This is a genomic window from Pseudomonas sp. CGJS7, from assembly GCF_036961695.1.
Genome location: NZ_JBAMDI010000024.1, coordinates 57,545 through 101,138, shown reverse-complemented (window position 1 = coordinate 101,138; position 43,594 = coordinate 57,545). Strand labels below are relative to the sequence as shown.

40 protein-coding genes, 1 tRNA gene and 1 pseudogene are annotated in these 43,594 nt (G+C 53.5%); 28 read left to right on the top strand and 14 right to left on the bottom strand.

Annotated features, from left to right (window positions below; genetic code table 11):
* On the bottom strand, window positions 1–1,482 hold the full coding sequence (gene gltX / locus V7787_RS16925) for a glutamate--tRNA ligase (RefSeq protein ID WP_064490757.1): 1,482 nt from the start codon (window positions 1,480–1,482) through the stop codon (window positions 1–3).
* A 143-nt stretch (window positions 1,483–1,625) separates the two neighbouring features.
* On the opposite strand from gltX, the gene V7787_RS16920 reads away from it, so the two are divergent.
* Window positions 1,626–2,681, top strand: coding sequence for an HlyD family secretion protein (locus V7787_RS16920; protein ID WP_049586797.1), 1,056 nt, complete (start codon window positions 1,626–1,628; stop codon window positions 2,679–2,681).
* A gap of 49 nt (window positions 2,682–2,730) precedes the next feature.
* Entirely contained in the window at window positions 2,731–4,221 is a 1,491-nt protein-coding gene (locus V7787_RS16915; protein ID WP_172402858.1) for an MDR family MFS transporter, read from the top strand.
* Between the two features lie 128 nt (window positions 4,222–4,349).
* Here the strand turns inward: V7787_RS16915 and uvrB are convergent, their stop codons facing one another.
* Window positions 4,350–6,365, bottom strand: coding sequence for an excinuclease ABC subunit UvrB (gene uvrB, locus V7787_RS16910; protein WP_010952992.1), 2,016 nt, complete (start codon window positions 6,363–6,365; stop codon window positions 4,350–4,352).
* A gap of 284 nt (window positions 6,366–6,649) precedes the next feature.
* Here uvrB and V7787_RS16905 point away from each other — a divergent pair, with 284 nt between their 5' ends.
* A complete protein-coding gene (locus tag V7787_RS16905) occupies window positions 6,650–7,846 on the top strand; it encodes an amino acid aminotransferase (RefSeq protein WP_010952990.1) in 1,197 nt (398 codons plus the stop codon).
* A gap of 62 nt (window positions 7,847–7,908) precedes the next feature.
* Window positions 7,909–7,984 (top strand) — tRNA-Asn (locus V7787_RS16900).
* 230 nt (window positions 7,985–8,214) lie between these two features.
* Here the strand turns inward: V7787_RS16900 and V7787_RS16895 are convergent.
* The 7 genes and pseudogenes from V7787_RS16895 to V7787_RS16865 all read right to left on the bottom strand — a co-directional run.
* Window positions 8,215–8,775 carry a DUF1285 domain-containing protein gene (locus V7787_RS16895; protein ID WP_020193441.1) on the bottom strand — a complete coding sequence of 187 codons (561 nt, stop codon included), beginning with the start codon at window positions 8,773–8,775 and terminating at the stop codon, window positions 8,215–8,217.
* Between the two features lie 10 nt (window positions 8,776–8,785).
* Entirely contained in the window at window positions 8,786–9,391 is a 606-nt protein-coding gene (locus V7787_RS16890) for a DUF4823 domain-containing protein (protein ID WP_020193440.1), read from the bottom strand.
* Window positions 9,392–9,457: 66 nt separating this feature from the next.
* Complete coding sequence (locus tag V7787_RS16885; protein WP_064492648.1) at window positions 9,458–10,426, bottom strand: GTP 3',8-cyclase MoaA; 969 nt, start codon at window positions 10,424–10,426, stop codon at window positions 9,458–9,460.
* A gap of 156 nt (window positions 10,427–10,582) precedes the next feature.
* Complete coding sequence (locus V7787_RS16880) at window positions 10,583–11,218, bottom strand: TetR/AcrR family transcriptional regulator (RefSeq protein WP_003247170.1); 636 nt, start codon at window positions 11,216–11,218, stop codon at window positions 10,583–10,585.
* Between the two features lie 963 nt (window positions 11,219–12,181).
* On the bottom strand, window positions 12,182–12,964 hold the full coding sequence (locus tag V7787_RS16875; protein WP_064491346.1) for a TatD family hydrolase: 783 nt from the start codon (window positions 12,962–12,964) through the stop codon (window positions 12,182–12,184).
* Window positions 12,965–12,994: 30 nt separating this feature from the next.
* A complete protein-coding gene (locus V7787_RS16870) occupies window positions 12,995–13,981 on the bottom strand; it encodes a DNA polymerase III subunit delta' (RefSeq protein WP_064491347.1) in 987 nt (328 codons plus the stop codon).
* Window positions 13,974–14,312, bottom strand: a pseudogene (locus V7787_RS16865) (dTMP kinase); the annotation flags it as partial. The pseudogene V7787_RS16865 and the gene V7787_RS16870, both read right to left, overlap by 8 nt.
* A 101-nt stretch (window positions 14,313–14,413) precedes the next feature.
* Between V7787_RS16865 and V7787_RS16860 the strand changes: the two are divergent.
* The 11 genes from V7787_RS16860 to V7787_RS16810 all read left to right on the top strand — a co-directional run bounded on the left by V7787_RS16860 (window position 14,414) and on the right by V7787_RS16810 (window position 26,370).
* Window positions 14,414–15,247: a deoxynucleotide monophosphate kinase family protein gene (locus tag V7787_RS16860; protein ID WP_336088746.1), complete on the top strand. Its 834-nt coding sequence runs from the start codon at window positions 14,414–14,416 to the stop codon at window positions 15,245–15,247.
* A 3-nt stretch (window positions 15,248–15,250) separates the two neighbouring features.
* Entirely contained in the window at window positions 15,251–17,446 is a 2,196-nt protein-coding gene (locus tag V7787_RS16855; protein WP_336088745.1) for a hypothetical protein, read from the top strand.
* Window positions 17,443–19,488: a tyrosine-type recombinase/integrase gene (locus V7787_RS16850; protein ID WP_336088744.1), complete on the top strand. Its 2,046-nt coding sequence runs from the start codon at window positions 17,443–17,445 to the stop codon at window positions 19,486–19,488. Before V7787_RS16855 ends, V7787_RS16850 begins: the two co-directional genes overlap by 4 nt.
* On the top strand, window positions 19,485–20,477 hold the full coding sequence (locus V7787_RS16845) for a TetR/AcrR family transcriptional regulator (protein ID WP_336088743.1): 993 nt from the start codon (window positions 19,485–19,487) through the stop codon (window positions 20,475–20,477). The genes V7787_RS16850 and V7787_RS16845 overlap by 4 nt, the downstream gene beginning before the upstream one ends.
* The gene (locus V7787_RS16840) at window positions 20,477–21,790 is read left to right on the top strand and encodes a hypothetical protein (RefSeq protein ID WP_336088742.1); all 1,314 of its coding nucleotides are present in this window, start codon (window positions 20,477–20,479) and stop codon (window positions 21,788–21,790) included. Before V7787_RS16845 ends, V7787_RS16840 begins: the two co-directional genes overlap by 1 nt.
* 71 nt (window positions 21,791–21,861) lie before the next feature.
* Entirely contained in the window at window positions 21,862–22,374 is a 513-nt protein-coding gene (locus tag V7787_RS16835) for a hypothetical protein (protein WP_336088741.1), read from the top strand.
* Window positions 22,375–22,550: 176 nt separating this feature from the next.
* On the top strand, window positions 22,551–23,084 hold the full coding sequence (locus V7787_RS16830) for a hypothetical protein (protein ID WP_336088740.1): 534 nt from the start codon (window positions 22,551–22,553) through the stop codon (window positions 23,082–23,084).
* Window positions 23,085–23,094: 10 nt separating this feature from the next.
* Window positions 23,095–23,673 carry a hypothetical protein gene (locus tag V7787_RS16825; protein ID WP_336088739.1) on the top strand — a complete coding sequence of 193 codons (579 nt, stop codon included), beginning with the start codon at window positions 23,095–23,097 and terminating at the stop codon, window positions 23,671–23,673.
* Window positions 23,674–24,255: 582 nt separating this feature from the next.
* A complete protein-coding gene (locus tag V7787_RS16820) occupies window positions 24,256–24,699 on the top strand; it encodes a hypothetical protein (protein ID WP_336088738.1) in 444 nt (147 codons plus the stop codon).
* Between the two features lie 238 nt (window positions 24,700–24,937).
* Entirely contained in the window at window positions 24,938–26,038 is a 1,101-nt protein-coding gene (locus V7787_RS16815) for a tyrosine-type recombinase/integrase (RefSeq protein ID WP_336088737.1), read from the top strand.
* Window positions 26,039–26,136: 98 nt separating this feature from the next.
* The gene (locus V7787_RS16810) at window positions 26,137–26,370 is read left to right on the top strand and encodes a DUF7706 family protein (RefSeq protein WP_336088736.1); all 234 of its coding nucleotides are present in this window, start codon (window positions 26,137–26,139) and stop codon (window positions 26,368–26,370) included.
* Between the two features lie 501 nt (window positions 26,371–26,871).
* Here the strand turns inward: V7787_RS16810 and V7787_RS16805 are convergent.
* Both V7787_RS16805 and V7787_RS16800 read right to left on the bottom strand, forming a co-directional pair.
* Window positions 26,872–27,090 carry a hypothetical protein gene (locus V7787_RS16805; protein WP_336088735.1) on the bottom strand — a complete coding sequence of 73 codons (219 nt, stop codon included), beginning with the start codon at window positions 27,088–27,090 and terminating at the stop codon, window positions 26,872–26,874.
* 145 nt (window positions 27,091–27,235) lie between these two features.
* Complete coding sequence (locus V7787_RS16800) at window positions 27,236–27,679, bottom strand: hypothetical protein (protein WP_336088734.1); 444 nt, start codon at window positions 27,677–27,679, stop codon at window positions 27,236–27,238.
* Between the two features lie 225 nt (window positions 27,680–27,904).
* Between V7787_RS16800 and V7787_RS16795 the strand changes: the two genes are divergently transcribed.
* From V7787_RS16795 to V7787_RS16740, 12 genes are all read left to right on the top strand, one after another.
* The gene (locus V7787_RS16795) at window positions 27,905–28,291 is read left to right on the top strand and encodes a hypothetical protein (RefSeq protein ID WP_336088733.1); all 387 of its coding nucleotides are present in this window, start codon (window positions 27,905–27,907) and stop codon (window positions 28,289–28,291) included.
* Window positions 28,291–28,518: a type II toxin-antitoxin system Phd/YefM family antitoxin gene (locus V7787_RS16790; protein ID WP_336088732.1), complete on the top strand. Its 228-nt coding sequence runs from the start codon at window positions 28,291–28,293 to the stop codon at window positions 28,516–28,518. Before V7787_RS16795 ends, V7787_RS16790 begins: the two co-directional genes overlap by 1 nt.
* A gap of 15 nt (window positions 28,519–28,533) precedes the next feature.
* On the top strand, window positions 28,534–28,857 hold the full coding sequence (locus V7787_RS16785; RefSeq protein WP_179052679.1) for a DUF7693 family protein: 324 nt from the start codon (window positions 28,534–28,536) through the stop codon (window positions 28,855–28,857).
* 183 nt (window positions 28,858–29,040) lie between these two features.
* A complete protein-coding gene (locus V7787_RS16780) occupies window positions 29,041–29,457 on the top strand; it encodes a helix-turn-helix domain-containing protein (protein ID WP_336088731.1) in 417 nt (138 codons plus the stop codon).
* A gap of 29 nt (window positions 29,458–29,486) precedes the next feature.
* Entirely contained in the window at window positions 29,487–30,131 is a 645-nt protein-coding gene (locus V7787_RS16775; RefSeq protein ID WP_336088730.1) for a 3'-5' exonuclease, read from the top strand.
* Window positions 30,132–30,239: 108 nt separating this feature from the next.
* Window positions 30,240–31,253, top strand: a complete 1,014-nt coding sequence (locus V7787_RS16770) for a metallophosphoesterase (protein ID WP_336088729.1) — start codon at window positions 30,240–30,242, stop codon at window positions 31,251–31,253.
* A gap of 223 nt (window positions 31,254–31,476) precedes the next feature.
* A complete protein-coding gene (locus V7787_RS16765) occupies window positions 31,477–31,824 on the top strand; it encodes a hypothetical protein (protein ID WP_336088728.1) in 348 nt (115 codons plus the stop codon).
* A 93-nt stretch (window positions 31,825–31,917) separates the two neighbouring features.
* Window positions 31,918–32,475 (top strand): restriction endonuclease, encoded by a 558-nt coding sequence (locus V7787_RS16760; RefSeq protein ID WP_336088727.1) that lies wholly within the window; start codon window positions 31,918–31,920, stop codon window positions 32,473–32,475.
* A 334-nt stretch (window positions 32,476–32,809) separates the two neighbouring features.
* Window positions 32,810–33,880: a ComEC/Rec2 family competence protein gene (locus V7787_RS16755; RefSeq protein WP_336088726.1), complete on the top strand. Its 1,071-nt coding sequence runs from the start codon at window positions 32,810–32,812 to the stop codon at window positions 33,878–33,880.
* Entirely contained in the window at window positions 33,870–35,213 is a 1,344-nt protein-coding gene (locus tag V7787_RS16750) for an ABC-three component system protein (RefSeq protein WP_336088725.1), read from the top strand. Before V7787_RS16755 ends, V7787_RS16750 begins: the two co-directional genes overlap by 11 nt.
* Complete coding sequence (locus tag V7787_RS16745) at window positions 35,200–35,748, top strand: ABC-three component system middle component 1 (protein WP_336088724.1); 549 nt, start codon at window positions 35,200–35,202, stop codon at window positions 35,746–35,748. The genes V7787_RS16750 and V7787_RS16745 overlap by 14 nt, the downstream gene beginning before the upstream one ends.
* Window position 35,749: 1 nt before the next feature.
* The gene (locus tag V7787_RS16740) at window positions 35,750–38,860 is read left to right on the top strand and encodes an SMC family ATPase (RefSeq protein ID WP_336088723.1); all 3,111 of its coding nucleotides are present in this window, start codon (window positions 35,750–35,752) and stop codon (window positions 38,858–38,860) included.
* A 183-nt stretch (window positions 38,861–39,043) separates the two neighbouring features.
* Here the strand turns inward: V7787_RS16740 and V7787_RS16735 are convergent, their stop codons facing one another.
* The 3 genes from V7787_RS16735 to V7787_RS16725 form a co-directional block, all read right to left on the bottom strand.
* Complete coding sequence (locus V7787_RS16735) at window positions 39,044–40,390, bottom strand: DUF6602 domain-containing protein (RefSeq protein WP_336088722.1); 1,347 nt, start codon at window positions 40,388–40,390, stop codon at window positions 39,044–39,046.
* 778 nt (window positions 40,391–41,168) lie between these two features.
* Window positions 41,169–42,284, bottom strand: a complete 1,116-nt coding sequence (locus V7787_RS16730) for a hypothetical protein (protein ID WP_336088721.1) — start codon at window positions 42,282–42,284, stop codon at window positions 41,169–41,171.
* Between the two features lie 74 nt (window positions 42,285–42,358).
* The gene (locus tag V7787_RS16725; protein ID WP_336088720.1) at window positions 42,359–42,727 is read right to left on the bottom strand and encodes a histone-like nucleoid-structuring protein, MvaT/MvaU family; all 369 of its coding nucleotides are present in this window, start codon (window positions 42,725–42,727) and stop codon (window positions 42,359–42,361) included.
* Between the two features lie 263 nt (window positions 42,728–42,990).
* Here V7787_RS16725 and V7787_RS16720 point away from each other — a divergent pair, with 263 nt between their 5' ends.
* Window positions 42,991–43,467 (top strand): GNAT family N-acetyltransferase, encoded by a 477-nt coding sequence (locus V7787_RS16720; RefSeq protein ID WP_336088719.1) that lies wholly within the window; start codon window positions 42,991–42,993, stop codon window positions 43,465–43,467.
* Window positions 43,468–43,594: the final 127 nt, after the last annotated feature.

Here is a 43,594-nt window from a genome sequence, read left to right as displayed (position 1 = left end):
TCAAACGATGGAAGCCAACAGCTTTTCCCACTCTTTGTTTTCTTTCTTCGACACCCCACCCAGCAGGTCCAGGGCCTGGCGCAGGCGGTAGCGCGTCAGGTCGGGGCCGAGGATTTCCATGGCGTCCAGCACCGAAACCGAGCTGGCCTGGCCCGTGATGGCGGCGAACATCAGCGGCATGGCGTCACGCAGCTTCAGCTCCAGCGCTTCGACCACGGCCTGGATGCAACCGGTGATGCGCTCTTTTTCCCACTGACGCAGGCTTTCAAGCTTCCACAGGATCAGCTGGATCACCTGGCGCACCTGGTCGGCCGACAGTTTCTTGCTTTCGAACAGCTTGGCGTCCAGCTTGAGCGCGCCTTCGAAGAAGAACCCGCCCAACGGGGCAACCTGGCTGAAGGTTTCGACCCTGCCTTGCACGTGCGGGGCAATCTTCATCATGTAGTCGCTGTTGAACGCCCACTTCTGCAGGCGTGCGGCAAACTCCTCTACCGGCAGCTCGCGCAGCCACTGGCCGTTGAGCCAGGACAGCTTCTCGATGTCGAAGATCGGGCCGCCCAGCGAGATACGTGACAGGTCGAAGTGCTCGACCATTTCGGCCAGCGAGAACTTCTCGCGCTCGTCAGGCATCGACCAGCCCATGCGGCCAAGGTAGTTGAGCATCGCTTCAGGCATGAAGCCCATGCGCTCGTAGAAGGTGACCGAGGTCGGGTTCTTGCGCTTGGACAGTTTCGATTTGTCCGGGTTGCGCAGCAGCGGCATGTAGCACAGCTTGGGCTGCTCCCAGCCGAAGTACTCGTACAGCTTGATCAGCTTGGGCGCCGATGGCAGCCACTCTTCCCCACGCAGCACGTGGGTGATGCCCATCAGGTGGTCGTCGACCACGTTGGCCAGGAAGTACGTCGGCAGGCCGTCGTTCTTCATCAGCACCTGCATGTCCATGCGGTCCCACGGGATCTCGACATCGCCGCGCAGCATGTCCGGCACCACGCAGATCCCTTCGCTCGGCACCTTCATGCGGATCACGTGCGGCTCGCCAGCGTCCAGGCGGCGCTGCACTTCTTCGGCGCTCATCAGCAACGCACGGCCATCGTAGCGCGGGGTTTCGCCGCGGGCCTGCTGTTCGGCACGCATCTGTTCCAGCTCTTCGGCGGTGCAGAAGCAGTAGAAGGCGTGGCCGGCGTCTACCAGTTCCTTGGCGTATTTGGCGTAGATTTCGCCACGCTCGCTCTGCCGGTAAGGGCCATGTGGGCCGCCGACATCCGGGCCTTCGTTCCATTCGATGCCAAGCCAGCGCAGAGCGTCGAAGATCTGTTGCTCCGACTCGCGCGTGGAGCGCAGCTGATCGGTGTCTTCGATGCGCAGGATGAACTCACCGCCGTGCTGCTTGGCAAAGCAGTAGTTGAACAGGGCGATGTAGGCAGTGCCGACATGGGGGTCGCCGGTAGGCGATGGCGCAATACGCGTGCGTACGGTGGTCATGGAGAGTCTCGAACGAAAGATGAAACAAAGGCGGGATGTTAGCAGGAGGCGGGCACCGGGCTCCAGCAATGGCGCGAACGTCACTTGTCGACGGGCCCTGTGCCGCTGTTAAATTTGTTTACATTTCTGGAACGATAGTCCTCATGCCTGCCCAACTCAAACGCCGCCTGACGCTCTTCTTCGCCCTGGTGGCCATCATCGCCCTCGCCTTCCTGGGCCACTGGTACTTCAAGGGCCGCTTCTACGAGAGCACCGACAACGCTTACGTGCAGGGTGAGATCACCCGTATCTCCAGCCAGCTTGGCGCACGTATCGAAACGGTGCCGGTCGAGGACAACCAGCACGTCAGCAAGGGCGACCTGCTGGTGCGCCTGGAAGCCGCCGACTTCGAGCTGGCGGTCGAACGCGCCCGTGCCGCCCTGGCCACCCGCGAAGCCGAGTACGCACAAGCGCAAAGCCGCCTCACCCAGCAAGGCAGCCTGATTGCCGCCGGCCAGGCCCAATTGGCGGCGACCCAGGCCACGTTCGACCGTTCGCGGCTGGACCTGAGCCGCGCCGAGAAGCTGCGCAAACCGGGTTTTGTCTCTGAAGAGCGGGTCACTACCCTGTCGGCGGACAGCCATGTCGCCGGTTCCCAGGTCGACAAGGCCCGCGCCGACCTGCAAAGCCAGCGCCAACAGGTCACCGCCCTGAACGCCGAGCTCAAGCGCCTCGATGCGCAAATCGCCAATGCCCGCACCGACCTGGCCCAGGCCGAACTGAACCTGACCCGCTGCGAAATCCATGCACCGATCAGCGGCACCATCGGCCAGCGCAATGCGCGCAATGGCCAGGTGGTGCAGGCCGGCGCCTACCTGCTGTCGATCGTGCCGGATGAAGACATCTGGGTGCAGGCCAACTTCAAGGAAACCCAGATCGGCCGCATGCACCCCGGCCAGCGCGCGGAGCTGTTGTTCGACAGCTACCCCGACACACCGATCGAAGGCCGGGTGGACAGCCTGTTCGCCGCGTCCGGTGCGCAGTTCAGCCTGCTGCCACCGGACAACGCCACCGGCAACTTCACCAAAGTTGTGCAGCGTATCCCGATAAAACTCACGTTCCACGCCGACAACCCATTGCATGGGCGTATTCGCCCCGGCATGTCGGTGACCGCCACCGTCGACCTGCGCAGCGAAGACGAAGGCCACAATGGCCGGTGACCAGCTGCTGCGCCCTACGGCGGAGCCAACCCGACGCGACTGGATCGCGGTGATGAGCGTGATGCTCGGCGCCTTCATGGCAGTGCTGGATATCCAGATCACCAACTCCTCGTTGAAGGACATCCAGGGCGCTCTGTCGGCGACCCTGGAAGAAGGCTCATGGATTTCCACCTCGTACCTGGTGGCGGAAATCATCATGATCCCGCTGACGGCTTGGCTGGTGCAGCTGTTGTCGGCGCGGCGCCTGGCGGTGTGGGTATCCGGCGGTTTCCTGCTGTCGTCGCTGCTGTGCTCGATGGCCTGGAACCTGGAGAGCATGATCCTGTTCCGTGCCTTGCAGGGTTTCACCGGCGGCGCGCTGATCCCGCTGGCCTTCACCCTGACCCTGATCAAGCTGCCCGAGCACCACCGCGCCAAAGGCATGGCGATGTTCGCCATGACCGCCACTTTTGCCCCCTCCATCGGCCCCACCCTGGGCGGCTGGCTGACCGAGAACTGGGGCTGGGAATACATCTTCTACATCAATATCCCACCGGGCCTGCTAATGATCGCCGGCTTGTTATACGGGCTTGAGAAGAAGGAGGCGCACTGGGAGCTGCTGAAAAGTACCGATTACGCCGGCATCGTCACGCTCGGCCTTGGGTTGGGCTGCCTGCAGGTGTTTCTCGAGGAAGGCCATCGCAAGGACTGGCTGGAGTCGCACCTGATCGTCGGCCTGGGCAGCGTTGCCCTGGTCAGCCTGATCACCTTCGTCATCCTGCAGTTTTCCAAGCCACACCCGCTGATCAACCTGCGTATCCTCGGCAACCGCAACTTTGGCCTGTCGAGCATCGCCAGCCTGGGCATGGGCGTGGGCCTGTATGGCTCGATCTATCTGCTACCGCTGTACCTGGCGCAGGTACAGGGTTACAACGCCTTGCAGATTGGCGAGGTGATCATGTGGATGGGTATTCCGCAGTTGTTCCTGATCCCGCTGGTGCCGCAACTGATGAAGGTGATATCGCCCAAGGTACTATGCGCGCTGGGGTTTTGCCTGTTCGGCGCTGCCAGTTTCGGTTCGGGGGTGCTCAACCCGGACTTTGCCGGGCCGCAGTTCAACCATATCCAGATCATCCGCGCCCTGGGCCAGCCGATGATCATGGTGACCATCTCGCTGATTGCCACCGCGTATATCCAACAACAGGATGCCGGGTCCGCGTCGAGCCTGTTCAATATTCTGCGTAACCTCGGTGGCGCGATTGGTATTGCCTTGCTGGCCACCCTGCTGGATGCGCGCACCAAGGTGTACTTCGACTACCTGCGCGAATCGGTGGTGCCGAGCAACCCACAGGTGGCTGAGCGGCTGGCGCAATTGGCGGAGCGCTTGGGCAATGACAATGCGGCGCTGGGCAAACTTAGCGAAATTACCCACCAGCAGGCGCTGATCATGGCTTACAACGATGCCTTCCACTTTGTCGGGATCGGGTTAGCGGTGAGCATGGTGGCGGTGTTGCTGACCCGCAAGTTGCCGGAGGGGCTGAAGGCTGGGGAGGCCCACTGAGCACAATTTCAGATGATGCGCGGTGCCTGTGGGAGCGGGCGAGCCCGCGAACACCGGCGCAGCCGGTGCCAGCCACCGCATTGAATTCTTCGCGGGCACGCCCGCTCCCACAGGGCCCGCGCCCGGCTTCAGCTGCTAATCAACCGCTCCCTCAGTTGCGCAATCTCGTCACGCAACTGCGCCGCAGCTTCGAACTCCAGGTCGCGGGCGAACTGCATCATTTTCTCTTCCAGCTGCTTGATGCGCTTGGTGATCTCTCCCGGCGTACGCAGTTCGGCCTCGTAACGGGCGCTCTCCTCCGCCGCCTTGGCCATGCCCTTGCGCTTCTTGCTGCGCGCACCGGGCACGGTGGCACCTTCCATGATGTCGGTGATGTCCTTGACCACGCCCTTGGGCACGATGCCGTTGGCTTCGTTGAAGGCGATCTGCTTCTCGCGGCGGCGCTCGGTTTCGTCGATGGCTCGCTGCATGGAGCCTGTTACGTTATCGGCGTACAGAATGGCCCGGCCATTGAGGTTACGTGCCGCGCGGCCAATGGTCTGGATCAGGGAGCGCTCGGAACGCAGAAAACCTTCCTTGTCCGCATCGAGGATGGCCACCAGCGACACCTCGGGCATGTCCAGGCCCTCGCGCAGCAGGTTGATGCCCACCAGCACGTCGAAGGTGCCCAGGCGCAGGTCGCGGATAATCTCCACCCGCTCCACCGTATCGATGTCCGAGTGCAGGTAGCGTACCCGCACGTCGTGGTCGGCCAGGTAATCGCTGAGGTCCTCGGCCATGCGTTTGGTCAACGTGGTCGCCAGCACTCGCTCGCCTGCCGCGACACGCTTGCGGATCTCGGACAGCAGGTCGTCGACCTGGGTCAGCGCCGGGCGCACCTCTACCTGCGGGTCGACCAGCCCGGTCGGGCGCACCACCTGCTCCACCACGCGTCCGGCATGCTCAGCCTCGTAGGGGCCCGGAGTGGCCGAAACGAAAATGGTCTGCGGGCTGACATCCTCCCACTCGTCGAAACGCATCGGCCGGTTGTCCAGCGCGGAAGGCATGCGGAAGCCGTACTCGACGAGGGTCTCCTTGCGTGAACGGTCGCCCTTGTACATGGCGCCGACCTGCGGAACGCTGACGTGTGATTCATCGATCACCAGCAGCGCATCGGGCGGCAGGTAATCGTACAGGGTAGGCGGCGGCGCCCCGGCCGGGCGCCCGGACAGGTAACGCGAGTAGTTTTCGATGCCGTTGCAGTAGCCAAGCTCGAGGATCATCTCCAGATCGAAGCGGGTGCGTTGCTCCAGACGCTGCGCTTCGACCAGCTTGTTGGCCTTGTGCAGGTATTCCAGACGCTCCTTCAGTTCTTCCTTGATGCCCTCCACCGCTTCCAGCAGGGTTTCCCGCGGGGTCACGTAGTGGCTCTTGGGGTAGAACGTGAAACGTGGCAGCTTGCGGAAAACCTCGCCGGTCAACGGATCGAAGGCGGCGATGTTCTCCACTTCATCATCGAACAGCTCGATGCGGATGGCCTCCAGATCCGATTCGGCCGGGAAGATGTCGATCACGTCGCCGCGTACCCGGAAGGTGGCGCGGGCAAAGTCCATTTCGTTGCGGGTGTACTGCAGGTCGGCCAGGCGGCGCAGCAGCGCGCGCTGGTCGAGCTTGTCGCCACGGTCAACGTGCAGGACCATTTTCAGGTAGGTCTCGGGGCTGCCCAGGCCGTAGATGCACGACACAGTGGTCACGATGATCGCGTCACGCCGCTCCAGCAGCGCCTTGGTCGCCGACAGGCGCATCTGCTCGATGTGGTCGTTGATCGAGGCGTCCTTCTCGATGAAGGTGTCCGACGACGGCACGTAGGCTTCCGGCTGGTAGTAGTCGTAATAGGAAACGAAGTACTCCACCGCGTTGTTGGGGAAGAATGCCTTGAACTCCCCGTACAACTGGGCGGCCAGCGTCTTGTTGGGCGCCAGCACCAGCGTCGGGCGCTGCACTTGCTGGATGACGTTGGCAATGCTGAAGGTCTTGCCCGAACCGGTCACCCCGAGCAACGTCTGGTGCGACAGCCCCGCCTCTATGCCTTCGACCAACTGGCGGATAGCCTCGGGCTGGTCGCCAGCCGGCTGGAAACGTGTGACGAGCTGGAACTCGGACATGAAGGACCTCGCGGTGCAGCAGCTGTAAATTTAGCCAGTAGTCTATACCCAAATGCGCCCGTTCGGGGGCGCTTTCAAGGCACAGGTGTGGACGCATGCAACGGTGGACACGGCATTTAGACCAATGGTCGAAAAATATTTGCGCAAATAGCCCCAAAAGCTGCGCCAGAGTGTCGCGGTGACCGATCGGTATCACTATACTGACTCCCCGTTTGTGCACCGCTTCAGTGCATTCGGCTGGAGCGTGTACGCCCTATCACACTCCAATCAGAGCCAAGGTAACAATGAGCCTGTTTTCCGCTGTCGAGCTGGCACCCCGCGACCCTATTCTGGGCCTCAACGAAGCATTCAACGCCGACCCACGTACCGACAAGGTCAACCTGGGCGTAGGCGTGTATTGCAATGAGGAAGGCCGCATTCCGCTGCTGCGCGCCGTGATCGAAGCCGAAACCCAGCGTGCCGCCCAGCACGCTTCGCGCGGCTACCTGCCGATCGACGGCATCGCCACCTACGACCAGGCTGTGCAGAAGCTGCTGTTCGGCGCCGAGTCGCCACTGCTGGCCGCCGGCCGCGTGGTCACCGTGCAGGCCGTCGGTGGTACCGGCGCGCTGAAAATCGGTGCCGACTTCCTCAAGCGCCTCTCGCCCAATGCCGTGGTTGCCATCAGCGACCCTAGCTGGGAAAACCACCGTGCGCTGTTCGAATCGGCCGGCTTCCCGGTGCAGACCTACCGCTACTACGATGCGCCGACCAACGACGTCAACCGCGCGGGCATGCTCGAAGACCTCAACGCCCTGCCATCCGGTTCGATCGTGGTGCTGCACGCCTGCTGCCACAACCCGACCGGCGTCGACCTGAACCTGGACGACTGGAAGAACGTTCTGGAAGTGGTCAAGGCCAAGGGCCACGTGCCGTTCCTCGACATGGCCTACCAGGGCTTTGGTGACGGTATCGCCGAAGACGCCTTCGCCGTGCGCCTGTTCGCCGAGTCGGGCCTGGAGTTCTTTGTTTCCAGCTCGTTCTCCAAATCGTTCTCGCTGTACGGCGAGCGCGTCGGCGCACTGTCGATCGTCACCGCCTCCAAGGACGAGAGCACCCGCGTGCTGTCGCAGGTCAAGCGCGTGATCCGCACCACCTACTCCAACCCGCCAACCCACGGCGCAACCATTGTTGCCACCGTGCTGAACAGCGCAGAACTGCGCCAGATGTGGGAAACCGAACTGGCCGAAATGCGCGAGCGCATCCACGGCATGCGCAAGCAGATGGTATCGCTGCTGGCCGAATACGGTGCCAACCGCGACTTCAGCTTCGTTGGCCGCCAGGTCGGCATGTTCTCCTACTCGGGCCTGACCGTTGAACAGGTCACCCGCCTGAAGAACGACTTCGGCATCTATGCCCTGGACACCGGCCGTATCGCGGTGGCCGCGCTGAACCAGAGCAACATCCACGTGGTGACCAAAGCGATCGTGGAAGTGCTGTAACTCATTGTTTTGCCTGGGGGTGGGTTGACTTCTCCCGGGCAATCAGTAAGATACGCGCAGATTCCGCGATAGCTCAGTCGGTAGAGCAAATGACTGTTAATCATTGGGTCCCTGGTTCGAGTCCAGGTCGCGGAGCCAGACATTGAAGAAGCCCCCGGATGCGCAAGCAACCGGGGGCTTTTTCGTTGCGCTGGAATTATTGGCCAGCAACGGTGAACGGCGGGCGGAGATTGGCCAGCAGGCCCGGCCCTTTCGCGGGTAAACCCGCTCCTACGACGGCCTGTGTTCAACCACCGATGTGTGTCCACCACCGATCCGGCGTAGGAGCGGGTTTACCCGCGAAGAAGCCGGCATCGCCAACAGAGGCCTCAATCACTGCGCCCAATCGGGTAAAACGCCCCCCGGCTCCACACCCCAAGCCATTCCTCCCCGTCGATCACATGCGGCACCGCCAGCTCCACCAGTTGATAAAACACATTGCGATGTATCAGCGCCTCCAGGTTGCTGCGCATCAGCACATACGGTGATGGCTCCTGCGTCAGCGGGTCGATCACCACCCGCAGGGGGTTATCCGGCCCCGCCTCGACCTGGTCCTCGACATTGCTGGTAAAACGCAGCACCTGCTGCTCGCCTTCGCCCTGCACTTCAAGCAACACGGCCACGAACGGCGCATCGTCAACACGAATGCCGACCTTCTCTACCGGGGTAATCAGGAAGTAGTCATCGCCGTCGCGGCGAATGATGGTAGAGAACAGCCGCACCATCGGCTTGCGCCCGATCGGCGTGCCCAGGTAGTACCAGGTGCCATCGCGGGCAATGCGCATGTCGATGTCACCACAGAATTCCGGGTTCCATAGGTGCACCGGCGGCAGCCCCTTGGCTTTGGGGATCTGCGCCAGAAGGTCATTGGCCTTGCCGGAGTCGCTCATCACGCTTGCCTCATTCACTCATACCCAGAAGGCTACGAGCGTACTCGCGCATCGGCGCACCAAGCAAATCCTCCGGGGTGTTGTCGTGGAACGTCAACAAACCGCCACGGCTCTTGATGCGTGCGGTGTCGATCAGGTAGCGGGTACTGGTTTCGATCAGCATCATCTGCACCACGCCAGTGTCCCAGCCCAAGCGGTCGACGGCCTGCTCGTCATACCACTCGTCACCATTGCCGATGCGATCGTCGGTACGAGCGAAGCGCGTGTACAACACGTAGTCCGCACCCACCGCGCGCGCCTGGGCGATGGCCTCTTCGAGGCCCAGCGGGCCCTGGGCGCGACGTACCATCGGGAAGTATTCGACGAAGCTCTTGAAGGCCTGCTGGGCCACTGCATTCTGCCGAGGCACCGGCCCCTCGCCCGGCGGCACGAATGCACCCTGGCCAATGAAGATGAACGAATCAGGCTGCAGGCGGATCGACAAGGAGCGACGGGTTTCGCTGTGGTCCAGCAGACCGGCATCGCTCATGTGATAGCGGACGCCTTCGCCCATATCGCTGACATTCATGCAGCCGCCCAGCGCCATCAGCGCCAGCAGCAAGACCAGGCTACGCATCTTTCCTCCAGTGGCCGGCGACGAAAAACCGGCGAATAGCCGGCGGATGCAGCTTTTGCGCCAGCTTCAGCCACCGATCACCTTCATGACGGTCACGCCGCCGGAAAAGGCCACGTCCTGCTTGTCAGCCAAAGCCTTGACCAACATCCTCTGCAAGGCCGGCAGCGCCTGATGACGCGGTTTTTCCAGCAGGTCGCCGACGAAGTGCCGGTTACCTGACGACAGGCAGCCATGCAGCCAGCCCGTAGAAGACAGGCGCAACCGCGAGCAGGTACGGCAAAACGGCACGCTTTCGTTGGCAATGACGCCGAAGTGGCCCCTGCCGGGGATGTGGTAACGCATGGCAGTGGCGTCCAGCGGCGCACTCACCTGGGCGTAGGTATGCTGGCCGCCGATCAGCGCAAGCAGCTGGTCGAGGCCTACAAACTGCTGGAGGAAGGCGTTGCGATCGTGAGAGAGGTGGCCCATGCGCATCAGTTCGATGAAGCGCAGCTCGAAGCCGCGCGCGAGGCAGTAATCCAGCAGCGGCAGTACCTGATCAAGGTTTTTCCCGCGCATCGGCACCATGTTGACCTTGATTCGCATACCCAGGGCGCCGGCCTGCTCCATTCCATCCAGCACAGTGCCCAGGTCGCCGCCACGGGCAATCTGGCGGAAAGCCAGCGGATCGAGGGTGTCGAGGGAAACGTTCAGCCGACGAATCCCGGCCGCCTGCAGTTGTGGCAACTTGCGCGCCAGCAACTGGCCGTTGGTGGTCAGCGAGACGTCATCAAGGTCGAGTTTGGCCACGGCAGCCAGAAAGGCATCCAGGCGCGGGCTGACCAGTGGCTCACCGCCAGTAATCCGCAGGCGCTCGATGCCGGCGGCTTCGATCAGATAGGCCACGCCACGGGCCAAGGCATCCGCCGACAGCTCGTCCTGCGCCGCCACCAGCCGCTTTCCGTCAGGTACGCAGTAGGTACAGGCGTAGTTGCAGGCAGCCGTCAGGCTGACGCGCAGGTTGCGAAAGCGCCTGCCTTGACGATCGACAATCATGAATGACTCCGGCATGGATGAAGGGGCCGGCAAAACCTGACTCATAAATCAGGTTTTTGCAAGCCCCAATGCGCAATGCCGAATTTCCAAACGATAGCCAAACGCTTCGGGCTGCACTGCCGCGCAGAGGACGCACGACGCCGTTTCGCTAAATGCTCAGTTCGAGGGTTCCGGGTCGCGCTTGCGCTTGTTGCCCATACGCACGCCAATGTCCATCAGGAACTGGAAGAAGCCTTCCTGATCTTCCAGCACGTTGCTCCAGAACGGCGAGTGGTACAGCGCCACAGCGCCGTGCACCAGCGCCCAGGCAGCGCAGTAGTGGAAATACGGCGGCACGTCTTCGAGCTTGCCTTCGCTGATACGGCCCTTGATCAGCTGGGTCAGGCGGTCGAAGTTGGAGGCACGGATGCTGTGCAGCTGCTCGACCATTTCCGGCACCTGATTGCCCTTGACCACCTTTTCTTCAAGGCGGTCGAACAGCCGGTAGCGTTGCGGGTCGCGCATGCGGAACTCGAAGTAGGCGCGCGACAGCGCTTCCTTGTCACGGTCGACGTCGGCCGAGTGCAACAGCTCGTTCAGGTCACGCTCGTAATCGAGCATCAGGCGCAGGTAGATCTCCGCCTTGGACTTGAAGTGCTTGTAGATCGTGCCTTTGCCGATGCCCACGGCGTCGGCGATCATCTCGACGGTGACGCTGTCTTCACCTTGCTCGAGAAACAGCTTGAGCGCGGTATCGAGGATTTCCTGTTCGCGACGGCGAAACTCACGGACCTTACGAGGTTCTTTCTGCATGGGAAGGACTGGATGACAATCGAAGCGGTTTATTATGCCTAACTTGCGGGAAATTGCACGGATCATCCACGCATGTCTATGTTTCACGATGCATACGGCCATGCGCTGCGGGAGGAACGAAACGTTGACGTATTCCAAATCTGTTTAAAAAACGTCCAATATGCACTGGCACTGCGCCAAACCTGACCAATACTTGAAGTGTTGGCGCGGCGCATCCCCCCCAGTGGCGCGCCGATAAAGGTGCTCAGGGACCGCGTACCTTTGTTTTACTCCTAATGGTCTTAACCCGGATTCCTCCCCCAGAACCCGGGTTTTTTTTGTGTTTTTTGGTGTGACGGCTGTCAGGTGCGTGCCGCAAGATTTTCAGCGCCTGTGGAATCGAGCGCCGCCCGCGCGGCGCTTCGCGGGTAAACCCGCTCCTACGCTTGTTTCGGGCCAATTAGGCCTGGGGGATTTGCGCGCGAACGCCTTGGCGCACGCCTCGATATCGCTTCGTACAAACAAGGCGGTCGCGCGCGCCTGGCACAGAAGAGCACCGCCCGCGCGGCGCTTCGCGGGTAAATCCGCTCCTACGCTTGTTTCGGGCCAATTAGGCCTGTGGGATTTGCGTGCGAACGCCTTGGCGCACGCCTCGATATCGCTTCGTACAAACAAGGCGGTCGCGCGCGCCTGGCACAGAAGAGCGCCGCCCGCGCGGCGCTTCGCGGGTAAATCCGCTCCTACGCTTGTTTCGGGCCAATTAGGCCTGTGGGATTTGCGTGCGAACGCCTTGGCGCACGCCTCGATATCGCGTCGTACAAACAAGGCGGTCGCGCGCGCCTGGCACAGGACGGACTGGCCCGAAACAAACGTAGGAGCGGGTTTACCCGCGAAGCGCCGCGCGGGCGGCGCTCGATCTGACAGACGCTGCAAGGGTTGAGGCTGGCACCTTGTGCCCCTCACACAATCTTAAAACCCGGTAATTCAAGCCACCCGCGCCAATGGGAACAATCGCTTGAAGTTGGCCGTGGTCTGCTCGGCCAACTGCTCATAACTGGCCCCACGCAACGAAGCCACATACTCCGCCACCTCCCGCACATACTGCGGCAGGTTCGGCTTGCCCCGATGCGGAATCGGCGCCAGGTACGGCGAATCGGTCTCCACCAGCAAGCGATCGACAGGCACCTGCCGCGCCACTTCACGCAACGCTTCGGCATTGCGGAAGGTCACGATGCCCGACAGCGAGATGTAATAACCCAGGTCCAGCGCGGCCTTGGCCATGTCCCAGTCCTCGGTAAAGCAGTGCAGTACGCCAGCCTGCGGCAGGTTGGCCTCACGCAGCAGCGCCAGGGTATCGGCACGCGCCGCCCGGGTATGCACGATCACCGGCTTGCCGGTCTGCCTGGAGGCCTCCAGGTGCAGGCGGAACGAGGCCTGCTGCAGCTCTGCCGCCTCCGGCTCGTAGTGGTAATCCAGCCCGGTTTCACCAATCGCCACCACATGCGGGTGGGCCAATTCGCGCAACAGCCATTCCAACGCCGGGGTTTCGCCAGGGGCCAGGTCCAGCGGGTGCACGCCCACCGAGCAGTCGACGTCAGCGTACTGCTCGCTCAGCGCCTTCACTGCACCCGCATTCTCGGCACTGACGCCAATGCACAGGAAATGCCCGACCCCACGCTCACGCGCCGCCTGCAGGGCAGCATCGAGGGAGCCCTGGTGAGCAGTGAGGTCAAGACGGTCGAGGTGGCAATGGGAATCTACGAGCATGGGATAACGGCACACATGAAAAATGGAAAATCAGCGGGCACCCGGCAGTTGCAGCCAGTGAGCCAGCAGCGATTCAAGCAACAAGGCGCGGTTGAGGTTGGCCTTGCCCAGTACCTTCTGGCGCTGTTCGAGGATCCATGCCTGCACCTCCAGCACCTTGGCCTGGCGGCTCTTCTGCGCCAGGTATTGCACGACCTTGCGCATATCGGCCAAGCCTAACCCTTCTTCGTCCTGGGTCAACTGGTAGCGCAGGATCAGGTGCGTCCAATCGCAGAACCAGTCGAACAGCAGCAACAACGGCACACCGCTCCAGGCATCGGCCAGCTGGCTGGGCGATTGCTGCTGCTTGAGCAGCTTCTTCACCCCGTCGGTTACCAGCGCGCGTTGCTCGCGAACCCCCTGCGCCTGCAGGCTGACCGCCATCAATGGCGAACCTGCCGCCAGCATCAGCAGTTCATCGCGCTCGACCTCGTCGCAGTCGGGTAACGCACCAGTCAGCCATGCCTGGCTCTGGGCCAGACTGGGCTGCGGACAGGCCACCTGCTGGCAGCGGCTCTTGATCGTCGGCAACAGACGGCTGGGCTGGTGCGTCACCAGCAACAACACGGTATCACCGGAAGGTTCTTCAAGGCTTTTGAGCAGGGCGTTGGAGGCGTTGACATTCATCGCCTCCACCGGCTCGATCAACACCACCTTGCGCCCGCCCAACTGCGCGGTCTGCACCACAAAGGCCACCAGCTCGCGTACCTGGTCGACCTTGATCGGCTTGTCAGCCTCCTCCGGCTCGAGGACGAAGTTGTCCGGGTGGCTGCCGGCCTTGAGCAACAGGCACGACTTACACGCCCCACAAGCGTCCAGGCCCTGCGGCTGCTGGCACAACAGGCGCGCCATCAGACGCTCGGCCATGGCCCGCTTGCCAATACCCTGCGGCCCATGCAGCAGGTAAGCGTGGGCGTGGCGGCTGCGACCGGCCAGTTGCTGCCACAGCGCCTGCTGCCAAGGGTAGGCCTCAGCCACGGCAACGCTCCAGAATGCCTGGCAGCAGTACGTCGATGTCACGCTGCACCGCCTCCAGGGATTGTGCCGCATCAAGCAGGCTGTAGCGCTGTGGCGCGCCTTGGGCGCGCTTCAGGTACGCTTGGCGCACCGCTTCGAAGAACGCCTGCCCTTCCTGCTCGAATCGGTCCAGGCGGCCACGGGCGGCGGCGCGGGCAAGGCCCACTTCCACCGGCAGGTCGAAGACCAGGGTCAGGTCCGGGCGCAGGTCGCCCTGGACGAATTGTTCCAGAACCGCGATACGCTCGACCGACAGACCACGCCCGCCACCCTGATAGGCATAGGTGGCGTCTTGTTTTGGAATCAGGCCAAGTGGAAACAAGCTGCTATACTCGTGTTAGGAAAAAATGTAAACAAGCTGCAAAAACCTTATAGATCAGGGAGTTAGTCAAGATGAAGAGAGTCGTAGGGCTTGCTGCCAAGGCCAGATCTGGCAAGGACACTGGTGCGGCCATCCTGCTTCAGCACCCTGAGGTGACAGCCTACGCTCTGGCAGACCCGCTTAAGCGTGGTTGCCAAGCTCTCTTCAATCTGTCTGATTCTCAGACCTGGGATGATAACTTAAAGGAGATCAAGGTGGGGGCTTGGGCGCTTTCCCCAAGGGAATTCTTCCAGCGAGTGGGCACCGAGTGGATGAGGGCTCATAACCCAGTCCACTGGCTGATGCGCGCTGATCGCGAAATTTATGCCCAAGAGCCCATCCCCCCCCTCCGCCCTGATCAGCTCTCTCACCCTGACCTTCCATTCATTCTTGGCGCTAAAGCGTTCTTCAACATGAGCGAGAAGCAGTGCTGGGAACCTAGTGATGCAGCGATCATCGATCCGTTCTGGCAGATGACGCCGAGTCAAATGGTTGAACTCATTAAGGCCAAGGCTTTGGAAGACTTCCCGGACTTCTTCGCCCTTCGCAGCGCAATGCCTCAACAAGACATCAACACCTCGACATTTATCACAAAGCCAACACTAAAAACCAAAGATAAAAATATCATCATCATCAAAGACATTCGGTTTGAGAACGAAGCCGAATACATTCGAAAAATTGGTGGTGCCATTTGGCATATCGTCCGAGATAACGCAGAGCCCGTCAATCAGCACTCCTCCGAACAAGGAATCAGTGTTCAGCACTCCGACACTATCATTCATAACAACGGAACACTCGAGGAATACAAAGCCAAGCTGAATAGTGAATGGGCCACTCTCTCCGCAAGGATCAGCAATGAGGACTAAGCCATGGATCACTTATTCAAACCAAGGAAGGCAGTCTATGATGTAGTTGTATCCTCAGACAACTTTGAGATCGAATGTCTTTACCAAGGCCACCCGTTTTATAGCCTGGAGAAACCCATTTGCATCGCACTGCACTTGGTCTTTCTCAAATACTGCCCAACAAGGAGCAGAATTTCAGGATGCACCCTCCGTCGCGCAATCGGAAACTTTTTCGATTTCGGGCAGGAATATAACTCCTATAATCCATCAGCCCTGCACATCGTTAACATCACCGACCTCAGCGCTGAAGTCTTCAAAGCCTTTGAGAATTACCTGCGCGAGAAAGGCGAAAGGATGGAGAGCTCGGCCCGAATCAAGACTGGCTTAAGGAATGCGGCATCACTCACCGACGCCATTCCAGACATCATGCTCCCTTACGCATCAAGGGATGTTCATAAGCCCCGGATGCCACTGACTGATGAAGCTAACGACATGTTGGCCGACGCCTTTACATCTTGTGTAGATGAACTCTACGCCAAGATTGAATTCCGTGAAATCGTAAATGAGGCAAAGCCATACACTTACGAAGAGATCCTTGAGCAAATTTCATACAGCAAGTCAACCACATTTGAATGGCTGCAATATCATTTCGATAACAATCTCAAGCTAGACTGGCGCTCGCTTCATCAGAAGCTCAGTGATTCAATCGACCCAGACTTCCGGAGCATGGCTGCGAGTCCTGAGTGGCGAAAGAAGATCTTCGACGCGTATCAAAGTCGTGGCGAAGAATACATTTTCTCCAACCCTACCAACCCCTATCTTGGCAGGATGATGCTGAGGTTTGAGCCTGATCTGGCAAGGGTGATCAAAACGTTCCTGGATAACGGCTACCCCTTTGAAATCAGTCTCGCAGATATCGACGAGAAATATGCCGCCAATAAAATTATCTCGCTTGATCTCTGCAAAGACCCCATTCAACTGTTATTTCTCAGGTGGCGTTCTGGATACACAATCCCGGGACAAAGCACCCCTTTAATGTGGGATGACGTTTTGGGCTTGTATTTCCCAACCATGGCGGATATGTCTTGTCTCGTCCAGTTTATCATGCTTCAGACCAACTGGAACAAAGAGGCCGTGTTGGCTGTCGATCCAGAAAACTGTGAACATGCAATGACAGGCTCAATGGATGAGGATTATGTCCTGCTCCAGACCGAGAAGAATAAAAGTCAAGGTACTGGGAAGCCGTACCACGCTCCTAAAGAGATAGTGGCCGCCAGTAGTAGGCACGACAAGTATTCAGCCCATAGCCTGATCTACTTGGCAGCAGAGCTTTCGTCGGTTCTTAAGCATTACGAATTCGACTACATCAAGCATGGAATGACGGAAAATAGTTATAACCAAACATTCCTTTGCATCCGCTTCTATGGCGATTGGGTCAGAAAGGGTGGTCGCCATACCTCGGCCTCCAACGAAAAGGCATTTCAGCAAGGAATTAAGCAATTCCTCAAAGAGTACCCCGTCTACGAGAACGGGGAACGTCTTATGTCTGGTCAAGATTTGACTTTACGACTTCGTCCCACATGGGTAAAGCACCAGAAAAAGAGAAGGAAGTCTTCACACGGGCTCCTGGCTTTACTGTTGGGCCACTCTAGTCCTGTGACTACTGACGTTCACTACGATAACTCTCCCGCAGCTCAACAGGAGAGGTTTGACAGGCTTGAGTCAGAGCTTGAGGCCGCCCTGACACTAATGCTGTCAGGACACTTCGAAGGCATGCTTGGCACGCCGCCACAGGAAACAGTCCAGCTACCATTCAAGGTCTTCCATATCCCGGGCATGGAGAAACCGCTGTGGGCTTGCGCAAACCAATACCAGCCGAAATGGCATGGTGCTCGGCATCGTGTGCCCGAGGGTAAGCGGTGCTACGTAATCAGCAAATGCATCTACTGCAGCCAGTGTACTGTTTTCGAAGATTCCCTGCCCTACCTGGTGGAACGCCGCATCCACGTCGTGGAGCTTATTGAAGATCAACCGGAGTCCAGCTCGGACTACAGCAACACATATGAAACTGAGCTGATGAAGATTGATTCGATTCTCGATAACTGGGAAGACGATCAATCTGTTCGTGAAGCCGTTCGTTACCAGCGTCGCAATGCACCATTGTTACCGCGCGATCTTAACTTCTTGCAACTGATACTCGAGGAAGAGGATAAGGAATGAATCAGGCCCCAGCGAGTGGTGATGAAGACATCCAAGGTGTTCTCGACGAAGCGCTAGACATTGACTTTTCGGATGACCTAGAGGATGAAGGAGAGCTAGAGCTTGAACGCTTGCTTTTAGAGGCAACAGGCACCGCGACTCAGACAGAAAGCACACTGCTCAAAAAGCTGGAGTTATATCCGGACGGAGACTTCCCGATCTCCAAATATTCTCTATATCGCGATCCGAGCTGGATCATCTTCAAGGATGAGGATGGAACGGTGATGCGTGTCACTTTCGATAGTCTCTCCGATCCGATGAAGGCTATCAAAAAGTCTATTATGTACCATCTAATACCAGAGTTTGCTCCTTTTGCAGGCATTCGGGCCTACTCAACCACCCGGGCGCATAGCCAGAAGTATGGCATCATTACCAATTATGTCTTTCTGGACAACCACCTGACGGGAGATGCAGAGTCACTCTCTTTCATCACGGCAAAACTTTTGAACGACGCCCTGGATCGCGCCAAGGAATCAGACGCTTATACGCATTATCATTACTTATTCCTACAGATTCGGCTTTGGATTTCGCTGAGTACCCAAGAGCTCATTCCTGTCGAGCAGCGAATCTCAGTATCTGCGACAGCGATTGATACACCTGAGCGGAAACAAGACGTGATCAAGCATTTCAATGGCTCGGTTGCGTCCTGGATACCATTCCGGGAAGCTGATCTGAAAAAAATGGTGGAGTACGCATCGTTTTGGACAGAAAAGGTAATGCCTGCCTTTCAACATCTTGCAGACTTTGCTCAAGACCAAGGCTATTTAAACGTAAAAAATAAAACAATCAGTAGATATCATACAGACGTTAAACTCGAGACAAATCTGAACCTCACCATTGAAGGAAAGACAATTGTCGAGGTTAAGAAAAACCGTAGAAACTATGAAACCGGAAGCTTCTGGAATTACTCATGGTACTCGAGTGCCCTCAACTCTTTAGACGCCATCCGCTGCTCTATCTACATCTTGGTAGCGCTAGTCACTGGGTTACGTGTCAGCGAAATTGACATCCTTGAATTTAAGCATGTGATCCTGGGGAAGGATGGGCGCTATAAGCTCCAGGTAACTCGTTATAAAACCAGCAAAGACCCTAACTACAAGGGCGATACGACCTTTCTTCCACTACCAAAATTTGTTGGCAGGAAGATCAAGGAATATGAAAGGCTCCGCCATAGCTTAAACGCCTACCGGGAAGGCTATCTTTTCCAATCCGTGATTGGCACAAAGAAAGTGAAAAAAGCTGCTTCTCTGCGAATCGAGAACATTACTAAGAAGATTGAAGCCGAACTCGGCATAGACCGCGTTCACACACACCGATTCCGAAAAACAATCGCAGAGATCCTCATTAACCGAAACGAACGGAACGTTGACATCATTAGACTTCTGTTCGGCCATGCCAGCTATGCAATGACATTGCGTTATATCGGTAGAAACCCTTACATCGTCCAGAGCGTAGCGCGTGCAATCGAGAAGAATTATATCGAAGAATTCACAGACATCATCAGCGCCGTTAAGAACATGAGCTCTTCAGGCGTGGGTGCCCAGCGAATTCTGGATAGAATTACCGCACGGCCCGAGGCATTTAGTGGCAAGCAGCTCAAGGTGACCATCTTCACCTATGTGACTCACCTGCTCTCATCGGGCGAGCCACTTTTCATTCATCGTACTGCAGTAGGCAGCTACTGCGTCACCACTGAACTGTACTCTTCCCCATCGCTTCCGCCGTGTCTTTCTCATCACAAAGGCACTGTTAAGGACGCCTTGCCTGATCCGTTATTCTGCGACCCCTCCTGCCCTCACGCAGTTATCGTGGAAAAAGCTCAACGCGCCTTACAGGAGAATGTGGATTTCTACCAGCACATGCTGACCGAAGCCGAATCCACATTATCCGAAAACTCTAAAAGAATGCTTAGGCAAAAAATCATTGATAACTCGAAACACCTCGAAAGACTGAAAACCAATCAGTCCTACAAAATTATTCCTACAGTGGATATCCAGGCATGAGCAGCCAAGAAACCCGTGACCGCTTGATCTCCATAATCAAGGATCACCAACTCAAGCATGGCCAGTCAAAGCTAGCAGTAGGTCAGCTTGCGGATGCTGCGGGCATCAGCAGGCAAGCCTTCAATCGTTACTATGGAGATCTTAAGGATTACTCCAGCGGGAAAGAGTCGATTGCTCGCTTACTGGTGGATGACAGCGCCTCTCTTACTGAGCTTATCGAAAACAAAGACGAACGCATCATAAAACTTGAGAATGAACTGAGCACAATAAAGCTCGCTCACAAGTCGGAACTTGATGCCGTTGTAAAGAACCACATATCGACGCTAATGAACAACGATATACTAGCGTTTGAGGCGAGCCAGCTTAGCGCCACTCTCACCAACCAGGGTAATCATAACGTTTATCTGAACAAGCTAGTAACGGAGCTTGAGGTGAAAAACGCAAAGCTCACGATGGACATTATTTCAGCAGGAAGTGACAAATCAAGCATCGTCGAGAAGTCGGATAAAAACTTTATCACATTTGACCTCAACCTTGATGCTGCGAGCAAACTTTACATTTCCAGCAAAAAATACTCAGATTACGAAAACCAAAAAGACGAAAAGCTTTCCAAGACAGTACAGAAAATCAAAAAACTTCCAGAGCCAGAGCGCATTGACATATTATTTTTCCAAGAGAAATACATCTCGGATTTTCAGCAGTTTTGTAAGCGTACCTACCCTGCAAAGAACAGAACCCTAATTGTACTTAGGCTTCCTGTTTACAGCCAAGAAGAAATCAAGATCATTATAAAAAGCTTGAGCCCAATCTCTTCATTTTCGATCTACGTCCCTTATAGTGCGTCTGACGCAGTTGTTTCGGCAAAACGCCAGTTCAGCTTCAGAGATATCCCTCCAGAAGAGCTCACCGATGCTGACAGCGCCAAGCTACCTCAGATGACCTGGGGCTTTGATGCCATTCATATTGCCAAAATCAAGCAGGGTGACTAATGGACTTCCAATTCAGGCCTATCGACTATCGCACTGTAGAGTGCGATAAGCCAGTCGAGCATTATGTCATGATTGTTTATCGCAAGAAGAAAAACCACCTATTGAGCATACCCAATCTCTATCTATATGAAAAAACTCGCTCATCCATTCAAACCTCCAAAAGATATGCCACACTTCTAACCAAATTCTATAAATTCATCTCAACCCTACCACGCTTTACAGATATTAACCCCGGAGACTATCACGCCCACATTACAAATAAAGAAGTACGACACTGGCAAATCTATAGACAAACACAAAGAGTTATCAAGAAACGGATTCGCCCAAGCTCCGAAACAATTTTCAACGACGCCTGTGTTGTATCATACTTTTTCAAATGGCTACACGAACGAAACGTAGCAAATCAATACAAAATTCATTTAAAAACATGGATCGCCAACTTCAAAGACCACCGACTACTCAGTTACATCGAGAAAAAGGCAAGGCTCGCCATGGATACAAGTTCTATTAAAGTCCTAGATCGGGAGTCCACTCAAAGAAAACCCAAAAGCCTCATCTCTGCGCAGGATGTCAGAACGCTCCTTGGTTCATATCCAGACCCTGTATATCGGTGCCTGTTTAAACTAGCATTGGCGACTGCCATGCGCCCTATGGAGCTCGTAAAATTTCCATATATGGGCATAGGAAAAAATCGTCACATCCTTCCGTATAGCGAGATGGAGAAAACCTCCAGCATTTTCACCTATGAGCTAGTAGGGAAACGCAACAAACACAGGGAGATCATAATCCCAGGGTACGCCCTCGAAATGCTAGATACTGAGTACATTCAAACAGAGTATCCTAAGCGAGCCGCGTTGTACCGTCAAAAATATGGAAAAAAGTGTCCTCTTTCAATTTTATTTCTCACAGACACCGGGGAACCCGTCACAGTGGATAAAATTGCCAACGCCACTAACTATGCCAAGCGCATTGCCCAAGCTAATGACCAAAAATTCAAGTCATCTAATATCTTCTATCACACACGTAAATGGTGGCCCACGCTGATGCTGATCCAGCACCATGGTAGGGAAGGAATACTAGAGAAGAATGCTGAAGTATTAGACTTAGCTGTTGCTGAGGTGATCATGAATCAGTTGGGGCACGAAGATTTTCTCACTACCTACAACCATTACTTGGTATTGGGCAGACAATTGGTGCTAGCCATGAAAGGCTTCACTCACGAGACAATCCATGAAAACACCATCAATGTCTACGATGCCATTGATGAGGTCTGTGGACAGCATCCACACCCGCAATCGCAGCTACGAGTCTAAGCATGGCAGCCCCCGGTGAGCCGGCTGGTGTACCCTGTGGCTAATGCGTAGAAATTCATCTGGAGGGTCACATGCAGCTCTTTACCCGCGTTAGGGAATTGCTTTGTCGAGACAGGCGACCTGATTGGGTTCAAAAGCAAGAGCGTGATTTTATCGATGCGGTGAACAGCTTGAATCTCCATGCCAAAGACAACCATGGAGGGTTCGCGCTTGATCCAAATGAGATCCGCGCCCTGGTGGTTGCTACCTACCAAAAGCATCTGGCTCACAACCCAGCCGAAACGGCGACTGGTGACAAAACACAGCTCACACGTGAGGCCAACAGGGACATCCTGGACTGCATCGAGTTGGTGACCTGGCGTCGATTGCCCTCAGGAGCGGCTGCCCGCTTCGTGTGCTTACAATCCCTAGTGACGGGCAAGTTCGCGGTCACTGCTGTGAACACGTTCAGCGATGAAGGCGTACCGGCCCCTTCCTGGATGGATGCGGAAGCTCACAGGCAGGTAGCAGGTGCTCTGCTGCTCACCGAGCTACGGTGGTACGAGTCGGTGGGTGCAGCCATGGATGCCTGGGCGGCCCCTTGAGTCTCTACCGCAGCATGAGCAAATGCCCTTCAATGGGAGCTCGACAGCCTACTCAGCCGTAAGGGTATGCGCATAACATACTGATATCTCGTCGGAAATTTCGAAAAGCTCCTCTCCTCGTCTTGACCCTTCCCGCCCTGCAGTCTTCATTCCTCATATCACAAGGAGGAATGCGCATGTCGAAACCAGTTCTCTTCCACCCTGAGTGTGATCCCGTAACGGTGATCGGTGGGCCCGATTACGTCATCTACAGCTGCCTGCAGTGGCAAGACCAGAATCTTCAGGTAATGGCCCAGGTCGCCAAACAGACCTTTTGCGTGATGCACGGCGACTACCTCGACGATCGCTTCATCACAGCCTTGGAGCGTGCTTATCTCCGAGGCGCAATGGCTCCGGTAAAGCTGATCGCTTACCACGAGCAGTATCTGGATATCTTCCTGGACAGCAAGGTATCTAGCAGCAGCATCCCGGCCATCGAGGCTATTTGGGAAATCGATACCCACCTTTATTCGGATCGTCATTACACCGTAGCTTTCGCGAGCGAAGACGAGATCTACTCAGGGCGTTCTGACTATCCATTCTGGCCTGTAGCCAAAGAAATTTTGGAAACGACCTCGCTGGGACTGAGTCCGCTCCCACAGCCGAGCCTTGCCGAGAAGGCCATGGCGTCTTTCAAGGACGACAGCTGGAATTTTTCCATCAGCCAATGAGAGGGTCGCCATGATTTACTCAAGGTTTCTGTATACGGAGTACGAGCAGCCTCATGACGATGACGGTGAAGGTGGCTTTACAATTTTTAGCACCCCGCAGTCCTTGGGTGCCCACGCAACGGACGAACAGCGTGTAGGCTTTCTTAACTTCGCTGTCTTGTGGGATGGAGAACCTGATACCAGGGTCATCTATCTGGCCGAGCAAGCAATCGTCCGTGATGTTATGGCGCCAGTCAGGCTTCTACATGCGCATGAGGGTACGCTCACCGTCGTCTATGAGCATCAAGGCGAAGCGCTCGACATTGATGCGTTCAAAGAGGCGTGGGAAGACATCGTTTCTGGCGTACAGTTGGAATATTGGACTGTTGAAGTGATCGAAGAAATTCTAGTAGGCCACTTGCTGTATGGTGGGCGACTGTTCCGCAAGTATGCCCCCGAAATTATGGCTAGCGATTATCTGGGAATGTCGTTTTACACGGAAGAAGATTTCTTGTTTGCGGATGACTGGACAGAGGATGAAATGTTTGGCTCTGGGCAGCAGCAGGATTCAGACGATGAGCCACCACCTCCAAACGGGGGACTCTTCTAGGTAGGCCAGTGCTGCAAAAGCGTCCTGGGCGCGCCCTTCGGGCCGGCTGTCGTGAACCAAGCCGCTCGCCGCATGGCGGCGTCTTGGCCCTTGCGGGCTTCCATCCTCGCGTCTCCGCCTTCCTGGCTGCGCGCTCCGCTTGCTCTGGGTAGCGTCAAATGAGCGTCTTTCCTGGCATCTGCATGCCACCCTGTTAACTCACTTCCTCGCCGCCTAGTCTTCTCTCCTGCGCGAGTGCTGATCCTCAAGCTGGTGCAGTTCCTGGCGATACAGATATTGGTACTCAGCCAGGGGAAAAATGTGTTTTCCGTCAAAAATTTTTGGTCAGTGATTCGTGCTCATAATGCGAGTAGGTACGCTCTACTCCTCGCCACTCCAGTTTTCGTTAGGCCTTTGGACTTCGATTCGACGCAAAAAAAGCCAGTTCATCTCCGGCTGAAGGGTCTTTGGACTCTTCCCTTGCTAGTTGCTAGCGCTTGGGCATACCTCATAAGCACGTGGATTGCGTGGGGCTATGAGAAGTCTGCTCGGCCCACTGTGACCTTGTCAGAGGCATTGCAGGCTCTCAAAAACCTGGAGAGCATGAGCACGGTTTTCGTAACAGCAGTTGCCTTGATCTTGCTATACGGCATCAGCTTTTGCCGCTGGGCGTTTCACTGTGCAGCGATCAAAATGCTGGGCAAGCGCTATCACGGCCTCACCAAGCCACACTGCCTCTTTTTCGTCGTCAACACGTCGGCTTGGGGGATGTGGCTTGCGTTAGGAGGCTATGGAGTTTTCCAAGCCATGAAATGGTGGGTCAGTGCTGGCCAGCCTGCTTTTGTAGCAGAGGCCGCTAGCATGACCGAATCGCTGCTGCACGTCGCCGTCATAGTAGCGTTGGGCGGGATGCTGAAGCTCACCACCCGCAACAACACACTAGGGATGACCGCCCTGTACGGCGGGCATCAAGGACTGACCTTCCTGGTGAGGCTTGTAGGCATCCTGATCATGCTCCTTCTCGGAGCCATTCCCCTCCTCTTGTGAGAATCTTCGCCACCCTAGCTGCGAGCTGGCTACGGTCAGCTCCGCCTGCTTTGACGCAAGAGCAATTCAACAGCCTCACTCATCGTAAAAACCTGACTACTCAGGCAGCAAGCCGATAAGGGTATACTCGCAACATACTGATATCTCGTCGGATTCCCCCCAGATAAGCTTCATTTCGGCTTGACCAATCTCCATCCGTCGTCTTGATTTTCAGGTACCAATTTGGGGAGGTACCTGCATGCCCACTTCAATTTTGTTCCAGCTTGAGCATGGCGCCGTGGCGCTCAACGGCGTCACAAACCACGTGGTGCTGAATTGCCTGCAATGGAAGTCGCCACACCTAGAGGTGCTGGCTTCGGCGGCCAAGCAGAGCTTCGCTGTGATTTACGAGAACGAGCTTGACCAGAAGCTGATCGACTACCTAGAGCGGGTACATCTCCAAGGGGCGATGTCAGCGGTGAAGCTGATCATTGCAAACGACGACCAGTTCTATGTGTTCTTGGATGGTCAGATTCCAAGCTCTGCCCTGCCAGCCCTCGAGTCAGTCTGGGAAACAGCCTTGGAATCGGATCACTCGAACCCTCGGCGCGTGTGTTTCGCTAGTGTGGACGAGCTCCACACTGGCTGCTCAGACTGGATTTTCTGGCCATGTGCAAAAGACGTTCTTGAATCACACCTTCTTGGCCTGACTGAGTTCACGGACTCGGATGCCCGCCCTCTCAGTAACTTCAATCTCTCAAAAGATTCATCGACTTTAGCTCAAGAAATCGCTCAGCATCTCGGGCCGGCGCAGAACCAGCATAAACAGCTCATTGACAAATACCTACCAGTTTCGGCTAAGCAAGAGATCTTACGTAGCTGTTGCATTCATGCGCTGTTGACAGATGGTATTCGAGCACTTGAGATAACAAACTTGATGGTGGGCGCCAGCTTCGTTTCACATGATGAGTATGCGTTAGCAGTTACCCGACACAAGACGCGCGACTCCCAGAAGCTTGCTCAAATCTCACAAAAGTCTGCAGCTTTAATCTTGAGCCATATCGAGCTGAATGACCTTTCGGATGGCGATTTTTTGTTCCCCTCAAAACACTCGCCTGAACGGCCAATGAGTAGACGAGAGCTTGAACTCGCCATCCATCCAAGGATGATTGAAAAGCATCTTTCAACCTTGAGGAAACGGCATAACGAATGCCCTGAGTTCGCAACTAGCGACGTCGCAAGCTCGATCGCTCACTTGATGGGACATCACTCACCTGGCATTTTTCAGCACTATTTGTCAGCGCATCAGGCTCGTCGAAGCACCAGTTGCTTGATCACGAACACAAACAATCCGTCCTAAATATTGATTGAGCATTTCGGTCGCGCCATAACACCTCTGATAAGGGGTGACTGGCGCGAATTCATGCTTGCAAGCTAAGCGGTAAATGGAGCCTCCCCATGAGTAGTCCAACCCAGTACAGTGAAGTCAGAGTAATTTTCGAGATTGATGGCTGCCAGGCAGACGCCTTCATGAGCCACGGAGAGGCTATGGCACTCGCCCAATTCTTTAAACGCTCCCACTGGAGCGAGTTTCGTGGGTGCGCAGTAGATGATGACGAAGCCTATTCAATCCGAGCTGCGGTCGGAAAGGTGCAGGGTGCCCTGGCCCGTAGTGGTTATAACCCACGCTGATCCCTTCGGCATCACTCAAATAGCTATGACGAATTAGACCTCGGCTTCTCGCTAGGGCGCATCCCCTTATTGGCCGGGGCGAGGCGCCTTAGACCTTTCGATCACAGGCTGCCCTGTGGCGTCCAAGGTGGGTCATCTCCTGCTGCCACTTTGAAAGAAAACTCAGCCAGTCATGCAGATAGGCGCCTTCAGCTACACGGGTTGAACCGTAGCTTGCACACAAGAAGCGCTCACGCCATGGCTCGGGAATGTCCTCATCACGGACGATAGGCGTCCCAATCGGATGGGGCTCAGAAGCTACCTGATTCGCGACCTCGTCAACCGTAGCGATCCGACCTGACCCACACCAAGCTTGTTCCTGCTGGTCAATCTCATCCAGCACCCTCAAGACGCATAGTGCTCTTGGATCACCAGGTTCAAGATGAGCGAGTTTCCATAACGCCCTCCGCCGCCTTCTCTCGTGGGCATGAAGCGAGTCATCACTGGCCATGGCGTCAATTCCTAGTGCGGCCTGCGACCGAGCCCACCCTCACCGGCAAGCATCCGCTCGACAAACTCAATCGACATCCACAACTCGCCTTGGGCTTCCTGGAAGACCGAATCGAGGGATGGGTGATCACCGGAGGCGCGGAGCTTTGCTAACAGTTCCAGGAGCTCTCGACCCCGGGCGATGGGCATTTGGATGCTGCAGTACACGGTGTCTTTGGCGTCTCTGCTCATGGGCTCTCCAAAAAATAGTCGAGGTTGGGCGCGCCCTTGCGGGCCGGCTGTCGTGAACCGAGCCGCTCGCCTGAGCGTCTCGGCCCTGCGGGCGTCCATCCTCGCACCTGCGCGCTCCGCTTGCCTGGAAAGGGCTAGGTATTTCTTAGACCTGGATGCCAGGCGATGGGCTTGTGATTGGAAAGCCCATTTCCGAGTAGCGCTTGTGATGGAGCTCGCACACCTCTAACGCATAACGGTGCGATACAGCAGGGTTGCCACCCTCTTCAGTGGGATAGTCCGCAGGGTTGGTGGCACGGAGGACTGTCAGCTCATCGAAATTGGCCTGAGCTTCGGCGGTGCGCTTGGCGATGATGGTCAGTGCAATATCGCCGTGTTCCTTGCTCGGGCCGTTATCCCAATAGAATTGTTTGAGATCCTTGTAAATCTGTAAATGACGGCTGTCGAAACCGCCGAGATGCCGACTCGCATCGAAGGGGTATTGGGCACTGTCATACTGGTGGAGCACGAAGTCTTGCAGAAAGTAGGCGGTACTGTACTTACCATCCAGGAGAATATCGCGGTGCTGCTCATACGGCGATTGGCACATGTGAATAACCCCGTTTCTATCCGAGACTTTCCAGCTTTGTGATATTGATCATACTTTGGATCACATCATTATCACCACCCTTCATAATTTTTGTCTAGCGCAACTAAGGGTATGCCAACTGCATACCCTTTAGTTGCCTCGACAGTTTCACCACAGCTTGATAATCTCAAACTACACCTGCCCACCAGCTTGAATCATTCGCTCTCCTCCAAGTGCCAGCACCCTATGAATACGGAAACACCCGAGATCAGCATCGCAGAGTTCAGAGAACGCTATCCGCTGCTGTTCTCCGACCCTTCTGTGGATGACATCTACTGCAGCCGTGGATGGCGTGACCTCCTAGTTACGCTGTGCGACACGCTTCAGGCCCACCTGGATCGGTACCCCGACGTTTCGCAGGTCGTGGTGGCACAGGTGAAGTCGAAATTTGGCGAGCTGCATTTCTTCTATGACGGTGGCGATAGCTACTGCACGGGTGCTGTGGCCCTTGCCGAGCAGATGTCGCTGAAGACTTGCGAGCAGTGCGGCGCGCCTGGCAAGCAAATCGGCTACAGGTGGGTGAGTACGCTCTGCCCTATGCACGATGGCAGCACCCTCTCAGGAGAAAGCTAGTGCCCACGATCATCAGCCTCAGCCAGGCGCGAAGGCGCTTTCGGCGGCTCGCCGCACTCGTTATCAAAGGGCACTCATTCATCATCACCAGGCACGGTAAACCCTACCTGCTCATGGATGCACCCGAGCACTGGAACACCCCTGAGCCTGGCAATTCCAAGGAAGGAGAACATTTGTACTCCATCGCAAAAAAACCTTACCAGGTGCACCAAGACCAACAGCTGTGATCGAGGACGAAGCACATGATCGAGGACGGTGTGAACTCACTCACGGCACGCGAGGTTTCTCAGGTTCTGAGGGAGGCGGTATTCGGTCGAAGCCAGATGCGAAAGATCGGGCCGGAGACTTGGGAGGAGATGTTTGTCGGCCTTTTCGAGATCGACATCGGGGGGTGGCGCATCACCATTTTCAACGACTGTGATGAGCTGGACTACTGCGAGCGCTGCGAAAGCCCTGATGGGCGGGTTTGGTGTTTCGACTCTGGAGATCGATACGGGACAGATCCGATTGCACTGCTGAGCACTTGGGAGCACGGGATGCTTGAGAGCTTGCTGAGATCGCTTTGAGAGTGGCCATACCGTGCTCGAGAAACAGGTGATATTGAAGGCCCATGCCGGCGTTCACCATGTATACGCTTGGGAGTGCTCGCTTTCCAGCCGTGGTAGGCTTGGCTGATACATAGCCTCCTATCGAACAACCGCCAGGAAATGGACGATGCTCATTGGTTGCCAACCCGCTGAGAGTGCAGCATGACGCTCAAAACCTCGTTCGCTAGCGTTCTCCGCGCCCTGCGTAGCAAACGCAATATCACCCAACGAGACTTCGCCGACACCACCAGCCGCACATACCTTTCGAAGCTTGAGCTAGGTAAGTCGAGCATTACCCTAGACAAGCTCGAGCAAGTGAGTGGGCGCTTGGGGCTCAGCCCTCTGACACTGCTGACGCTCACATTGAGCGAAGATACCGGACAGCCCGTAAAGGACTTGATCTCGAAGTTGAGCGAAGAGCTTGCAGACCTGCAGCGAGATGGCGGTCTAACAGGTCTGAAATTTACGGTGAGCATCCCACAGGAAGCCGGTGCCCGAGCTGCTCGACGAAGCTCCGGAGGTGCCAGGCAAGCTCTAATGCCAAACTCGCTGCAAACCGAGTTGGCATTCATAGATTGAGCAGCGGGGCTTTCCAAGTAGGAGTAAAGATGCAGATCAAAAAAGCACAGCACCTTCACGCGCTCCGCGAGCTGCTGGCAGGCACCCGATATCTCCTTTGCGTAGATCTCGAAGCCACGTGCGACGATTACCCTGCAGACCTGACAGATGAGCAAAAGTCGGAACACAAGCTCGCTGTACATCGTGATGACATGGAGACCATCGAAGTCGGAGCAGTGGTTTTGGATCTACATCAGGATTGCAAAATCGTCAGCGAGTACACGAGCTTCGTGCGCCCGGTGCTGAATCCAGTTCTCACCGATTTTTGTAAAAGATTGACCACTATTGATCAGCTCGACGTCGACAGAGCCGGTACATACGACGAAGTTCGCCGGAAGGTGGATGACTATCTGGCGCCGTTCAAGGACGAAGGGCTGATGTGGTGCTCCTGGGGTGATTACGATGCCAAGCAGTTGGCAATGGATGCAATGCGCAATCGCTGCGAACCCATGCTGGCCGAACTTACCCACACCAATGCCAAGAAATGGCACTGGAAAATCCTAGCCTGCCGGGCTATGGCTCTCCGTCCCGCCGTCGAAGACTGGGGCCTTGAATGGTCTGGTCAATATCACAGAGGGATCGACGACGCTCGAAACCTTGGCGCGCTTGTGGGTGAGATCCTGCGTGCTGGCTGATCAGGCTGCGGCATCATTTTTACGAAATCCTGCCTCGCCTCAAGAAGCACTGGAAGCTTCCTGAAATCCGAAAAGAAATACGAAAAATTTGTGGAGCATCTGTAGCTCATGCCACACCTGCTAAAACTGCCCAACAACCTGGTTGGCCGTGACTTTGTCGTGGGTGATATTCACTTCAAAACCAGAGAGCTCCACAGAGGCCTTCAAGCGCTCGGTTTCGACCGGTCTGTCGACAGATTGATCGGGGTTGGCGACCTTATCGATCGCGGGCCTGGCATGCTCGACGGACTCAAGCTCTTGGGGGAACCGTGGTTCTACACAGTCAAGGGCAATCACGAACAGATGCTCATTGATGCCTATCGTGCCAAGCCGCATCTACCGTACTCCGCTCACGGTGCTCGCTGGTGGATGTCGATCGATGAGGAGTCGAAGCCAATGATCATAGCTAAGCTCGAGAGCTTGCCGGTGATCATTGAAGTGGAGACAGCTCATGGCCCGATCGGAGTCGTGCACGCCGATGTGCCGGCGGGGCTGAGCTGGGCTGACTTTACTGGCGGCATCGATAACCCCCAGTTCCAGGACATAGCCCTGTGGGGCCGTGAACGGATCAAAAAACACCATCGTGGAGGTGTTCCTGGCGCATGGCGCGTATGCGTTGGCCACACATGGATACCGCATGCACTTCGACTCGGAAATGTCCTTGCCTTGGATGTAACGGGTGGCGGAGATGGCTCGTTGGCGATCTATTCCGTGCAGGACGACACCATCTACGTCGACGGCGTGCCTGTAGGCCTTGATCAAGCTGATCGACTTGGTGAACAGCTGGTTGAGCTTGAGGGATCGCTGACCTCATTGAAGACCCTGGTGAACGCAAACAAGCTCCTTGAATCCCAGATCGCTAGCCGTGAAGCAGAAGTCCAAGCGAAGCAGATCGCCTCCGCCTGGCTGAACATGGCTGACGAGATCGCCGGCATGCAGCAGTTGATGAACGTCCTGCATGGGTTGAGTCTTCTGTCTGGGGAACGCCGTTCGGCCAAGCTGGAAGAGCTACACGGGCGATACGCGGGCACACCTACTGGTGATTTGCTCATTCGGCTCTTCGGCCCTACAAGTGCAATCTGATGGCCTCGTAGACGATGATTGGGCGTGCCCTAACGGGAGCCGGCTGTCGTAAACCGAGTCATCGCCTGACGTCGATGTCTCGGCCCTGCGGGCTTTCATCCGGCACGCCTGCGCGCTCCGCTTGCCATCCATTTTCTATTCCTTCGCAGATTGATGCAGAGCCTCGTTGTTGAGAAGATCAGATTTTGGACTCGGAACTCGTAATGGAAAGGGAAGCGTGCCATTGGCAGAGGTCAACTTCTTCCTGATGCACCTGAAGCAACGGGCCCTGATCTGTGACTTTATGGTGGCAAGCGGAATGATCACCTTGATAGCCGGCATAGTGATGCTGCTGGTCGGAGTTGCGGGTGATCAAGTAATCTGGTTCGAGTCTCAAAGCATTAAGGTAACTGCTGGTGGTTTTGGTGCAATTACTATGCTAACCAGCATGACCTGGGGTTACTTTGCCTATAAATCTCGGCCTGAAATCAGGTATTTCGGCCCAAACGGGGGCATGTCGTTGACGAGAGAAGAGATAAGACTAGGCGAACGCTTACGTGCCGAATCTAAGCACGATTCAGAGGCTAAATAAGCCTGACGACAATCTGCCAAAAAACCGGAGCATCCGGTCAGGGACACCCACCAGCTGCCGCTGGACGGGAAATTTTCAGTTAAAGGACGACACATGTTCCCACCCATGGCGAACGGTAACCTTGAGGTCACTCCGACCGAATTTGAGCACTTGGTCAAACGCTGGCTTCTCAGCCAGGGCGGCGAGCTAAGTTCTCTTGAAGTCACTCATGATGCCAAAGTCGAGACCTACGACTCGACTTATCAAATTGACGTTTTAGCTAAATTCCGAGCATTCGCCGGCGCCGAGTTCACGGTGCTGATTGAATGCAAAAAGTACCGGGGCGCCATCGAGCGCGAGCTGGTTCAGGTACTGCACGACAAAGTTAGATCGATTGGTGCTCAGAAAGGGATGCTCTTCGCGACATCGGGCTTTCAATCCGGGGCAATCAAGTACGCCAAAGCACACGGCATTGCGCTGATCTCGATCATCAACGGGGGTGCCATGTACGAAACCCGCTCCGCTTTCCCTGTGCCAAAATCGTCAGGATGGCCAAACCTCCCTAAGTTCGCGCTTTATCACGTCTGCGAAAATGACGCAGGGAACATTTCTATGAGCTCGCTCGGACGCAACAATTACGAACTCGCCGAGATACTTGGACATTCAGCCTAGCTTCAGGGTGGCGAACCATCTGCCTCGATCAACTTCAGGGCCCAGATCTCCAAAGGAAACTTGGTGGCTCTCCTGCGGTGAAAGGCGGACTCGTGCCTCCCGCCATTCCAAGCCAGAACCAGTACCTAGCTCAGACAAATCTAGCGCCATCACAGTCCCCATCGCCTTCCCCAAATGAACAGGTGCGGCTGTCAACGGTGAATCGACGCCAGTCATTCCGGCTGTCGGAGCATTGCAGGAGGCTAGCCATTCGCTATCATAGGCGACTGCACCCGGCTCGCAGGTGCGCTGTGAGTTCCTGCAGCCTCAGAAAAGCACCCAGGGAGGGCGGTTCATGCCTACGAATGTAAGATTTTTGCAAGCAGAACATGGCGATGCAATATTGATTTCGCATACCGCTGCCACTGAGACGTTTACCATTCTGGTAGACGGCGGCCCACGAACAGCTTTTCGCAATATCACCGCAAAACGTGACGGAAACTTAAAAAAAGAGCTTGAAAGACTAATAAAAGAAGAAACGTTAATTGACCTATTAATACTCACCCATATTGACTCAGACCACATTGGAGGACTCCTAGAGGCTTTCAAAGAGCCTAGCTACCTACCTAAACTGGTAAAAAAAGTCTGGTTTAATTCAGCGAACTCTGTCGCCTCAGCATTATCCCTCGAAACTAATCAGACCCATCTAATAAATGATGATTTTTCCACTTCACGTCAAACTAGCGTGCAAGAAGGAACTACATTTGAAGGCCTGCTTAAAAAATATGGCATATGGGACGAAGCATTAATAGATAACAGCCACCGGTCAAATCTCACCAATCAAATAGAAGCTTTAGTTTTATCGCCATGCAAGAGCAAGTTACAAGAGCTACTAAAAAAGTGGCGCCCTTTTAACGACAATCAAAATTTGCTGACCTCGGGCTGCAAACACGACTACAATGACTCCTATAAGAGCCTTCTTGCCAGCGATGCTTTTGAGGAGGATAAGTCGCCCACCAACGGTAGTTCGATCAGTCTACTCCTGACCATCAGCGATCGTAACATCCTTTTGCTGGGGGACTGCCATCCATCGACGATTGTGAAAAGTCTGAGAGACCTAGGGTATGACGAAGCTAATCCTTTAGTCTGTGAAATTATTAAAATATCCCATCATGGCAGCAAAAAAAATACAAGCCCTGAACTACTGAAGCTAATCACAGCAAAGTCTTTTGTTATTTTGACGGATGGCTCCTCCCACTGCTTACCGAACAAACTCACGCTTGCAAGAATTCACAATCAGCATCCCAAATCTGAAATTCTCTTTAATTACCCAGATCTAATTAAAGTAATTTACACGGACGATGAGCGTCGCGCACTGGGAAATACTATCGGTTCTGTAAAGGAGGTTATAGAAATTGCCGATTGATACATTCTCAAAAATGGAAGAGCACACTGTTTTTGTAGATAACGGCAGCGGCGTACTTATTCAGCCAATGACCGATGCCTACTCCTATGTTCTTACGGCAAAACATGTACTCGAGATAATCACAGATGAGGATGACGAGCCGTCAATCCACCCCATCTACAAAGATGCTGATGACATCCGTATAACCCACAATCATGCATCCATCAAAGTAATAGCGCGTTATTTACATCCAGACAAAGATCTAGCCGTCTTGCTAGTCCATCACATCCCAGGTTTGACTCTTACCATATCAAGCGCCTTGGTAATTCGCGGGAACAAATTCACCATTATGGGATGCCCTTCACTCCGGCGCACCTCAAAAGAGACAATTTTCTCTAAGTACATCCGAGATTTATCAGGAGAAGTTAAGCGCGTTCGAGGCGACTGCTTCGAAGTAGGCAGTGACGAAGTCCCTACAGTTAAAGAAATTAGAGGAATGTCGGGCGGGGGGATTTTCGTAGAAATAAATGGAAACTGCTATTTAACAGGCATAGAAACTTCGCTATCAGGAGTTATTGGAGAATACCATGGAAGGCTTGACGGCATCATGGTTTCTAGTTTTGACGAGATACTTACTAGCAACCAATACATAGGAGAAGATCTCGCTAAAATTCTCCCACCGCATCTATTCTGCCTGTCAAGAAGTATACCTAAGACATTTGCTTTTCGCGGAACAGCATTGCCATTAGTTTCAGCCAAAGCACGTAACTACCTGCACCAAATTGGTACAAATAGCATTAAAGCCGACTCTCCAACACCTTACAGCTTAAAAAGCAAGCTACTGGAAAACAGTTTATTTCATAAAGACTTATGCGAGCAAATACTAGACGAGGATTACTGGAAATGTTATCTGGAATACTTGATAGTAGGCCTGATAAGCTCCAATACCTCAATTATCACAAATGACTTTATTACTCAGCTTGGATCTCACAAACACTTTCTTTATTCCGACACAGAGCGCGACTGGTTAGAGCTCCTTCCAAGTATAGTGGACATTGGTTTACCAAATATGGTCGCTGATTCTGCATTAGTTATAGCAACCAAGAGCTCGCCCATTCAAGCTGAGCTAACTGTGCCGCTTGATCGAATAATCCCAAACATCGACCAAGATCTACCGATGATGTTCGACATTGGCGCTGGTTCTCGAAGAATAAGTAAAAATACTCGCCTGCTACATCTTGAGGGTGTGAGTCGAAAAGCCATCATATTGAACGAAGAAAAACTAGACGCCTTATTAAAATCCGACGAAGATTTTACTGAAAGTGTAAGGGAGTGTTATCGTGAACAGTTTTGAAGAAGCCACACTCCCAGCTACTCTCCAAGATGCTTTTAAAGACCTTAAAATAGGGCTGTTTAAGGCGGTTTTTGGAGAATCCTATATATCTTGTTTTTACTTCAAGTCTCGAAACGAAAACGAACTTAGTGAGAAATGGCAGTATATAACCTCCAGCATCGCCGCGCTTTATCAAGCTCATTTAACCGATGACTATTCGACCTGGAACATTTATCTTTTACTGGTCTGCGAAGAACCGATATCGCGCAATCTCCAGTATAAAATTGAGAACGACAAATTCGCAATGCGAAAAATCGTGCACAGCGAAGTTGAAAACTCAGAAAAAAACAAGATCGTAGAACTTATAAATAACGAAATTCTAGGAAATTCACTGGAATCAAGCCTGCTAAAAAATCTTCCAAGTCTAGAAGCGCGTGCCGCATCGCCCCTACAAATACTGATAACAGAGTTTGGTGAAATCCCATCAGACAACAAAGCCGAGTCACGCACTCGCCGCAGCGAACTGTTAGAATTCCTGATTCAAAGGATTGACTAAGATGAAAATAGAAAAGGTTATTATAGAGGGCTTTCGAGCATACAAAACAAAAAGTGATGGCACCTTCGACTTCCTTACAGAGGAAGGTGAATGTGCCAACTTAGTTGCAATTTACGCCCCAAATGGCTTTGGTAAATCCTCATTTTACGATGCCGTTGAATGGGCGCTCACAAACAACATAAGCAGATATCTTGTAGCATCTCAAAAAAACAACAACAACAAAACCTCCATCGGACTAAATACAAGCGGCGAATATCAATTCATACTACGAAACAACCAAATCGAATCCAATTCCACTTCTCGCGTCATAATTCAGACGGAAAACTTCCATTACATAAACTGGGTTCCTAAAATCAACAAAGGCAGCCGGGATTATAAGTTTGATCCAAATCAAACATTTAAAGACACAGAGGATCTCACTGACATATTCCTATCGCAGGACGCCATCGACAATTTCATAAAAGAAGTTCGCGCCGAAGATCGATACATAAAATTCATGCGGCATTTTGACTTAGCCGAAGAAACTTACCGCTCGAATTTACTTAGCGCATCAAACACCAACAAAAGTAAAATAAAATCCTTAAGCGATGAGTTAAAGAAGTTAGACGAACAGCTCCAAAGACCAATTAACTCAAAAATCCTGGACATCATTAATAATGGAATCTCTGAACTTGTAGCAAAGGGTGCCAAGCTATCTACTGTAACAGTAAATTTCGGAACTGGCGAACGTGCCGAACTCAAGACAAAATTATCCAAGTACGAAATCGCAACGCGCAACAAAATCAATGAACTCTCGACCACAATCGATGAAGCGCAAGTTCTCGTCAATGCAGAAAGCACGTATTATTTACACCGAACAGAAAAAAAGAAAATCCTTACAACAATACCTGAGCTAGACCAACTCATTGCTAGCGCTACTCAACGAGAAGATCTATTGAGTAGCAAGCTCCGACTCGAAAATTCATTATTGATGCTTGATGAAGAACAGCGCCAGGACAGCACGATAGGCGCTTTACTTCCTGGTTATTCAAAGTCAACTTCTGATATAAAAAACATTGAGACAGCGCTGCGATCTCTTAAGACAGAAATTGCAAGCCTGGAAGTTAAACTATCGGAAAACCAAACGACAGCACTGGACGCACAAGCCAAGTCGGCACTGATTGACAAGCAGTTGCTGGATCTATTGAACCAAGAAACTCACTCTCATAAGAGGTACGCCAGCCTGAGTGAGCTCAAGCAGAACCTTGAGCTCATGGAGTTCGATGCCGACCTAGATATTCATACCTTATCCGAACTTAAGATCAAGACGAAAAGCGCTAAACTACAGCTAGAGAGACTCGAATCGCTCATAGAAAAGCCGCCTTTAGAGCTAGTTGAACACGCCAAGCTGCTTGATATTGATCGCGAACTAACACGCGCACTTCAGCATTTGCTAGAGAACAAAGAGCAACAAGAGACATCTCTAGCAACTTCAAAATCAAAATTATCCCAATTCCAAATCTATCAAAGTGAAATCTCTCGTCTCATCGAGCTTGGCCAAGGTATTATCCATCATTCCAATCAATCTGACTGCCCTCTTTGCAGCACTCCCTTTGAAAGCTACCAGCATCTTTCTCAGCGCATTCTAGAATGCAGCCCTCTCACCTCAGAACAAAGTGCCTTAACTGAAGCAATCAGCGAAACTCAGGAGAGCATAAAAAAACTCGCATCCGATATCAGTCAGCTGACTAAACGCATCATTGAAAAAGTAAATTTAGAAGCTGCAAAACTGAGAGCGCAGTTAACTGAAAAAATCTCAGCGATCGAAGATACTGAAAATCAGATCAGTTCTAGGAATGAAGCCACTTTAAAGTTGAAGGCATCAATCTCAGATCTAGAAGAGCAACTCCAAAACCTAAAGCAAGAGGAATACTTAGAACGCATCGTTATCGAGCGTAATATATTGCAACCAAGGCGAGAAGAACTGCAAGAAATCCTGCAAAAATCTCAAAGCATTGTTTATAGCTTAAGCGATCAACTATCTGTACACAAATCCAAATACGACTCTCAGGAGTTACTTCTAACCTCACTGCAAGCCGACCCTGCGCTCGACATTGTAAAGTCATGCTCCGAACGACTAAATAAATTACCAGAAAACCTTTCGGACTTTTTCGACAGTCGTGTTCAGTCTAGGACAAAGCTACGAGAAGAGACCAATACCAAAATAATGCAGATTGATACTGCACTATCCGAGCACCGGCACAAACCAAACGACACCTTAAAAGACAGAAACTTACTAATCACTGAAGTCAGCGGCCTGAAGAACCAGCTGATGAAGCTGGAGGCAGCTCTATCCCCGTATAACAATTTTTTAACAAAGCTTTCCATTTCAGCAAATGAAGACACTCCTGCACTTGAAGTAATATCAAAAATCAGATCTCAAATAACCGAGCTTTCGCAGAAACGTGAAATTTATAACTCCAACTATGAAAGCTACGGTGTTATTTCAAAGCAAATCGAAGAGCTTGAGCCTTTCTTAAAAAATCAACAAGCGCTAAATGCTGCCGTCGGTATCAGAGAGCAAATTGATCATCACTCTAGAATTCAATCTATGATTGATGAGGACTACTCCCAAGTAATCAACCATCTTCACAATCGCATAGGGCGATTTTTCTCTCAGGATCTTATCAATGAGATTTACGGGCAAATCGACCCACACCCTGAATTCAAGCGAATAGAGTTCAAATGCGACTTCAATGGCGATAACGGCCCTCGGCTTGACGTTTTGATTAAGGATAAAACCAATAAATTAAGCGCCCCTAACTTTCACTTCAGCACAGCCCAGTTGAATATTCTCAGCTTGAGCATTTTTCTTGCGCGGGCAATCAATAGAAACCCATCATCGCACCCAATAGATTCGATATTCATCGATGACCCTATCCACTCAATGGACTCAATAAACATACTTTCCACAATTGATATGCTTAGAAACATATGCAAACAACTAGACAAGCAAATCATAATATCAACGCACGACGAGAATTTTTTCAAACTTTTAAAGAAGAAAATCCCTGAACACATATACAACTCTAAGTTCATTCAACTTGAGACATACGGAAAAGTGGCTAGATAATTTACAGCCGTCGGGCGGCATTGACGCCGCCCGACATAAACATCCGGCAGTTTATGGCTACCTCTATTAATATGGGTGAGGTGTCCAGAAGTGATACGGTCGATATCTGGAACGGTGATCCTAGGAAGCTTTTTTGTCACTGCGCGTCACTCAAATTAATGAGATAAAATTTCTACGCCTAGACTACAGGGGGAACAATGAAATATTCAGCGGCGAATTTAGCTTTATTGGCGGCGCAGTTTTAACTGCCGCCCACTTCTTGAGCCTATCTCCGCCATCGTCTCCACAGTACGTCTTCCCTAAGACATCAATAAGAGATATCTTCCCTGGGCATATAATGAGCATACCTTCATCAAAAATCACAATCCTCAAGCGGATTAACCTTTCGGTATGTAACATTACATCAGATTCGCCAAATTTTTGAAGTACCCTATACAGCTCAGGGCCATCCAGTTCACAGTGAGGTGAGCGATAAATTTGCAATGCAATCTCGCGCTCAATGTCAGTTAGTTCAATGGGACTCCATCCTCTATCATCAATGGACGCCGCACCATTAACACCCGGGCCTTCAGCATTATATTCTTTAGGCAACCCGTGAGCGTAAGTAAAATACCAGCCTCGCCCAGACCTGTCTGGTTTCGCACACATTAATGGATACCAAATCTCCTCATTTAAGTCCTCTCCTCTATCAATTGTGATTTCCAGGTATCGCTCAACTTTATCAATTAAAAGCTCAAGCATTAACAAAATAGGATTATCATGACTTGAGCCAAGCCACACCCATCCGTGCTCCAAGTCCCAAAAAGACTTGTATGGAAGTCCGTTTATTTTTAAAACTGAGTAATGATTACTGATAATCAAGCTAGGCATGTTTACCGTCCCATGACCTGCTACACCAGCTTTGTTATCATAAAAACTATTCACAGCTTCACGCAAATAGCCCTCGCTCTTATACCCATTATATCCAATCACCACTCTAAGGGGAGCAAGTTCCTCTTTGACCAGCGATCTATAAACCATTCTCTTTTCTATGGGGAGCACATGAGCCTCATTATAGTGCGGAGGAAGCTCGCCGAAAATTGATATATACTCTTTGGCGGCTCTTTTGGTAGAAAACTCCAAAGCCCCCACACTTTCTCTATACTCCAAATCTTTACAATGAAAATCCCAAGCACTTTGCAGCTGAGAATATGAATCCTTCAGATCTTGAAAGAATAAATTCTTCTTAACCTCAACAACTGCGAGAACCTGACTTGCCGGCCATTTATAAAGTTCTGTATAAGGTACTTTAGCACCTTCTCCACAAACCAACATGCAATCCATTTGACGGGAGGTTTTCCCGGCAGCCGTAATAAATCCCGACACGACCTTTAACCCAAGCATCTCGAGATTTAAACTCCCAAAAAATTTCTCTCGAGTCAGACCTTCATACATAGCACCAATAGTAGGGCCGTGAGACAAGTCATAACTATTAAGCTCATCTCGATGAAAACCCAATGTTTTCTTTAGCAGTTCAGAAAAAATTTTCACTGATGCCTCCTTGCAGGCTTTCACATTTAAGCGAATGTAAAGTACACAACTTTTCGATTATCGCAAAGAAAACAATTATTGGCATCCCAGACGGAGTTCTCTGCAAATTGGTTACGAAACTAATCAAAGACGCGATTTTCTGCGAGAAGGCATCAATCAACATATGAGCCATCGCCTGGGCGATGCGTCTCTCAACATGACACTGAAATTAGATCTGCGAGGGGCAGCCGAGCATATGGTATTTCACCCGTTACAACCACGGATTGAAGAGGTCGACATCTCGCTCTAGGCCAAACTCGGCTCTACCTAGCCGTATCTTGATACGGTACAAATGACCGCCTCGCTTTAACAGTGTGACGTTGCTCTCGGAGGATCTGCAACAACCTTGCCGAGTCCTGTCGCATCAAAGTGAAGCAGCTTTTCCCGAACGTGGTCGCTATGCATTCAGCGTTAAAGTTGGAGCCGCCAAATCTGATCCTCAGACCTACCACGCCCTGCTGGAGATGATTGATGCCAGGCTGGGGCAATCTACCGCAGCCCCCTCCTAGGATTTGAAAGATAGGTGACTCAGTTCAACCTGATCGAGACGGTGCCCGAGCTGTTGCTATGGAGGGGGATCACTTAGATCGCTCGAGCGCCTCACCTATCCAGAATCTGAAAAAGTTAGCTTAGCTTCTCGAATAGCTCTTCCCCACTATGCGCTGGTGGATTCTGGGTTAATCGATAATATGTTCGTTACCCAACGCTAACAACTCCGTCTCGAGACCGCATCTTGCGCTCACCTGACACGAACATATGACTTACCTGATATGACGTTGACGATCTGCTGGTTGCTAGCCCCCGTCCGCTCCGCAATTTCATCTGGCTGGAAAAGAGCCGCCAGTTCGCGAATTGCAGCAACCTGGGAGACGGAAAGTCGATCTGAGCGACTGCATATCTGTGCTTCAGCCCAGGCCTCGTCTTGCCACCTTTCACTAAGGCTCATTGGAGGGAGGGTCTTCCCTCGATGGCGGCTCAGCCATTCGCTCAGGACACCTTCTCGCTCATCTGGAGAGACGACCTCCCCTTTGCTGACTATCGAGTGCTCTCTGAGATACCTGAGGCCTGCCTTTCCACCTGGGATCATGTTGAGCCGGCGCAGGTCGTCCCAATGCCCTTTAATCAAATACTTTTCGGAATTGTAGAGCGCCTCAAGGTCGTCGGTGATCCCCATCAGTTTATGGTGGACGTAGGTGATCTGACCCACTGCCCGCTCCTCCCGAAATTTTCGGTGAAACGCCAGGTTGCTTCCGCTTTCAACGGCGCGCATGTGCTCGGCCCACCGGGTCTGCCAGCGTCGTTTGGTGATACCAACGTAGAAGTAGCCGTCATCAGGGTAGGAGTTTCCCATCCCGAAAATATGCTGGTATAGCGCGTAGGCCTTATCCGGCCATTGCTTGGGTGCAAGCAGGTAATGAGCTGGAATGGAAAACAACGTACTAGGAGATTTGACACCTTCAACATGCCCGGTCAACTGCATCTTCAAGGCGCCTTTGATCAAGGCCTCGTCGGAGACAATGTCCAGCCGTATCCAAGGAAAAATAGGAATTTCGTTCTCAACAAGGGGGCGCCCTGACTCAAATTGATCAGATCCGACGAACCTGTGGCCGATTTTTAGGGAGTCCTGAGGAGCGATGAAAATCGGGCGGTTTCCAAGGGCAACGAGGTGCACAACTGGGATAGCGTCTCCTGGCAGAAGTCGAAGCATATGCCCCGGTTGACGAGCGCTCTTCAACCAGTGCTGGCCGTAGGCTGTGGTGCACCAGTTCGATATCAACTTTTCCACCTCGCCTAATCGGCGATGCATCGATTTAGGTGCCAGGTGTTGCCACCAAACGCGGTTCAGCTTAACCATCGAGACACCACCTCAATGCCTATTGCAGCTCATGAAGGTACAGCGGGATCGGTTTCCCGCTGTTACTCCCCGGATTAGCGGGCCAGCCAGGACTCGACGGTGTCGCTGCCGTATTCGGCTTTCCACTCCTTCAGCAGCTTGTGATTGCCGCCCTTGGTCTCGATGATTTCGCCGTTGTGCGGATTCTTGTACTGCTTCACCTGGCGGGCGCGGCGGGGGGGCTTTTCGGCTGCTGCTGGAGCGGCGGCACGACGATTCGCTTGAGGATCCAGGATGTTGATGATGTCACGCAGGCTGTAGCCGTACTCAGCCAGCAAGTCACGCAATTTGGTCTCAAATTGAATTTCGGCTTGCAGCTCGGAGCTGCCTTTCAGGGCTTCAAGCTCTGCGAGTTGAGCCGCCAGCTGCTGCTCAAGTTGACGAAACTCTGCCAGACGAGACATAGGTAATCCTTAGTGCGGTTAGTAGGAAACAGGCTGACATCGTAAACCATCGAGCAATATTTTGTTCGATCTGGAGTAGCGGCAATGTGTCAAAACACGCTGTCGTTGTGGAGAATGCTACGTGAGTGCCGGGTGCCTCGCCTCCTATACGACAGTAGTTCGGCTGACAAACGCTCGCTTTTCTACCATGACCAAGCGCTCAGGCCGGGTATGCACTTGGCATCTACACTTCGGTCTTCTTCCATTAGGCCAGGAGCACGACGATGCTGAGACTTCCCGCTGCAGATGCCAGCGACCATGAGTGGCATGAGTTTGCCGAGGCGAGATCAGAGGATCTCATGTCTCACCTGAGGGAATTCATCCTCGAGCGCTTTATCTACAAGCCCAGGTACATCCACCAGCGGGTCTGGAGATCCTCTGCAACGGTCTCAGCCCTCAGCAGACAGTTCGATCTGTATTTCCGTTTATTCGGTAGGCCGGATGAGAACTGCCCACGAGAGACTCTGGAAATCGCTCGGATAATGTTCAAGCAGCAACGAGTTGGGCACGGCAGGGCATTGGTTGAGCGCTTAGTTGAGCTGGCACCGACCGTTGGCTACCAGCACCTGCTGATCGAGTGCGCTAACGCCAAAGCGTCCGCATTTGCTGAGCGCCTGGGCTTCACACCCTTCGACAATCGCCGACATTGGATAGGGTCTGTCGACGCTATCCGACAGGCTCTAGAACGCGAGACAGCCTGATCAGTAGCGTGGTGCCATCCTCTGCGGCTTGCTGTCCTGGTCACCAGAATCAGCGGTGGGTGGACAGCAGCGGCTCCGTATCACCTGATCATTTCAGAGGACTGGATTTAGTTTGATCCAAGATGTC

Bases quoted from the DNA above. Each gene is read 5' to 3' on its own strand.
- gltX (WP_064490757.1), bottom strand. From the start codon at position 1,482: ATGACCACCGTACGCACGCGTATTGCGCCATCGCCTACCGGCGACCCC.
- V7787_RS16920 (WP_049586797.1), top strand. From the start codon at position 1,626: ATGCCTGCCCAACTCAAACGCCGCCTGACGCTCTTCTTCGCCCTGGTG.
- uvrB (WP_010952992.1), bottom strand. From the start codon at position 6,365: ATGTCCGAGTTCCAGCTCGTCACACGTTTCCAGCCGGCTGGCGACCAG.
- V7787_RS16905 (WP_010952990.1), top strand. From the start codon at position 6,650: ATGAGCCTGTTTTCCGCTGTCGAGCTGGCACCCCGCGACCCTATTCTG.
- V7787_RS16895 (WP_020193441.1), bottom strand. From the start codon at position 8,775: ATGAGCGACTCCGGCAAGGCCAATGACCTTCTGGCGCAGATCCCCAAA.
- V7787_RS16890 (WP_020193440.1), bottom strand. From the start codon at position 9,391: ATGCGTAGCCTGGTCTTGCTGCTGGCGCTGATGGCGCTGGGCGGCTGC.
- V7787_RS16885 (WP_064492648.1), bottom strand. From the start codon at position 10,426: ATGATTGTCGATCGTCAAGGCAGGCGCTTTCGCAACCTGCGCGTCAGC.
- V7787_RS16880 (WP_003247170.1), bottom strand. From the start codon at position 11,218: ATGCAGAAAGAACCTCGTAAGGTCCGTGAGTTTCGCCGTCGCGAACAG.
- V7787_RS16875 (WP_064491346.1), bottom strand. From the start codon at position 12,964: ATGCTCGTAGATTCCCATTGCCACCTCGACCGTCTTGACCTCACTGCT.
- V7787_RS16860 (WP_336088746.1), top strand. From the start codon at position 14,414: ATGAAGAGAGTCGTAGGGCTTGCTGCCAAGGCCAGATCTGGCAAGGAC.
- V7787_RS16855 (WP_336088745.1), top strand. From the start codon at position 15,251: ATGGATCACTTATTCAAACCAAGGAAGGCAGTCTATGATGTAGTTGTA.
- V7787_RS16850 (WP_336088744.1), top strand. From the start codon at position 17,443: ATGAATCAGGCCCCAGCGAGTGGTGATGAAGACATCCAAGGTGTTCTC.
- V7787_RS16845 (WP_336088743.1), top strand. From the start codon at position 19,485: ATGAGCAGCCAAGAAACCCGTGACCGCTTGATCTCCATAATCAAGGAT.
- V7787_RS16840 (WP_336088742.1), top strand. From the start codon at position 20,477: ATGGACTTCCAATTCAGGCCTATCGACTATCGCACTGTAGAGTGCGAT.
- V7787_RS16835 (WP_336088741.1), top strand. From the start codon at position 21,862: ATGCAGCTCTTTACCCGCGTTAGGGAATTGCTTTGTCGAGACAGGCGA.
- V7787_RS16830 (WP_336088740.1), top strand. From the start codon at position 22,551: ATGTCGAAACCAGTTCTCTTCCACCCTGAGTGTGATCCCGTAACGGTG.
- V7787_RS16825 (WP_336088739.1), top strand. From the start codon at position 23,095: ATGATTTACTCAAGGTTTCTGTATACGGAGTACGAGCAGCCTCATGAC.
- V7787_RS16820 (WP_336088738.1), top strand. From the start codon at position 24,256: ATGAGCACGGTTTTCGTAACAGCAGTTGCCTTGATCTTGCTATACGGC.
- V7787_RS16815 (WP_336088737.1), top strand. From the start codon at position 24,938: ATGCCCACTTCAATTTTGTTCCAGCTTGAGCATGGCGCCGTGGCGCTC.
- V7787_RS16810 (WP_336088736.1), top strand. From the start codon at position 26,137: ATGAGTAGTCCAACCCAGTACAGTGAAGTCAGAGTAATTTTCGAGATT.
- V7787_RS16805 (WP_336088735.1), bottom strand. From the start codon at position 27,090: ATGAGCAGAGACGCCAAAGACACCGTGTACTGCAGCATCCAAATGCCC.
- V7787_RS16800 (WP_336088734.1), bottom strand. From the start codon at position 27,679: ATGTGCCAATCGCCGTATGAGCAGCACCGCGATATTCTCCTGGATGGT.
- V7787_RS16795 (WP_336088733.1), top strand. From the start codon at position 27,905: ATGAATACGGAAACACCCGAGATCAGCATCGCAGAGTTCAGAGAACGC.
- V7787_RS16785 (WP_179052679.1), top strand. From the start codon at position 28,534: ATGATCGAGGACGGTGTGAACTCACTCACGGCACGCGAGGTTTCTCAG.
- V7787_RS16780 (WP_336088731.1), top strand. From the start codon at position 29,041: ATGACGCTCAAAACCTCGTTCGCTAGCGTTCTCCGCGCCCTGCGTAGC.
- V7787_RS16775 (WP_336088730.1), top strand. From the start codon at position 29,487: ATGCAGATCAAAAAAGCACAGCACCTTCACGCGCTCCGCGAGCTGCTG.
- V7787_RS16770 (WP_336088729.1), top strand. From the start codon at position 30,240: ATGCCACACCTGCTAAAACTGCCCAACAACCTGGTTGGCCGTGACTTT.
- V7787_RS16760 (WP_336088727.1), top strand. From the start codon at position 31,918: ATGTTCCCACCCATGGCGAACGGTAACCTTGAGGTCACTCCGACCGAA.
- V7787_RS16755 (WP_336088726.1), top strand. From the start codon at position 32,810: ATGCCTACGAATGTAAGATTTTTGCAAGCAGAACATGGCGATGCAATA.
- V7787_RS16740 (WP_336088723.1), top strand. From the start codon at position 35,750: ATGAAAATAGAAAAGGTTATTATAGAGGGCTTTCGAGCATACAAAACA.
- V7787_RS16730 (WP_336088721.1), bottom strand. From the start codon at position 42,284: ATGGTTAAGCTGAACCGCGTTTGGTGGCAACACCTGGCACCTAAATCG.
- V7787_RS16725 (WP_336088720.1), bottom strand. From the start codon at position 42,727: ATGTCTCGTCTGGCAGAGTTTCGTCAACTTGAGCAGCAGCTGGCGGCT.
- V7787_RS16720 (WP_336088719.1), top strand. From the start codon at position 42,991: ATGCTGAGACTTCCCGCTGCAGATGCCAGCGACCATGAGTGGCATGAG.